Annotated in this window: 35 protein-coding genes and 1 pseudogene; 11 read left to right on the top strand and 25 right to left on the bottom strand. The window is 43.9% G+C overall.

The genetic code is table 11. The features are described from left to right. Positions 1 to 440 precede the first annotated feature (440 nt). A complete protein-coding gene (locus tag H524_RS0100895; RefSeq protein WP_027938870.1) occupies positions 441 to 1,619 on the top strand; it encodes an MFS transporter in 1,179 nt (392 codons plus the stop codon). 183 nt (positions 1,620 to 1,802) lie between these two features. Here H524_RS0100895 and H524_RS13525 read toward each other — a convergent pair whose 3' ends face one another. The 4 genes and pseudogenes from H524_RS13525 to H524_RS0100920 form a co-directional block, all read right to left on the bottom strand. Then, on the bottom strand, positions 1,803 to 2,585 hold the full coding sequence (locus H524_RS13525; RefSeq protein ID WP_052338824.1) for a DUF4253 domain-containing protein: 783 nt from the start codon (positions 2,583 to 2,585) through the stop codon (positions 1,803 to 1,805). Between the two features lie 719 nt (positions 2,586 to 3,304). Then, positions 3,305 to 5,191 (bottom strand): annotated as a pseudogene (locus H524_RS17690) (DEAD/DEAH box helicase); the annotation flags it as partial. 1,299 nt (positions 5,192 to 6,490) lie between these two features. Beyond that, on the bottom strand, positions 6,491 to 8,785 hold the full coding sequence (locus tag H524_RS0100915) for a hypothetical protein (protein ID WP_156907498.1): 2,295 nt from the start codon (positions 8,783 to 8,785) through the stop codon (positions 6,491 to 6,493). A gap of 508 nt (positions 8,786 to 9,293) precedes the next feature. Then, a complete protein-coding gene (locus H524_RS0100920; protein ID WP_044121170.1) occupies positions 9,294 to 10,190 on the bottom strand; it encodes a MurR/RpiR family transcriptional regulator in 897 nt (298 codons plus the stop codon). 1,747 nt (positions 10,191 to 11,937) lie between these two features. Between H524_RS0100920 and H524_RS0100930 the strand changes: the two genes are divergently transcribed. The 6 genes from H524_RS0100930 to H524_RS0100960 all read left to right on the top strand — a co-directional run bounded on the left by H524_RS0100930 (position 11,938) and on the right by H524_RS0100960 (position 19,163). Next, entirely contained in the window at positions 11,938 to 13,083 is a 1,146-nt protein-coding gene (locus H524_RS0100930) for an N-acetylneuraminate epimerase (protein ID WP_044121172.1), read from the top strand. 94 nt (positions 13,084 to 13,177) lie between these two features. After that, the gene (locus H524_RS0100935) at positions 13,178 to 13,924 is read left to right on the top strand and encodes an oligogalacturonate-specific porin KdgM family protein (RefSeq protein ID WP_027938874.1); all 747 of its coding nucleotides are present in this window, start codon (positions 13,178 to 13,180) and stop codon (positions 13,922 to 13,924) included. Positions 13,925 to 14,282: 358 nt separating this feature from the next. Then, positions 14,283 to 14,957 (top strand): N-acetylmannosamine-6-phosphate 2-epimerase, encoded by a 675-nt coding sequence (locus H524_RS0100940; RefSeq protein ID WP_044121173.1) that lies wholly within the window; start codon positions 14,283 to 14,285, stop codon positions 14,955 to 14,957. 150 nt (positions 14,958 to 15,107) lie between these two features. Then, the gene (locus H524_RS0100945) at positions 15,108 to 15,989 is read left to right on the top strand and encodes an N-acetylneuraminate lyase (protein ID WP_027938876.1); all 882 of its coding nucleotides are present in this window, start codon (positions 15,108 to 15,110) and stop codon (positions 15,987 to 15,989) included. Positions 15,990 to 16,524: 535 nt separating this feature from the next. Next, complete coding sequence (locus tag H524_RS0100955) at positions 16,525 to 18,054, top strand: sodium:solute symporter family protein (RefSeq protein ID WP_044121175.1); 1,530 nt, start codon at positions 16,525 to 16,527, stop codon at positions 18,052 to 18,054. A 143-nt stretch (positions 18,055 to 18,197) separates the two neighbouring features. Further along, positions 18,198 to 19,163, top strand: a complete 966-nt coding sequence (locus H524_RS0100960) for an ROK family protein (RefSeq protein WP_027938878.1) — start codon at positions 18,198 to 18,200, stop codon at positions 19,161 to 19,163. A gap of 244 nt (positions 19,164 to 19,407) precedes the next feature. Here H524_RS0100960 and H524_RS0100965 read toward each other — a convergent pair whose 3' ends face one another. The 19 genes from H524_RS0100965 to H524_RS0101065 all read right to left on the bottom strand — a co-directional run bounded on the left by H524_RS0100965 (position 19,408) and on the right by H524_RS0101065 (position 44,960). Next, entirely contained in the window at positions 19,408 to 19,863 is a 456-nt protein-coding gene (locus H524_RS0100965; RefSeq protein ID WP_027938879.1) for a NanQ anomerase/TabA/YiaL family protein, read from the bottom strand. Positions 19,864 to 20,102: 239 nt separating this feature from the next. Then, complete coding sequence (gene nqrF / locus H524_RS0100970; RefSeq protein ID WP_027938880.1) at positions 20,103 to 21,332, bottom strand: NADH:ubiquinone reductase (Na(+)-transporting) subunit F; 1,230 nt, start codon at positions 21,330 to 21,332, stop codon at positions 20,103 to 20,105. Between the two features lie 9 nt (positions 21,333 to 21,341). Then, positions 21,342 to 21,941: an NADH:ubiquinone reductase (Na(+)-transporting) subunit E gene (gene nqrE, locus H524_RS0100975; protein WP_027938881.1), complete on the bottom strand. Its 600-nt coding sequence runs from the start codon at positions 21,939 to 21,941 to the stop codon at positions 21,342 to 21,344. A 2-nt stretch (positions 21,942 to 21,943) separates the two neighbouring features. After that, positions 21,944 to 22,609, bottom strand: coding sequence for an NADH:ubiquinone reductase (Na(+)-transporting) subunit D (locus tag H524_RS0100980; RefSeq protein ID WP_027938882.1), 666 nt, complete (start codon positions 22,607 to 22,609; stop codon positions 21,944 to 21,946). Positions 22,610 to 22,611: 2 nt separating this feature from the next. Then, positions 22,612 to 23,394, bottom strand: coding sequence for a Na(+)-translocating NADH-quinone reductase subunit C (locus H524_RS0100985; protein ID WP_027938883.1), 783 nt, complete (start codon positions 23,392 to 23,394; stop codon positions 22,612 to 22,614). Continuing rightward, on the bottom strand, positions 23,387 to 24,631 hold the full coding sequence (locus H524_RS17220) for an NADH:ubiquinone reductase (Na(+)-transporting) subunit B (RefSeq protein WP_027938884.1): 1,245 nt from the start codon (positions 24,629 to 24,631) through the stop codon (positions 23,387 to 23,389). The genes H524_RS0100985 and H524_RS17220 overlap by 8 nt, the downstream gene beginning before the upstream one ends. A 3-nt stretch (positions 24,632 to 24,634) precedes the next feature. After that, positions 24,635 to 25,987: a Na(+)-translocating NADH-quinone reductase subunit A gene (locus tag H524_RS17225; RefSeq protein ID WP_044121178.1), complete on the bottom strand. Its 1,353-nt coding sequence runs from the start codon at positions 25,985 to 25,987 to the stop codon at positions 24,635 to 24,637. Between the two features lie 1,469 nt (positions 25,988 to 27,456). Then, positions 27,457 to 29,100, bottom strand: coding sequence for an AmpG family muropeptide MFS transporter (locus tag H524_RS0101000; protein ID WP_245580428.1), 1,644 nt, complete (start codon positions 29,098 to 29,100; stop codon positions 27,457 to 27,459). An 88-nt stretch (positions 29,101 to 29,188) separates the two neighbouring features. Next, a complete protein-coding gene (locus tag H524_RS0101005; protein ID WP_027938887.1) occupies positions 29,189 to 29,683 on the bottom strand; it encodes a YajQ family cyclic di-GMP-binding protein in 495 nt (164 codons plus the stop codon). Positions 29,684 to 29,777: 94 nt separating this feature from the next. Further along, the gene (gene dxs / locus H524_RS0101010) at positions 29,778 to 31,880 is read right to left on the bottom strand and encodes a 1-deoxy-D-xylulose-5-phosphate synthase (protein WP_084281572.1); all 2,103 of its coding nucleotides are present in this window, start codon (positions 31,878 to 31,880) and stop codon (positions 29,778 to 29,780) included. A gap of 598 nt (positions 31,881 to 32,478) precedes the next feature. Further along, positions 32,479 to 33,432, bottom strand: a complete 954-nt coding sequence (locus H524_RS0101020) for a polyprenyl synthetase family protein (RefSeq protein WP_027938889.1) — start codon at positions 33,430 to 33,432, stop codon at positions 32,479 to 32,481. Between the two features lie 222 nt (positions 33,433 to 33,654). Then, positions 33,655 to 33,909 carry an exodeoxyribonuclease VII small subunit gene (gene xseB, locus H524_RS13535; RefSeq protein WP_044121179.1) on the bottom strand — a complete coding sequence of 85 codons (255 nt, stop codon included), beginning with the start codon at positions 33,907 to 33,909 and terminating at the stop codon, positions 33,655 to 33,657. Between the two features lie 807 nt (positions 33,910 to 34,716). Further along, positions 34,717 to 37,095, bottom strand: coding sequence for a phenylalanine--tRNA ligase subunit beta (gene pheT / locus H524_RS0101030; protein ID WP_027938890.1), 2,379 nt, complete (start codon positions 37,093 to 37,095; stop codon positions 34,717 to 34,719). A 173-nt stretch (positions 37,096 to 37,268) separates the two neighbouring features. Beyond that, entirely contained in the window at positions 37,269 to 38,252 is a 984-nt protein-coding gene (gene pheS / locus H524_RS0101035; RefSeq protein ID WP_044121181.1) for a phenylalanine--tRNA ligase subunit alpha, read from the bottom strand. Positions 38,253 to 38,911: 659 nt separating this feature from the next. Further along, positions 38,912 to 39,466: a DJ-1 family glyoxalase III gene (locus tag H524_RS0101045; RefSeq protein WP_027938892.1), complete on the bottom strand. Its 555-nt coding sequence runs from the start codon at positions 39,464 to 39,466 to the stop codon at positions 38,912 to 38,914. Positions 39,467 to 39,796: 330 nt separating this feature from the next. Next, a complete protein-coding gene (locus H524_RS16150) occupies positions 39,797 to 41,296 on the bottom strand; it encodes an FtsX-like permease family protein (RefSeq protein ID WP_052338825.1) in 1,500 nt (499 codons plus the stop codon). A gap of 176 nt (positions 41,297 to 41,472) precedes the next feature. Then, a complete protein-coding gene (locus H524_RS13545; protein ID WP_084281574.1) occupies positions 41,473 to 42,249 on the bottom strand; it encodes an ABC transporter ATP-binding protein in 777 nt (258 codons plus the stop codon). A gap of 175 nt (positions 42,250 to 42,424) precedes the next feature. Beyond that, positions 42,425 to 43,768 (bottom strand): FtsX-like permease family protein, encoded by a 1,344-nt coding sequence (locus H524_RS0101060; RefSeq protein WP_084281575.1) that lies wholly within the window; start codon positions 43,766 to 43,768, stop codon positions 42,425 to 42,427. Positions 43,769 to 44,105: 337 nt separating this feature from the next. Next, the gene (locus tag H524_RS0101065) at positions 44,106 to 44,960 is read right to left on the bottom strand and encodes an aldo/keto reductase (protein ID WP_027938894.1); all 855 of its coding nucleotides are present in this window, start codon (positions 44,958 to 44,960) and stop codon (positions 44,106 to 44,108) included. Positions 44,961 to 45,697: 737 nt separating this feature from the next. On the opposite strand from H524_RS0101065, the gene H524_RS0101070 reads away from it, so the two are divergent. The 4 genes from H524_RS0101070 to H524_RS17835 all read left to right on the top strand — a co-directional run bounded on the left by H524_RS0101070 (position 45,698) and on the right by H524_RS17835 (position 49,820). After that, positions 45,698 to 46,489 (top strand): hypothetical protein, encoded by a 792-nt coding sequence (locus H524_RS0101070; protein WP_027938895.1) that lies wholly within the window; start codon positions 45,698 to 45,700, stop codon positions 46,487 to 46,489. Positions 46,490 to 46,958: 469 nt separating this feature from the next. Then, positions 46,959 to 47,711, top strand: a complete 753-nt coding sequence (locus H524_RS0101075) for an FKBP-type peptidyl-prolyl cis-trans isomerase (RefSeq protein ID WP_044121183.1) — start codon at positions 46,959 to 46,961, stop codon at positions 47,709 to 47,711. A gap of 294 nt (positions 47,712 to 48,005) precedes the next feature. Further along, positions 48,006 to 49,466: a tRNA uracil 4-sulfurtransferase ThiI gene (gene thiI / locus H524_RS0101080; protein ID WP_027938897.1), complete on the top strand. Its 1,461-nt coding sequence runs from the start codon at positions 48,006 to 48,008 to the stop codon at positions 49,464 to 49,466. A gap of 219 nt (positions 49,467 to 49,685) precedes the next feature. After that, complete coding sequence (locus H524_RS17835; RefSeq protein ID WP_281171297.1) at positions 49,686 to 49,820, top strand: hypothetical protein; 135 nt, start codon at positions 49,686 to 49,688, stop codon at positions 49,818 to 49,820. Here the strand turns inward: H524_RS17835 and H524_RS0101090 are convergent. Next, a complete protein-coding gene (locus H524_RS0101090) occupies positions 49,817 to 51,463 on the bottom strand; it encodes a phosphoethanolamine transferase (protein ID WP_052338826.1) in 1,647 nt (548 codons plus the stop codon). The genes H524_RS17835 and H524_RS0101090 overlap by 4 nt on opposite strands. A 1,264-nt stretch (positions 51,464 to 52,727) precedes the next feature. Next, on the bottom strand, positions 52,728 to 57,515 hold the full coding sequence (locus tag H524_RS0101100; protein ID WP_156907499.1) for an autotransporter outer membrane beta-barrel domain-containing protein: 4,788 nt from the start codon (positions 57,513 to 57,515) through the stop codon (positions 52,728 to 52,730). Positions 57,516 to 57,671: the final 156 nt, after the last annotated feature.

The following is a 57,671-nucleotide window of genomic DNA, read 5'->3' on the forward strand; positions in this document are numbered from 1 at the left end:
GCAAGCTCGTGTGAACGGTGGATAATATCCGACCTGACTTGTGCCATTTAGTGTAACCATTTCTACTTTGACAAGTCATACAATATACGGCCTAAACAATAGCAAACACGAGTTAAAGCTTCACGATTATATGCATACGCAGGTGCATGAGTACTGCCACGAGATGGTCGACTCATAAGATTGTGTTCACGCATGAGCGGTATATTGCGCATGAGACTGTATTCACGCATGTGCGGTATATGGGATTGTGGATGATACTGCGTTCACGCATGTGCGGCGCATGAGACTGTGTGCACACATGAGACCGTGTTCACGCCATGAGCATGGCATCGCCAAGATGTTAGTTATGGGGCTTTTTGCTTGTTTTGTTTTGTTTAACCAACGCTCAGACCATTTACTGAGCACTGAGAATTTTGCCCTGCAGCACTGAGAGAATCTAAATGCAAACATTCGGCGCCAACACAAGAGGTAATACCACTATCTACGTTGCCATGTGTCTGTTGGTTTCTGCGGCCAACTCCATGTTCAACCCTGTGCTGTCACTATTTTTTAATACAGAGCTCAATTTCTCTCCACTGCAGATCTCCATCTTCTTTATGATGCTGCCTATTGCCACAATCTTAATCGTACAAACTGTGGCTCGTTTTTCAGATATTGGACTGCAGCGTCCTGCTATTATCTGCATTGCATCGCTCTTTGGTGTAGCCTCGTCATATATGCTGTATATGCGACCAAGCTTTATCGTGCTGTGCACCCTTGGTCTGCTGCTACTTGGTTCTTACACTGTGTCTTTCCCACAGATCTACGCCTCAGCTCGTGAGTATGCGGTTAAATACTTAGGTGGCTCGTTAATGTTTGCAACCTTCATGAGATCTTTGGCCTCAGTCTCTTGGGTAGTAGGACCACCAGTTGCCTATGGTATTGCTATGGGTTATAGCTTTAACACCCTGTTCTTAGTTACAGCTATTTCTTTTGCACTTATTTGCGTAACCTCATTTTTCTTCCTGCCAAGTGTCTTAGATAAGGCTGCAGTAGATAAATCCCGTCACATTAAGTGGTGGACCAATCGCTCTGTACTAGTGCTATTTGCCTCAATCGGCTTAATGTTTACTGCCTTTTCATCCTATATCAACACCATGCCGCTCTACTTTACTCAAGAGCTCAAGTTAGATAAGGATTTACCTGGCTACATGCTAGGCCTAGCAGCTTTTATTGAAATTCCTTTAATGTTCTTAGCTGCTCGTATTACCAAGACCTTTGGCATTAAGTACGTGATCTTAGTTGGTGGTATCGCACTAGTTATTTTCTTAGTGCTGCTGTTACGTCCAGCTGATACTAACTACTACCTCATCATTACTTTCTTTGCAGCTTTGTATATTGCATTCGTTGCCACCATGGGCATGGTATTCTTCCAAGAACTGCTTCCAGCCATCCCAGGCCAGGCTACATCCTTATACATAAACGCCTCGGTTTCAGGTCAGATCGCTGGTGGCGGCCTTATCTCACTTGCTGAGTCTGGCTCTTACACTATCGTCTATATGGTCGGCGCAGCTGTTTGTACTGTCGGCATCTTGCTACTCTTCTTTGTTAAGAAGCCAGATTCAGTAAGCTACTCATAAGCTGAGTAGATGCATATTGTGTGTGAGTGCTAGTCATACAAAAGCATCTTGAATGTGACTGCCTGCTAGATGCTCATCTAGCATCAGATCGCCCCAAGAAAAAAAAGGAGCCAAGTGGCTCCTTTTTTTCTTGAGGCTTAATCAAGAACGATGTCTTGTGAATGGGATTACTAATCCCATCAACTAATCCCACCAGAAGTTCCAAATCTTGGATTTAGCAAGAATCTCGGCATATGAAGAGATAGTAACGCCTTCGCGATCTTCAAGCAGATCAGGGCAGAAAGCATAGTGCTTGATAGCAAGATCTTTAGCCTCGGATGCAGCTACTGGCTCATCGAGCATAAAGTCGATACCATCGGCGCTAACTACCACAGGTCGAGCACCATATTTTTCAAACCACAGCTTTGAGATCACCTTGAGATCTTCATTGTTTGGACAGGCATTCCAACCACCCATAGGCAGCCATGCAAAGATCTCGTAGACCTTCTCAACAGGGATGCGTGCCAAGATAATGTGGTTAGTCATGGTGCTATCAAAATCCCACCATGTCATGATGCGATCTTCAGCCTCGGTATTGCCGCCGCTTTGATTAATCATATCTTCAAAGACAGAAGGATCACCGAGCACCTCTTGAGTGATGGAGAGCAGATTTTGAATAGCCTCTTCACCATTATTAGGATCAGTCTCTAAAATACCGCGACGGTATTCAGCGATCTCGTCTTTGTCAAAGTCATAAACACGACCCTCATTAGTAGGATCAGAGTTCATAACTAAGGTCTCAAGCAAAGTATCTGAAGGCACTACAAATACAGGTACAAAATCCTTGCTCTGAGCGCTTTCCTCTCGTGCCCTTTCGTAAGCTTCCATAAGAGGGTCATCATCGATCATTGGCGCAAAATAAGTACAAGGACAATCAAGGTAGTTAACCAAACAACTTACCAATGCTCTCATTTTCTCGTCTGACATTGAACACCTCTCTTAGCTTTGCCAAAACACCAAAGCCTTAAAGCTTAGCGCATAATGCACGTACTTTTACAACGTCAATGCAAAAAAGAGCTTACTGCCTGCTCTCTTATTAGCAAGGACATTGATACATACTTATATGCATTATTGATGATTGAAACTAGCTTACACCATGTTTTTCACGAATATGTGAGACATATCCGTCTTTATCCCAAATAAAATGGCAAAGACCCCTACTTAGTGGCTCTAAGTGTGATCTAAAACCCTTTTGCAAGGTATTAACATACACAAAGCGGGCAAGACAACAGATACGTTGTTTGTGTGGCATAAAAGTTAAAAAGCCCAGCATGCATGTGAGCATCTGGGCTTTTTTAGGCTTAGACTATCAATCTAAAGCGCAGAAATATGTTTAAAGCTCTAGCAGCCTTACATACTGCAAAAGCTACACAGTCCTAGAAATGACGACGTGGGCCACCGAAGTTAGGACGTGGGCGTGGACGACGTGAGTCACGAGGACCGAAGCGACGGTCTGAGCCTCTGTGATCATCAGCTGAACGACCTGGACGGTAATTGATGGAGTTACCGTTGATATCACCCTTCTCATGACGATACTCGCCTTCATCCATGTAGGAGAAATCAGCATCGATATTTAAGCTGTTCTCGGCACGGTTGAAACGGTCATCATTGAACTTGTCATGAGGTGGACGACGGCGATCAAAGCGATCATGACGCTCACGACGCTCAAAGCGATCATCACGATCAAAACGATCACGACGGTCGAAGCGATCACGCTCTGGGCGTGGGTGACGGTCATGCTCTGGACGTGGATGACGCTCGCGACGCTCGAAACGATCCTCACGATCAAAACGATCACGACGCTCAAAGCGATCACGCTCTGGACGAGGACGACGCTCTGGACGTGCAGGTGGCTCAGCAGTGTACTCACGCAGATCTAAACGACGACCGCAAACGATAGCATGAGCTAAGATTTCCATAGTCTCATTAGGCATGCCGCTTGGCAGATCTACAGTTGAGAAAGAGTCGAAGATAGAAATATCGCCGATAAACTTGCTCTCGAGATTTGCCTCATTAGCAATAGCACCAACAATCTGACCTGGCTTAACTGAGTCACGACGACCTACAGCTAAACGATAGCGCACCATCTTAAGCTCTGGGAAGTCACGTAATGGCAGAGGCTCTGCAGATGGACCGCCATGACGACGCTCACGTGGGCCACGCTCACCGTGCTCATCAAAGCTTCTCATCTTAGGCTCTGGAGCAGACTCATCTAAGAGTAAAGAGCCGTCACGCTGAGCAAGCTTAGCTAAAGCTGCAGCTAAGATTTCTGGCTCAATTGCATCATCAGTGAGTAAGTCAGAAATAACCTCTAAGTAATCCTCTAAACCACCAGCATCGATGGTCTCTAAGATCTGATTGCGGAAGTTCTCTAAACGACGCTTGTTAACATCGGCCACTGTAGGCATACGCATTGGCTCAATGCGCTGACGGGTAACACGCTCGATCTGACGCAGAGCACGACGCTCACGAGGCGATACGAATAAGATAGCCTCACCGGTACGACCAGCACGACCGGTACGGCCAATACGGTGTACATAAGACTCAGCATCGTATGGAATATCGTAGTTGAATACGTGGGTAATACGATCAACATCCAGACCACGAGCAGCCACGTCAGTTGCAATGATGATGTCTAAAGAACCCTTCTTTAAGCGCTCAACAATCTTCTCACGCTGACGTTGAGGGATATCACCATGCAAAGCTGCACAAGCTAAGCCACGGCCAGCAAGCTTGTTAGCCACATCTTCAGCATCGGTCTTAGTGCGCACAAATACCAGTACTGCCTCATATGGCTCAACCTCGAGCATACGAGTCATAGCATCGATCTTGTGAACACCAGATACTACCCAGTAACGCTGACGAACAGTAGTTGCTGTGGTGGTGTGAGACTCAATGCGAACCTCCTCAGGGTCTACTAAGTGAGCCTTAGCAATACGACGGATTACAGGAGGCATGGTAGCTGAGAATAAGGCAGTCTGATGATCGCTTGGAACCTGATCTAAGATCCAATCAACATCATCAATAAAGCCCATGCGCAGCATTTCGTCAGCTTCATCGATCACCACATAGCGCAGCTCGCTAAAGTCTAAGCGACCCTTTTCAATGAGATCAATTAAACGACCTGGGGTAGCAACAACAACTTGTGCACCGTGACGCAGTGAGCGGATCTGGTTTTCATATGAAGCGCCACCATAAATTGGAGCAACACGGAAACCATCGATAAAGTGGGCAAAACGAGAGAATGACTCTGCAACCTGCAAAGCAAGCTCACGAGTAGGCTCTAAGATCAGCGCAAAGATATTCTTTTGACGCTTAGGTAACTTGGATAAAATTGGCAGAGCAAAAGCAGCAGTCTTACCTGTACCAGTCTGAGCCTGACCGATCATGTCACGGCCGTTCATAACTACAGGAATAGAGCGCAGCTGAATTGGAGTTGGCTGCTCAAAGCCTTCGTGTTTAATGGCCTTGAGTACTTCTTCGCTTAACTCGAGGCTATCAAAAGTGATGATTGGCTCTTCTTCCTCTGAGATCTTAAAGGCAGATTCCTCGTCAGTACTCTCAGTAGCATCTGCATCTACAGACTCGTTATCGTCCTGAGCTACTTCATCAGAGGAGTTATCTTCAGAAACTGAATCATCATTTTGAGCATACTCATCGCTCTGAGTACCCTCATCGTAGTAATCATCTGCCTGAGCGGACTCGTTTGAGTACTCATCTGACTCATCAGAGTCATACTCGGTGTCATACTCAGAGTCTTCTTGGCTTGTCTCCTCTTCATCATAAGAGGTATTGCCTAAAGCAGAAGCCCATGGCTGTGGGATGCTCTTAGAGCTAGGGGCTGCATTATCCTCGTCCTCTAACTCTGTATAATCGTTGTCATCACCCTCGTCGCCATCAAGAAGTAATGAAGTATCAGCACCATTGGATACAGCTACAGCAGCCTTTTGCTTAGTGTAAACCTTGATCTCTACATCACCGTCATGAGACTCAGTTTGCTCAACGGCTTCTTGATTTTCTGCGCCTTCAATTTCGCGGTCATCATCAACGAGATTGTTGTGTAAATCAGACATGATTTTTACCCTTGAAAGTACGCAAGCACTAAACAAATAGCAGTACTAACGCACATCACATACCTAGATCTACCTCAATGAAAAGTAACTTAATGAATCTGGGAACACACTTGAAACTATCTAACAAGATAACAATAAGACAAACATTAAAGCTCACAACACTATTAACAGCATAAAGCTGCCAAATACCATGCGCACACGAACCTACCGCGCTCATTCTGCGCTGCTTTAAAATTGCTTTTGATTTTAATGACCCGACTCTTACTTCCCACACCGAGGGTAGATTATCACCAGCCTATTGCGTGCCCCCTAATCTTTTAAGAACCAAAAGGCTCTTTAAAACTCAATTGCACCAGCCAATAGGCCCAACTATCGAGCAGCTTACTAGCCATTAAGGTTGTTTGGCTTGTAACTGCTATCTTCCCGAAAACTATCTAAATCACGTGCTTATTCTTGTGAAGCACTCACTATCGGAAAAGCGCACTTAAGCGCACATAATTGTGTGCTTGTATTATACATACAAGAGATCAAGATTTTAGCTTTTTGCAACATTTTTCTTACATCTGACCACAGATAGCGCCACAAGCTCCATATAATCAGGATTGTTTAGCCTTTTGCACTATATTGTTTAGTTTGCACCAAGGCAAAATGCAGCGCCAAAACCATCACACTGCAGCCATGCACAAGCTTTGAAGATATGGCAGAGCAATTAACAGCTAAAAGTCCTAAGCTATATTAGCAAAAGACAAAATAGAGATCTTAGTTAGCGGTCGTCATGGCAACATCGGAATCCTGGAAGTCATCTTCATAGAACTCACCGATCTCGTCAGACTCTCCACGACTGTAGAAAAGAGTACTAATGAGTGATTCAGCCTGTGCAGTAACCGCCACGCCTTTTACAAACTCAGCTCGCCAAGACTCCATACGGCCACGCTTAACTAAGTTTGATGCATATGTCGACAGACTATCGTAGTAGCTTAGCCACAATTCATTTAAGCGCTTTAAGGAACGTGCATCTTCACCTGATACCTCGGCTACAGTAGCAACAGTTTTTCTAAAGTCACTATCATAGCTATCGAAGTACTTATCCGCCTCGTAGGCACAGATATCACTGTCGCGACTAGAGATACACTTTCTAAGTAAGAAGTAGTCACCAAAGCCGTAGTTTTTGAACATGGAAAGCATGGTGATACCAATACCAGTTCTAATATGCTCACCTGTAGTGTATTGCTCGCTTTGATGATAGAACTTCGAGCTCGTCCAAGCTTTAGAAAAAGACTCCCAAGTGCTTAATACTTGCTGATAGTCTTCGTTCACATAGCCAATGCTGCGCAAATCAGAGGAAATGCCTCTAATGCAGTCATCGCTAGCGTAAAAGAACTCATCACCATCTGAACCTTCAAATATGGCGCACTTTTTCTCAAGCGGCTCATGGGTAGTAGTCTTGCCTTTGCTACCTTGTACAAAAGAGTACTCAGGACGCAGGTGTAATGAGTCTGGATATCCTGCTAAACGCCAAAAACGCATTAACATCTGACGATAGAGCACAGGTCGCAGTGCTTGGGCCTTTGAGATCGGCGGTAGCGCTAAAGAGAGATCTTGGTAGAACTGATTCCACGATCTTAAAGCCTCTTTAGCATTACGCTTTGGAGATACAAAACCGGTTAAACGGCGATTAAGCACCGATGAGTACTTGATTGTCTCAAGCTCATAGCGATTATCCATAGCGTAAATGAAGGTCGATGGATCATCACTCAACTTAAGAATGTCGTAATAGCTCTGAGGATACTGTGTAATCTTTGTATCACTAAACAAAGAGAATAAGGTCAAGTAATAGTCATACTCATCAATAGTGATATCAGGGCTCTTAAAATCCATGCGAGCGGTATCTGACAAAACTGTATTCCACAGCATCAAATAACGCTGATATGGGCCAGTAGGATCTCTAAATAAGCTTGGTAAGAATGAAAGTGCATCCTTACCCTGCTCTTCATAAACCGTGTCCAGAGCATGCTTGCACTTGTCACTTAAGACAAATGACGGCATATCATCTTGCATATGTATGGTGCTAACTAAACCGTTGACCATATTGTCTACATGCCCAGCTCTCTTAACGCCATTAGAGCTTGCGCTTGTAGAGCTACCGCTTACTGAGTTGGCACTTGCTAAGTTACCGCTTGCAGGGTTTGCAGCTGTATTTGATTCGGTAGCAATTGAGGTAGTGGCATCTGAGCGGCGCGCGCTGCGGTTAACTGCGTTAAAATTTGAATGTGGATGCTTGAGGCACACACTGTCTACATCGATATAGCGTGCCTTAACATCTGGGGCGCTAGGAACAATATCAGGATTCCAATTAGGATCTACCCAGCGGCGATCTGAATCACTTTGCTCTATAACGTTTAGACCGTTTTTCTTGGCCTGTTCAGTGAGACTTAGTCTATCTAGTGAGCTATCTGAAGAATGAAGATCTTTGTGGTTAAAGCCACCACGAGGCCAAAGAATGCCAGAGATGAGAGGGCGACTTATGGTGAAGTTTTGTTGCTCTTCTAAAATTGCACATGATTTAGCAATCTCGGATAGAACCACATTGGCTCTATCCATAGGAAATACTAACTCTTGTGGGATGCTCAGATACTTTGCATCATCCTCTTTGAAGCTCATGGTAAAGGTGGGACTATCAGGTAGTGTAATCAAAAATGATGTACCTACTTGAAACTCCATGGAGTTACCGATGATCTCAGCGTACACATTAGTAGAAGTGCCATCTACATTTAACTTTACTGGAATTATTCCCGATGCCTTGTTGGTATTAGGAATAAGTACGCTCATTCGATATGGAGTAGGCTGATTTTGAGAGCACAGCACTACCTGTAGCTGAATCTTTTCTTGAGCGTTAACAAAAGCTGCTACTTCTGATCCACCGTGAGCATAATCAAGTCGTCCCGCTTCCCAGCTGTTTGCAGGCCAGGCGGACACAGCTGCAATTGCATGAGGGCTAATCAGTGCGCATGATAAAAGAGCAGCACCAATAGCACAGCCTTTTTTATAAGTCACAACGCTAGCTGCACAATGTGCAACTTGCGCTGCTAAATAGACTGCCCATCTGCCGCGAACAAGTGTATTTAAGGACTTGTGTAAGCGCATCATAACAACTTAATTAACCGCTCTTTTCATTTAGCTAAGCATATTACAAGAAGGACTATCTCGTACACATAACATTATGCATCACGACAAATAGCCGTCACTTAGCAACATACGCAGAGCTTCATGCACCTAAGATACCAAGTACATGCTTTAATCAGAATAAGCGCTAAAATCGCATTGGATGCAGCATTTTGGAGCGCACTTATAGATCGAAAATGATTGTTTGAAATGCCAGGCAGGAGCAATCAACAGCAATAAAGAGTTATTGAGAGGAGCGGTTAACAGCAATAAAGAGTTTTTGGTGGGAATATTGAGAGGATCAGTTAACAGCAAGTTAACGCCAAGATTGCGACGCGAACAAAATAAGCTTAAATGTATTTAAAGCGCCGCAAGCTTTGGCAAGATGAATGGTCTTTGATTAATCTAGCTTGTTGAGTGAAGCTGCTAATGCTTGCAGAGTTACTTGCTTAGTCTTAGTGGCCTTAGCTCTGTCAAATGAAACTACGATGGAGTATAAAAGCTCACAGACATGGATTTGAGCAGCAATAGTTGCAGCACTATCACCTTGTAATGAGCCTTCTTCGTTACCGTTGAAGATTACGTAGTCAGCATACTCAACGATCTTGCTCACTGGATTATTAGTCACAGCTACGCACAGCGCACCAGTGGCCTTAGCAATTTTAAAAGCATGCACAGTCTCATAACTGCTACCACGCTGAGACACTGCAATAACAACATCACTAGGACCTAGCATGGCTAATGATGTATACATAAAGTGACTCATGAGCTCTGAGTTAGCATCAATACCAATACGGCAGAGTTTATTCTTTAAGAATAAGGCGCTCAGACTAGAGTTACCTACGCCAACGATAAAGACTTTACGTGCTTTAAACACAGCCTCAGCGACTTTATGGAGTACTTTCTCATCGATATTGTGAATGTTTTCACCAAGAGAACGCTGCATAGCTAACTTAAGTTTCTTAGCCATTACAACTGCGTCATCGCCATCAACAATGTTAGAGTCAAGAATCTGCTCTTCTTCTTGCTGACCTTTACCTGCGATCTCTTTGACGAGTTCTAATTGAAACTCTTTAAAGCCAGGGTATTTGAGTGTTTTGGCAAGACGCACTACTGTTGCCTCTCCTACTTCTGCAGCAGTAGCGATCTCGGTAATGCTCTTTACGATGATCTCATCTGGGCTATTGAGGATATATGCAGTTAGACGTCGTAATGCTAATGGCAGATCATTTTCAATGGCTCTTAAAGTGATGAGGATCTTGCCACTTACGCAACTAGGGATATTAAGTTTGCCCATAATGTTGACCTTATTCATAACGCATTCGTCAACACATTAGCTAAGTATATGTTCTGAGCTTGTAATAATTAGTTATCAAGCTATCCCCATCTAATGACATGCATTTAGATAGGTTTTACAAACACATTCACTTCATGCTGAATGCTCTTACTTAGCTACTGTTATTGGTCTTAAAGGAAGTAAGATCAAATAGCTACTTGTACGTGCGGCCAATACTTAATCACAATGACAGATAAGACATCTGTACTTATAAAGCTCACACGACACCCACAAAACATCCTGTAACATCTTGAGTTTTAAGCAATATAGAAAATAGCAAAGTACAGCTAGCGCCTTTGCCATCAAAAAAAACAAACTCTACCTTTAAATCGCTCTGTGCATGGATATGTGCAAAGGAGCAGAAGCTCGTGCCAAAAGTATATAAGTATCCTTATAGCCATGAATAAAAAGTGCATTTGACTTTAGTAAATATGCCACGGCTTAACTTATAACAGCACACTTTTTAGAAGGTATAAGTGGATGAGTACAGTGTTATGGTAAAGAAGAATTGTAATGACCAAATGCAAGTAGGAGCTAAAAGCGTTGCTTATATAAAGAGTAACGAGCTGAAGCTTGCTATATGTGTGTATGAATTCTTATTTACGCTGAGACAAGCCATCTTAAAAACCAATAAAAGTTCTAACTAAGCCCATCTCATTGTTACTTGCAAGCTCTATATAGGCATTAACAGTTAAATCATCCATTAGTTGATAACTGGCCTGAACAGATAACACGAGAGCTTGTATAAAAGCAGTTTTAATCTCAAGACAATATCTTGAGATAACAAACTATCCGTATTCAGTATAGCAAAGTCGCACTAGAGTCTATATTTATACACAGCACTATTTACTATAAAGATGCGAAAGAATTATCCTAAGTCTTCGCCATAATCTACATGTACAAAACTGCAAAAGTGGGAATGACATAACTCCACTTTCTACTAACCGTTTGCACATGGCTCTAAGGCAATACAAATGTAAAGTTGTACACAAGACATATCTGTAAATATGGAGAAAACTTTCATCTTTACATACATGTTAACTACAAAACTTTCTCGACTCAATAATCAAAAGTGCAATTTTCATAAATGTGGAGGAAATTTTCAGAATTGTGGAGGAAATTTTCAGCAGCTTCACAATTTTAATTATGCCCAAAGCTGACCTTATAACCATTAGAAGATAACGATAAAAAACGCCTTTTGATACGGTAAAGGAAGTACTTTCATTGGCTTGAGTTATCGACAAGTGGCCTTATCCATGCCTGTTACTCTGTCAACTGTTATACAAGTGTGGTTCGGCGTGTAAAAGTTCACCAATCCATATCTATGAAAAAACGGGTGAACTTTACAAAATTAAACATCTTGCTTTACATAGATATGTAGACTTTTTATGGAATCAAGATGAAATAAGACCTCAGCCGTCCACCAAAAGTCTTTAGTCGGCGGCGTACAAGTTTTGTGTAAAACTCTGATCCAAATAGCATATATATGCGAATATTTTTCACTGCGTGATGTAGATCTCAATTTCATGAAGATCCATTTGTGAAAAAAAATTCTTTGTTTATCATTGAATGTGAAATTTTACTCCACATGAGTACTTTTGACGTAGCTTACACAAAGCCCACTTATCTATCCCAAACTTCTGGTCAATGTGCAAGATACTGAGGAAAGCTTAGTCGGAGTCAAAAAATTCTTTAGGAGTTATTGTTTATGTCTTTTAATTTGAAGCAATTAGCTGTTGCTGCAGCATTAGGTACCATGGTTTCCTCTTCAGCTTTCGCAGCTGCTCTTCCTGACACCCCAGTTCCATTCAAGTCTGGCGCTGGCGCAATGAACGATGGCGTTATCTACATTGGTTTAGGTACTGCTGGTCAGGACTGGTTCAAGCTCGACACCAAGGCTAAGTCACCTAAGTGGGAAGCTATCGCTAAGTTCCCAGAGGCTGCTCGTGATCAGGCTCAAGCCGTTGCTTTAAACGGAAAGATCTACGTGCTCGGTGGTGTAGGTAAGATCAAGTCTGACCTTACCTCAGTATCAAACGAAGTTTTTGAATACGATCCAAAGAAGAACACCTGGACCAAGGTATTAACCCGTTCCCCAATCGGTCTGACTGGCCACACTGTTGTAACTAACGACGGCAAGACTGCTTTAGTTGTTGGTTCCGTAAACAAGGAAATCTTCGACGGTTTCTTCTATGACCTGTCAGTTGCTGCTAAGGATCCTGCTCTTAACGCTAAGGTTAACAAGGATTACATCAGCAAGCCAGTTGAGGACTACCTCTTCAACAACACCGTTTTACAGTACAACCCAGCTGAGAATCAGTGGTACGTATTAGGCGATCTGCCAAGCTTTGGTACCGCAGGTTCTGCAGTAGCTGTTGATCCTAAGGACAAGAGCGTAATGGTTGTATCCGGTGAGAAGAAGCCTGGCTTACGTACTGCAAACAACACCAAGTTCACCTTAGACGGCCGCACCATGAAGGCTGAAAGAGCCCCTGACTTAGTTCCAGCTGCTGGTGACAAGGTTCAAGAGGGTGTTGCTGGTGCATTTGCTGGTTACTCCAACGGTACTTTAGTTGTTGTTGGTGGCGCTAACTTCCCAGGCGCAACTGAGAACTACGCTAAGGGCAAGTACTTCTCTCACGAAGGCTGCACCAAGACTTGGCGTGACGACATCTACACCTTTGCTGACGGCAAGTGGAGCTATGCAGGCGATTTAGCTACTCCATTAGCTTACGGCGTAACCATTCAGAACGGCGACGAAATCATCTTAATCGGTGGTGAGACCTCCGGTGGTGTTGCTACCTCTGATGTTATTACCGTATCCGTAAAGGACGGCAAGGTAGTTACCGAATAATTCTGTTTTCTTTAATGAGCTGTAAAGCTCGCCAAAGTCAGGCTCATTTTTCTGTTTAGAGCCTGACTTAATCCTTAAACGTTTAGGACTTAATATGCGCTTATCTAAAATTGCTTTAGGTTTAGGTTTTGCCTTAGCCGCTGTTACTGTTGCTAACACTGCTTCTGCTGCAAAGTTCACCATCGACTACCGTCATGAGCTCCGTAGCGAGTACTCCGAGAACTTCGATCGTATCTGCTTAATCGGTGCTTTCGATAACGGCGTTGGTTTCTACGTTGATTCTTCATTCAAGTCTGGCACTGATCGTCCAAACCAAAAAGACTCAGAGTACAAAGATGGTCAGTGGGGCGACTTCGTAGCTAACGCTACTGAAATGTCCTTATGGTGGGGCTACAAGGTTGCTGGCACTGGCTTTACCATCACTCCAGGTATCATCACTGAGACTGTAAGCAACCAGACCGCTTACAAGCCATATGTTCGTTTACAGTACAACACTGACTTCGGTTTATGGTTTGCTGTTCGTCCACGTTACGACTATGCACGTAACGACAACACCAAAGGTGATTTCCACACCTACCGTATTGATGCATGGGTTGGCTACAACCATGGCAACTTCGGCATCAACTACAACTACACCTACATGAAGGCTGCTTCAAGCGATAAGAACAATGGTCGTGACCCTATGTTCGACAACGACTGGAACAACTATGAGCAGAACTTAGCTATGAACTACCGTATGGGTCAGTGGAATCCATACATCGAGTTCGGTGATATGGCTGTATCTGGCAAGACTGACGACCGTCAGCTCCGTGTACGTGCTGGTATCCAGTACACCTTCTAAGATTACTTCAGAAGACTACTTCTCCTTTTTTAGGGATAAACACAACACACCAAAGCGATGTTTAAAGCTTAGTAATTTAGATATCGCTTTAACCTGCAGGAGCAATCCTGCAGGGCTTAGAGTGGTTAAAAACATGTTCACCCGTATCGCAAAGATACACCGATCCCCTAGTGAACATCTTTTTAACTGTTCAAAGACACTGAAGCAGCTGAGCTTTTAGTGCAAGTACATGGAAATCCATTCTTGTTTACTTTGAGCGCTGGCAGTGACAGTTAAGACTACATATCAAGGACTTAAAGCGAAGGTCCTTTGCGTACTTAAAGCGAATGTCAGTACGCTAGAAATCTGAGGTTTAATCATGCTTTTCGAACAATTCAAGAACAAACTCATCATTTCTTGTCAAGCTTTACCAGACGAGCCTCTGCACAGCCCATTCATCATGGGTCGTATGGCTCTTGCTGCAAAGCAGGTCGGAGCTGTTGCCATCAGATGCCAGTCAGTAGATGACATTGTTGAGATTAAGAAAGTTACCGGTCTTCCAGTTATCGGCTTAATCAAGCAGAACTACGACGATTCAGATATTTACATCACCCCAACTAAGGACGAAGTTCAAGCTCTGTTAGACATCGGCTGTGAGGTTATCGCTTTAGACGCAACTTTACGTAAGCGCCCACACGACGAGAAGCTTGAAGATCTCGTTAAGATGATTCGTGACGGCGGCGCATTAAGCCTTGCTGACATCTCCAGCTACGAAGAGGGTATCAACGCAGAGAAGATTGGCTTTGACGCTATCTCAACTACTCTCTCAGGCTACACCCCATACACTCCTAAGTTAGTCGGCCCAGATTTAGGCCTGGTTGCTCGCTTAGTTGCTGATACTAAGATTCCAGTTTTTGCAGAAGGTCGTATCAATACTCCAGATGACCTGCGCAGAGCTTACGAAGTTGGTGCTTACGGCGCTATCGTTGGTTCAGCTATCACTCGCCCACAGGTTGTTGGCAAGTGGTTCATCGATGCACTTCCTGCAGGCTAAAACGAACTACACTTACGCGCCCAAGGCCGTTTAGCTAGATAAGCTAGCAACAAGATAATGTGAAGGCCTAAGCGCGAATTTATCCAGTTTCTGCTGTAAGTGGCTCTCAGAGCAGGCTTACACAAGAATTTAACATTCGGAGAATCTAAAATGGCATTCAAGAAGATTGGCGGTATCTACTCTGCTCTCTTAACCTCTTTCGACAAGAACGGCGACATCAACGAGAAGGGCATTCGTCAGTTAGTTCGTCACAACATCGACGTTTGCAAGGTTGACGGTTTATATGTTGGCGGTTCTACTGGTGAGAACTTCTTACTGAGCACCGCTGAGAAAGAGCAGATCTTCAAGATCGTTAAGGACGAGGCCAAGGATCAGTGCCAGTTAATCGCTCAGGTTGGCTCTTTAAACATTAAGGAGTCTGTTGAGCTCGCTAAGCTGGCTACCGACTTAGGCTACGACTCTTTATCTGCCGTAACTCCTTTCTACTACAAGTTCTCTTTCAACGAGATCAAGGACTACTACAACACCATTACCAAGGATGTTGACAATCAGATGGTTGTTTACTTCATTCCTTTCTTAACTGGTGTAAACATCTCTGTAGATCAGTTCAAGGAGCTCTTCGAGAACGAGAAGATCACCGGTGTTAAGTTCACCGCTGGCGACTTCTACTTATTAGAGCGTTTCCGCAAGGCATTCCCAGACAAGGTTCTCTTCGCTGGCTTCGACGAGATGATGTTACCTGCTACTGTTTTAGGTGTTGACGGTGCTATCGGTTCTACCTTCAACTTAAACGGCGTACGTGCTCGTGAGATCTTCGAGTCCGCACGTTCTGGCAACATCGCTAAGGCTTTAGAAGTTCAGCACGTAACCAACGACTTCATCTCTGACGTATTAGCTAACGGCTTATACGGCACCTTAAAGATTGGTCTCCAGGAGGCTGGTGTTGAGGCTGGCTACTGCCGCAAGCCAATGGGCGACTACTCTGATGAGATGATTGCTCGCGCTAAGGAAATCTACCACAAGTATTTCTAAGCGAATAAAAGAGTAAGCGCAGGCAAGTCTATTGCCATGATGGGGTAGCTTCGGATAGCTAACATAAGCTTTCTTTCCTGCCCCATTTTAATGGCTCAATTTTGGCCATTAAACACTGTATCAGATACGACAGCATTGATTGTTGCACGTCTGATGCTATGAGTGATTAACACTCCCTAAGAGCTTAAATGCTCCAGATTTAAAGCTGCAGCGCAAGCTACAGCGCATGTGTAATACCACTACTATTCTTTTGAACAGTACCAAATCATACGGGGCTACCCTACCATGAAGTTGGTATTACGCATTCCGAACCACACACACCAAAGCTCCTTAAGATTCCGTTTTAGCAAATGATAGTGCTCTTAGCACTATAGATGAGATAAAACTGAGGAACTTGGGGAGCACCTTTGTGTCTGTGATTTTTTTATTTTCAATTCATGTTAAAAGGGACATTGGGAAGCACAAAGCCTCTCTAGTTCCCTCCATGCTCTAGAATAATCAGTGTCTTCTTGGAAGATTATTTGAGGTTTTGTTTATGTTAGAAGAGCTTCACGGTTTTACCTGGATTGATACCACCGTGCTCGTCGTCTATATGATTGGCGTGTTACTCGCTGGTATCTACTTCTCTAAGAAAGAGATGAAAGGCAAGGAATTCTTTAAGGGTGACGGCTCAGTACCTTGGTGGGTAACCTGCGTATCCATCTTCGCAACCTTACTTTCCCCAATTTCCTTCTTAGCCTTAGCAGGTAACTCCTACGGCGGTACTTGGATGCTGTGGTTCGCTCAGCTGGGTATGATCATCGCTATCCCTCTGACCATCCGCTTCTTCCTCCCTGTTTACGCTAAGTTAGACATCGATACTGCTTACCACTATTTAGAGATCCGCTTCCAGTCACCAGCTCTGCGCGTATTAGGTGCTGTGATGTTCGTTCTCTTCCAGTTAGGCCGTATGTCCATCGTTATGTACTTACCATGCGTTGCATTAGCAAGCTTAACTGACATCAACGTTGATGTTCTGATTATCGCTATGGGTGCTATCGCTATTGTGTACTCATACACTGGTGGTCTTAAGGCAGTTTTATGGACTGACTTCATCCAGGGCGTTATCTTAATCGGTGGTATTACCCTCACTCTCTTCTACATCATCTACAAGTTAGACAACGGCATTGCAGACGTAACTGCTTCCTTAACCACTGGTGGTCGTTTCTTAGCTGACGGTGAGAAGTGGGTTGACTGGTCAAACCTCTTAGGTACCTCAGTACTCGTAACCTTAGTTGGTGGTGGTTTATCAACCTTCTGTTCATACGTTTCTTCACAGGACGTTGTACAGCGTTTCACCACTACTACCGATGTTAAGCAGCTCAACAAGATGACTATCGGTAACGGTATTCTCTCTATCTTCTGCGCATCTGTATTCTACATGGTTGGTACCGCTCTTTACCTCTACTACAACCAGAACCCAGAAGAGATCACCGATCTGTTCCGTCACTCACAGGATAAGGTATTCGCTTACTTCTTAACCTATGAGCTCCCAGTAGGTATCACTGGTATCATCTTAGCTGCTCTGTATGCCGCTTCACAGTCAACCCTTTCAACTGGTATTAACTCTGTTGCTACCTCTTGGGTTATGGACATTCAGACTAAGATTACCCCTAACATGTCCTACGAGCGTCAGACCAAGATTGCTCAGTACATCTCTCTGGCAATCGGTATCTTCGCAATCTTAGTTGCTATGTACTTAGCACGTCTTGATGTGAAGTCCGCTTATGAGCTCTTCAACTCATTCTTAGGTCAGGCCTTAGGTGCATTAGCTGGTGTATTCGTATTAGGCGCTTTCACCCGCAAGACCACTGCTTTAGGTGCTTTCATCGGCTTCGTTGCAGCAACCGCTATCGTGTTCTACTGCAAGTACAACGTACCTTCAATCTCATTCTGGATGTACGCTTTCATCGCCATGGCTGTTACCTTAATCGTTGGTATCATCGTATCTGTAATTCAGGCCAAGGCTACTGGCAAAGAGTTCGTTGCTCCAGAAGGTTCAACCTACTTAACTGCTAAGAACTAATCTTTAAGATCAAAACTGAGCATGATTTGAGGCTCATTAAATAAGCCTCAAATCTCACAGGCTCCGTTAAAAAACCTAAAAAGCAGGGCCTCGCCCTGCTTTTTTTGTTGGTACATAAGTTAAAACTCAGACAGGAAATACTCATGCAACAGGATCTCTATGTGCTCATTGATATTGGCGGCACAGCAATTAAGAGCGGCGTTGCCACCCTCGATGGTACTTTACTTGAGCGTAATGAAATGCCTACTGAGGCAAAGCCAACTGAGGCTCAGCTCGAGGCAGCTAAACAAAGTGGCACCGAGATTGATTTAAGCAAGTTTGGTGGTCCTGGCATTGTCAGCAAAGTAAAGAAGATTACCGCTGCTGCTTTAGAAAAGTATGGCGCTCAGATTAAGGGTGTAAGTATCTCAACAGCTGGTATGGTCGACCCTGATCAAGGTAAGCTTGTTTATGCTCTGCCTGATGCTATCCCTGATTACACTGGCGTTAACTTCAAAGAAATCGTAACTGGTGAGTTCTCACTGCCTTGCGAGGTTGAAAATGATGTTAACTGCGCTGCTTTAGGCGAGATGTGGTTAGGTGCCGGTCGCGGCTGCCATAGCGTATTTTGCATGACCATTGGCACCTCTATCGGTGGCGCTATGATCTGCAATGGTAAGCTAATTTCTGGTGCTTCAAATAGTGCTGGCGAAATTGCTTACATGCGCGTTCCAGGCGGCATGTTACACTCCCTAGCCTCTACTACTTATTTAGTTAAGTACTACGCTCAGCTTCGTGGTGAAAGTGTTGATCAGGTTAATGGTATTCGTATCTTCAACGAGGCTGAATCTGGTGATGAAGTTGCCATCAAGGCTATCGATGAGCTTATCGAGCACTTAACTGATGGTATTACCAATGTAGTTTCCGTACAAAACCCACAGGCCGTAATCTTAGGCGGTGGCATCATGGCTCGTGAAGACTACTTACGTCCACGCATTGAGGCTGCACTTAAAGAGAAGCTCCGTGAGATCGTATTCCGCGCTACTCGTATCGAGTTTGCCAAGCTGCGTAATGATGCTGGTATGCTCGGTGGCTTCTACCACTTCAAGCAACGCCGTGGCCTGATGTAATCATCTGCAGCATTTAATTTATACCCAAGCAAAAGGCGCTATCCAAGTGGATGCGCCTTTTTTGTTGCCTTTTGTAACTTTGCTGTGGCCAAGAAAAAAGGCGCATCCCATTAGATAGCGCCTTTTTAATTCCACACACCGAAACATCCACAATCTAACTAATTATTAAGGCCTTGTTAGGCAGTGAACTTATGCAAGATAAGTTATTTTCTTTTAGCTAATTGTTGGATGTATTAGTCAAAAATTACTTAACAGCAACCTTAACCACTACCTTAACCACGTCAACAGGCTGGCCCTGGTAAGCGATACGTGGCTGGTGAGCCTCCTCAGGAGGAACAATAGCGAACTGGCCTTTCTGTAAAGTAACAGAAGTGTACTTCTCTGGAGTTGAGAGGTAGACCATGTCGTTTGCTGGATCTTCTTCAGTAACCTGAAGGTCGCTGCGCATGCATACGTTGAAAGACTCAACACCCTGAGCTAAGTACTGAATGTCGAAGTAGTCGTTGTGAGCCTCGAAGCGGATTGCCTCAAAAGGAACGGTGGTGTAACGCTGAACGAGAGCAAAAGCCCCCTCGCAAATGTCGTAACGGCCGTTCTCGAGCTTGGTAGCGTCGTTGTTCTTGAGCCACTCGATGCTCTTGGCAAATTTCTCTTCAAGGTAGTTGTACTTAGTAGCAAGCTCGAGGGAAGTAGCTAACATAAAATGCTCCTGTGACAGCGTGTGTAACGAGGGAAAAATCACCCTCTGACATACTAGTTATTGTACTACTAATTGCTGTCGTTAGGCCCATTTGAGGCAAGCTTTTTTTTGCTTAAATCCCTTATCAAATCTAGATTTGTGAGGCAATTTACATCTAATTGTGTGGATAAAAAAAGGCCCAGTGCAAATGCATCTGGGCCTTTTTTTTAATCGTTAGCTATCAAGCTAACAGTGCGTTATTAACCGCCGAAGTTATCGAACAGGATGTTCTCGTCTTCAACGCCTAATGAGTGAAGCATGTCTACGCAAGACTTGGTCATCATTGGAGGGCCGCACATGTAGAACTCACAGTCCTCAGGGCTCTTGTGGTTCTTTAAGTAGTTCTCATAGAGAACATTGTGAATAAAGCCAGTTAAGCCAGTCCAGTTATCCTCTGGCAGAGGCTCAGATAAAGCTAAGTGCCAGGTGAAGTTTGGATGTTCCTTTGCCAGCTGATCGAACTCGTCTACGTAGAAAGCTTCCTTCATGGAACGAGCACCGTACCAGAAAGAAATGCGACGCTTAGAGTTAAGACGCTTGAGCTGGTCAAAGATGTGTGAACGCATTGGGGCCATACCGGCACCACCACCGATGAATACCATCTCATTGTCGGTCTCACGAGCGAAGAACTCACCGAATGGACCAGAGATAGTAACCTTATCACCAGGCTTTAAGCTCCAAATGTATGAAGACATGATGCCAGGTGGCAGTTCCTTAAGCTGACGGAGAGGTGGGGTAGCAATACGCACGTTAAGCATAATGAGACCCTTCTCGTCAGGATAGTTAGCCATGGAGTAAGCACGGATAGAAGGCTCGTCAACCTTTGAAACCAGGTCAAATAAGCCAAAGTGCTCCCAATCTGCACGGTACTGCTCTGGGATATCAAAATCCTTGTAGTAAACAGTGTGTGCAGGGGCTTCAATCTGAATGTAACCACCAGCGCGGAATGGAACTTCCTCGCCCTCAGGAACCTTCAGACGGAACTCCTTAATAAAGGTTGCTACGTTATCGTTAGAGATAACTTCACACTCCCACTTCTTAACGCCGAAGATCTCTGCAGGCAGCTCTAACTCGCAGTCACCCTTAACAGTAACCTGACAAGCTAAACGCCAGCCTTCACGGATCTCACGCTTAGTGAAGTGAGAATACTCGATAGGTAATACGTCACCGCCGCCTTTAACGACCTTGACCTTACACTGACCGCAAGCACCACGGCCACCGCAAGCTGAAGAAACGAAGATACCCTTGTCGGATAAGTCGTTTAACAGCTTGGTACCAGCAGGACACTTGAAGCCTAAAGATGGATCACCGTTAACACCAATGGTGATGTCACCGGAGTTCACTAAGAAGCGCTTTGCTACGAGGATGAGTGCTACGAGAATAGCAACTACAACCACGAACATAAAAACGCCCGATACGATTGTAAACATGTATCCCCCTTAGAGCGAAATGCCTGAGAATGACATGAAGCCGATAGCCATCAGACCAGAGGTGATGAATACCAGACCCAAGCCACGCATACCATCAGGAGCGTTAGAGTACTTTAAGCGCTCACGAATTGCAGATAAGAGCACCAGTGCCATGGCCCAAGAGGTACCGGAACCGAATGCATATACTACAGACTCAGTGAAGTTGTACTCACGCTGAACCATGAAGGAAACACCTGCAAAGATAACGCAGTTTACAGTGATCAGAGGTAAGAAAATACCTAAGGCGCTGTAAAGAGAAGGTACAAACTTGTCGAGGAACATCTCGAGTACTTGTACTAAAGCTGCGATAACACCAATGTAGGTGATGAAGCTTAAGAAGGAAAGGTCAAGACCAACAACTAAAGCATCAGGCTTTAAGATGTAAGCATTAACCAGGTTGTTTACTGGAACAGCCAGCATCTGCACCATGATAACAGCAGCACCTAAGCCTGCAGAGGTGGTAACCTTCTTGGACACAGCCAAGAAAGTACACATACCTAAGAAGAAGGCCAGAGCCATGTTCTCGATGAAGATACTCTTTACTAAAAGAGAAAGGTAATGTTCAACCATGATTAGTAATCCTGCTTATGGGTGTCATACTCAGGTTGCTCAACCAGATCCTTACGGAAGGTCTTGGTCAGCCAAATTAACAGGCCAACTAAGAAGAAGCCGCAAGGTGGCATTACGAGCAAGCCACATGGTACATACCAACCACCGTTGTTAACGGTTTCGAATAAGGTAATACCGAACCAAGAGCCTGAACCGAAGATCTCACGAACAGTGGCGATAATGCATAAAACGAGCATATAGCCTAAGCCGTTACCAATACCGTCTAATAAAGAAGGTAATGGAGGATACTTCAGAGCAAAGCCCTCAGTACGACCCATAACGATACAGTTGGTAATGATCAGACCTACGTAAACTGATAACTGCTTGGACAGGTCATAGGCAAAAGCCTTAAGGATCTGGTCAACCAGGATTACCAGAGAGGCAATAATGGTCATCTGAGCGATAATACGCACAGAGCTAGGAATATAGTTACGAGTAACAGACACGCAGGTGTTTGCAATAGCACAAACGCAAACTACGGACACACCCATAACGAATGCTGTCTTCATGGAAGAAGTAACAGCTAAGGAAGAGCAGATACCCAGAATCTGAATCATCACCGGGTTATTGGCGATGAGCGGATCGAGCAGTACCTCTTTCCAAGATGGAGCCTTTGCTGCATCAGACATTTTTACATTTCTCCCTTGCGTAAGTTCTCAAGGAAAGCCTTGTATGCGTTTTCGAACCAGTAGTTGGCTGCGTTATCTACACCGCGAGCGGTTAAGGTAGCACCAGAGAGGCTGTCAACGTCATAATCCTTGCCTTCACCATTGTGGTCAGGGGTCTTGGTGATGTTGAAACCACGGGAGCCATCCTCACGGGTGAGCTTCTTGTCAAGCCATAAAGCCTGCCAACGTGGGTTATCGATTTCACCACCTAAGCCTGGGGTTTCACCGTGGCTGTAGAAAGTAACAGCCTTAATGGTGTTGCCATCCGGATCAAGTGCTACGTAACCGTAAACAGTTGACCACAGAGCCATGCCATAGAAAGGAAGAATGTAACGTACGGTATTGCCGTTCTCATCCTTAGAAAGGTAGATTGGCATTAACTTAGTACGAGTACGAATGTTAGCAACGTCCTCTTCTGCAGGAATTGCAACATTGAAGTCTGGGTTCTTTGCTAATGACTGGAAGTTGAAGTCAGAAGGAGCGATAGCGCTGTCCTCAACATACTTACCAGTCTCGAGATCAACTAAACGAGCCTCAATGTGCTTTGCATAGGTCTTAGCAACAGAGCCTTCAACCTCAAAGCCAGAAACACGCAGAATGTTGATCTGACGATCGTTAGCAATAGCTGCCTGCTGGAATGGTCCTAAGGCAACCACAGCACTTGATACCACCACAGAGCATACTAAGCAGAATGCGATGATAACAACGAAAGTGCCGAATACGGAGTCTTTATTGAGCTTAAGCACGGGCAAGTCTCCTCTTGATGTTGCGGTTGGTTGCTAAGTAGTCGAACAGTGGTGCCCAGCAGTTAGCAAACAGAATGGCAAGCATCATACCTTCTGGGTAAGCAGGGTTTACGGTACGAATCATAACGACCATAACACCGATTAAGATACCGAATGCCCACTTACCACCAGTAGTGAATGAAGAAGACACTGGATCGGTAGCCATAAAGACAGCACCGAATGCAAAACCACCTAATACTAAGTGCCAAATGAAGGTCATGGAGAACATCATGTTGGTCTCAGAGCCGATAGCATTGAATAATGAGGAGCAGATGAATGCGCCTACAACAATACCGGCCATGATACGCCATGAAGCGATACCTAAAGCAATGATTACTGCAGCACCTAATAAGATCATTAAGGTAGAGCCTTCGCCGATAGAGCCTGGGATGTTACCTAAGAAAGCGTCCATCCAGGTGATCTTCTCGCCTGCGAAGTTGACAAGAGCTGCCTCACCGCCTTCTGCCCACTGAGCAAGTGGGGTAGCGCCTGAGAAGCCATCAACTGGTACCCAGCAGTTGGTGCCGGACATTGATGCAGGGTATGCGAAGAATAAGAAAGCACGACCAGCTAAAGCTGGGTTCATGAAGTTACGACCAGTACCACCGAATACTTCCTTGGCAATAACAACACCGAAGGAAATACCTAAGGCAGCCTGCCACAGTGGAAGTGTTGGAGGAACGATGAGGGCGTAGAGCATGGAGGTAACGAAGAAGCCTTCGTTAATCTCGTGGCGACGAACGATGCAGAATAAAACTTCCCAGAAAGCACCTACAGCGAAAGTAACGAGGTAGATTGGGAGGAAGTAAACAGCACCGATTAAGAGCTTGCTGCATACGCCAGCGTCAGCACCTAATGAACCGCCTAACATCTGCACTAAAGCAAAGTGGTAGTCGTTGCTGAAAAGTGCATAAGAAGTAGCAGCGATTTCAGCGCCATTAGGCATTGTGGCTAAAGCCATCACGGTCTGGCTACCAACGTTGAACCAGCCCCAGAACATTGCAGGAAGTGCTGCAACGAAAACAATAATCATGATGCGCTTTAAATCGATGTAATCGCGCACGTGAGTATTGCCAGTGGTTACCTTACCATTGGTGTAAAGGAAGGTATAAGCGCCTTCGAACAGAGGGTACAGCTTCTCAAAGACGCCGCCCTTCTCGAACATAGGCTCCAGTTTCTTAAAGAGTCCTAACAACACGTTTTAACCCTCCAGCTCGATCTTGGTGAGGCTACGACGTAAGTACTGACCATAGTCATTCTTGCCAGGGCATACATAGGTACATAAAGCTACGTCTTCTTCAGCAAGCTCTAAGCAGCCTAACATCTTAGCCTGGTCAACGTCGTTAATCTCAATAGCACGCATGAGCATGGTAGGCTCCATATCTAATGGGAATACCTTCTCATAGGTGCCGATAGGAACCATGGTACGTGAACCACCATTAACGGCGGTATTGATTATGTACTCAGATGGCTTGATGAATGAAGAGATGTAAGCGTTAGTTACAGTGTGACGCTTAAAGCCTGCACCGAGCCAGCTCTTCATGATGAAGTCGTTTGCTCTGCCTTCCTCTAAAATAGAGATCTGCTGGTGGTAACGGCCTAAGTAAGCAAAAGCACCTACTGAGGTGTAGCCCCACAGAACTGAGCCAGAGATTACACGAACGCCCATCTCAGATGGGATAACCTCGTTAGCGGTCAGTTCAGCAACTGAAGCACCAACGATGGTACGAACAAGACGTGGCTCCTTGGCATTTGGACCAGCGATGGAGATAACGCGCTTGTTGTAAACCTCACCCTCTACAAAGAGGTGACCAATTGCGATAACGTCCTGGTAGCCAATGTGCCAAACAGTCTTGCTCTCGGAAACTGGATCGAGGAAGTGGATGTGGGTGCCTGGTAAACCAGCAGGATGAGGACCTACGAAGATCTCTTCCTTGATGTTAGGAGCACTCACCATTGGGATGGACTTGTCGCCGTGGCAGACGAAAACAGTAACACCAATGCGGCTTAACACAGTTAAACCATTCTTGAATGCTTCTGCTTGCTCAGCGATCACTACATTTGCGCAAGGAGCTAATGGATTGGTATCCATTGCAGTTACGAAAATTGAGTGAGGAATTGAGTCTACGCGAGGTACCTTGTCAAAAGGACGGGTACGGAATGCAGTCCATGCACCTGATTCGATTAACTGGCTCTTAACGTCTTCAACGGTAAGGTCAGAAAGCTTGTCAGCAGGAGTCTTCTTAAACTCCACACCCTTAACAGACTCATCGATCTCGATAACGACTGACTGGAAGGCTCTGCGCTCGCCACGGTTAACTGCTACAACAGTACCGGAAGCAGGTGCGGTAAAACGTGTTCCTGGATTTTTCTTGTCCTCGAACAGTACCTGACCCTTTTTAACAGCTGAACCAACTTCAACAGACATTGAAGGACGCAGACCAGGGTAATCACAGCCTAGTAAAGCTGTATGCTTAACCTCAGGACATGCACCTATTGACTGCTCAGGCTGGCCGCTTAAAGGCAGATCCAATCCTTTTTTGATGTTAATCATAGGCGGTTCCAATACAAAACTTACTCGGAGCTATGCTCCACGTACTTCAGACTGACCTCTAACGTCTCAGACCTACTTAAAACAGACTGTTTTTAAGCTCGAATCCTCGACTTTGATATCAAAGCCATCGTGACTTGCTAGAGTCTAATGACACAAGCAAGGACACAAAACCTTTAATTGAGCTTGAGTACCATTACACCCAAAGAAAACGGTTCGCTGTCACAAGCTGAAGTTCTCTCTTCATCCGATTACCGTCCCAAGAGAGATCACTATCTGTTTAGTGCCATGATGCAGGATCGTGGGTTTAGCCTACTATCCTCATCGGCACGCTGTTGTGCTCCGCGCTTTTAGCGATGTGCAACACACAGATGGTGTTCAACTTCAGTTGACAGCACTCAGACTATCAATGCGACAGTCTGATTGGGAAAAATATGACCCTAAAGAGTATCTACACTGCATTTGATAAGTTAGACAACCACAAATGGGCTGATAAAACTATTACTTGCAAAGCCTAGATACACTTGCAAAGAGAATTTCAAAGCATTGAATGAGCGCTAATTTTGCGTTTACGCCTCAGCTAGCGTTCGAAAATATGAGTGTCAAAGGTACCCGCAACCCTAAATCAGAGGCAGGCATCAAGTCTCAAATTTTAACACAAAAAGTACTCGTTATCCCCCGTAACTGCCACGTTATGCGGCTATTGTGACAAAGCTAGAAAAAACTATGACACGCATGCATATGGCAAATTACTCGTAGCTTGTGAGACTAAACAACTCCCAAACGGCGTGATTAAAGCAAAGTTAAAAATGAAGATAGGGGTAAGCATTAGCTTACCTGTATACCAATGTCTTATGACAAGCAAGCTACACTTTGTTTAAGAACGTTAGATTCATGCGCTTTTGTAAGTTCTAAACCGATCGATATCACATTAACAACATAATGTTTGATGACCTTTACAAACTTGACTCTTATGCGCACCATTTGGAAAGTCCTTATGCCTTACTATGGTTCAAATACACTCAAAATACACGGTTAAACTTACACAAATAGACTAACTTGCATACAAGCTTGACCACACCAATTTAACCCTTGCCCATGTCACAATTATGAATTATTTGCCAAACTGCCATACAAGTTTTTAAGATCACAACACGCTATCTAAGATCACCACACCGCAATAATCACAAAACTAACCTACTGCACTGCCTAAAGAGATCAAACCACCTTGCAGCCCCGCCAGAAGAGATCAAACTACCTTGCTGCAGCGTGACAAGAGATCAAACCACCTTGCAGCTCAGCCAGAAGAGATCAAGCTAACATGCTGCAGCGCAATATGAGATCTAACTAACCTGACGCACTTTCTAGTGAACTCCCGTAGCAATTGCTTGCCACACATACAGGCATGGCAAGTGAAGTGGGATGTGTTCCCTTTGTGGCTCCACTATGGAGGGTGTCGTATGTTGTGAACTTTATGCCTTATTAGCGACTTCATCCTTTGCTGACCATGGGGCTACCTTAAACAAAAGCAACATACCAGGGATCGCAATGATGGTGCAGAAGATAAAGAAATTCTGCCAACCTAAGCCCTCTACAAGATAGCCTGTTACTGCATTACAGAAAGTACGAGGAATGGCCGAGAAACTTGTAAGCAGCGCTAACTGCGTTGCGGTATAGGCTGGATTAGTTTCTTTGGCTAAGAATGCTACGAAAGCTGACGTACCTAAACCACCGCCACCGTACTCGCACACTAGCACTAAAGAGAGCATCCACACTGATGGAGTACCACTCTTACCTAAGTAGGCTAAAAGAACAAAACCTAAGATCGTAACTACCTGAATAAAGCCAAAGACCCACAGTGCGCGGTTAATGCCAAGCTTTAACATGAACACACCGCCAAGAAGGCCACCGGCTACAGTCGACCACAAGCCAACATTCTTAGCCACAATGCCTATGGTGGTGAGGTTATAGCCTAAATCCATGTAAAAAGGTGTTGCCAAAGCTAAAGCCATGGAATCACCAATCTTGTACAAGAAGACAAAGCACACGATAAACAGTGCAGCCTTAACACCACGGCGGCTAATAAACTCAGAAAAAGGCTCTACTACTGCCTCTTTTAAAGTGCGCGGTGCATTGCTGACATTCTGTTCACGTAAAAATAAGGACAGGACAAAGCAAGGAATCAAACATGCTGCAGTAAAGGTAAATACCGTTTGCCATGATACATAGTCAGCCATGATCAAGGACACACCGCCTGGGATTAATCCTGCAACACGATAGGCATTAACAAACACTGCATTGCCTAAACCAAGCTCAACATCTGGTAAGAACTCACGACGGTAAGCATCGAGCACAATGTCCTGTGTTGCAGAGGCAAAGGCCACTAAGATCGCCAGTCCTGCAATAATGCCAATATTCTCTTTTGGCGAGAACCATCCCATAGCAGCAATAGCGCCGATCAAGACTATCTGCGAGAGAATAATCCAGTCTTTACGTCTACCTAATCTAAAGATCTGATAGCGGTCAACGAACGGAGCCCACAAAAACTTCCAAGTGTATGGCACCATCATCAAGGAGAATGCGCCAATCACCTTGAGATCTAAGCCCTCTTTACGCAAATATGCAGAGAGCAAATTGATAAGCACAAATAGCGGCATGCCTGAGGCAAAACCGGTCACCAGACAAATACCCATTCTCTTAGAGAAAATCTGTACTAATAGCGATTTTTCTTCTATCTGGTCTGACTTAGTATTAGCAGTTGCATCCTGTGGCGTAGCATCAGCAGTATCTGCACTTAAATTTGCATATGCATAAGCGCCATAATCTTTGTCAGCCTCATCACTATCTTGCTCTTTGGCAGCCTCATCACTATCTTGCTCGTTTGCAGCTATTTTCTTGAGCGTTTGTGCGTGCTCATGAAACTTTGCAGCACTCTCCATAATCTGATCAGCTGGATCATAGACGTCTTTGCTAAATAAATTCTGAGCAGCTAAATCATACATGTCCTTGCTAGATGAACTTTTATCTTGTCTATTAGCATGCTCTTCGCTCTTATGATTGCTAAAAGCAGATTCTGAACCTTCAGAAAAGTGTTTGGTGTTAGCTTTATCTACCATGGTGCATACATAAATGAGGTTGCTTTAGCTAAATAAAAAGGGCCGCAGGTGCTTGACCGGCGGCCCGTGGTAACTAAGTGATTAGTGCTTAGTCACGGAAATTTTGGAATTGAAGAGGCTGACCTAAGTCGCTCATCTTGGACTTAACTAAGGCAATTACAGCCTGCAGATCATCGCGCTTCTTACCTTGAACACGTACAGTGTCGTCATTCATCTTGGCATCTACCTTGATCTTCTCATCTTTGATGAGCTTAACGATCTTCTTGCCAAGATCCTTATCAATGCCTTCTTTGAACTGTACTTGCTGCAGTGACTTCTTACCTGAACGAGTAATGTCCTTAAACTCAGCACAGCCAACTTCGATACCGCGCTTAATGAGCTTTTGGGTCAGAATATCATCCATCTGCTGAATCTGGAACTCTTCGTCAGCCTCAAGCTTAACGAGATTGTCAGCCTTTACTAACTCGTATGATGCTTCAACGCCGCGAAAATCATAACGTGTTTGTAATTCACGATTAGCGTTATCCACTGCGTTTTGCAGCTCATCTTTCTTGAGTTCAGAAACAATATCAAAAGACGGCATGTCATTCTCCCCTGTTAATTAACTAACGCAAAACCAAAGTTTTAGTTAGTTTGAATGCAGAAAGCTTGGTTAATAAAATCAAGCTAAACTGTCATTATAACTCAGATGCTGCTTTTCTTACTGATGACATGATGCCATCACGATCTAAGCCTAAGTCTGCAAGTAACTCACCGCGATTACCTTCACCAACGAAAGAATCGCTCATACCAAGATTGAGCACCTGAGCTTTTGCATTGCTCTGAGAGATGGAGGCAACGATTGAGCTAATATGCTCGCCTACACCACCAAGTACAGCAGCTTCTTCTACAGTGACCAACAGATCGTATTGTGAGCTTAAGTATTGAATTAGCTCTTCATTAAGCGGCTTTACAAAGCGCATGTTAATGAGAGTGATATCTTGCTCTTCACAAACACTCTGTAGAGAGTTAACTAATGGGCCAAAGACTAACAGAGCGATCTTATGTTGCTTGCCTAAAGCATCAACACGTTCTTGCTCATGAGAGCTTTGAGCTACCTGCATATGCTCAAGCTGTTCACGGCTTTCAAAGCCAAGCAGCTTAATGGTATGTTCAACTTGATCCTCAGCACCATGACCATCAAAAGAAGCACTATCAAGCGCTCTTACGAGCTCATTGACATGAGATGAAGCTAAGTTGCGGATTTCAACACTACCTACTGCAATAGTCTTTTCCAAGCTCATAGGAGCATCTTCAAAACTATCGCCCTTCTTAATCATTAAAGACTCACCATTGTCTCGTGGGTAACGAATGACACATGGAGAGCCTAGCGCATAGGCAGTGTTTAACATGGTGTACTGCTCATGACGTGAGCTTGGTACCATGATGGTTAAATTAGGTACGGTACGAGTATAGGCAATATCAAAAGCGCCATTGTGTGTAGGACCGTCAGCACCAACTAAGCCACCGCGATCAAGGCACAGAATGATTGGTAAATTCTGAATTGCCATATCGTGGATTAAGCCATCATAAGCTCGCTGCATGAAGGAGCTGTAGATATTCACTACAGGGCGCATACCGCCTGCTGCTAAACCTGAGGCAAAGACCATGGCATGCTGCTCAGCAATAGCCACGTCGAAAAATTGCTTTGGATAGAGCTCAGCAAATTTAGCTAGACCAGAACCAATGCGCATGGCCGGTGTAACAGCCATAAGCTTAGGATCTTCTTTTGCCTTGTCGCACATCCAGCGACCAAATCCTGCTGAGTATGAAAGGTCTTCTTTTGGAGCGCCTTTTTGAATACCCTCATCTGGATCAAATACAGGTACACCGTGATAGCAAATTGGATCTTTCTCAGCTGGCTCGTAACCCTTACCTTTAGTAGTAACTACATGCAAGAAAGTAAGGCCAGACATATCACGGATGTTTTGCAAAATGCTCACGAGGCTATTAACGTCATGACCATCTACTGGGCCAATATAGTTAAAGCCGAACTCTTCAAATAAGGTACCTGGCATGAGCATGCCTTTAAAGTGCTCTTGAGCACGTAAGGCTAAATCACGTAAGGCTGGCAGCGGCTCTAAAATGCGCTTACCACCTTCAATCATCTTGACGTAATGAGGAGAGGAGAGCACATGAGACAGGCCTTGATGTAAGCGACCTACGTTCTCAGAGATACTCATCTCATTGTCATTTAAGATCACGGTAAGGTCGAGATCTTCAAAAGAACCAGCATGATTCATAGCCTCAAAGGCACAACCGCCTGAGAGTGCACCATCGCCAATTACAGCGACAACTTTTTTACGATCTTTACGATCTTTAGTGCTTTCTGCTACAGCAAGACCTAAGGCTGAACCAATGGAGGTGGATGCATGGCCGGTGGTAATCAGATCATGAGGGGTTTCACCACGCCAAATAAATGCATGCAGACCACCCTTCTTACGAATGGTGCCTAGCTCTTCGCGATGGCCAGTTAGCATCTTATGAGGATATGCTTGATGGCCAACATCCCAAACTAACTTGTCATTTGGAGTATCGTAGACATAGTGTAGAGCAACAGTTAGCTCCACTACGCCAAGACCAGAGGCAAAGTGTCCTGCTGTCTTACTCACAGTGTCAATGAGGCATCCTCTGATCTCTGAACAAAGATCAACTAAGGATTCCTTGGGCAAGGAACGCACGTCACAAGAGTCGTGAATACGCTCTAGCAATTCATAAGTGTTGGTAGAAGTATCTTCCACAAATCATCAGATCCTGAATCTCATTTAAAGTCAGATAGATTTAAATCTACTAAACTTAGCTAAATATCCAGGAAATCCCCTCATCTTTAATACCCAGCCCACATGACGCAGGTGCTTGGTAATGCTTTATTTCCAAGCCTTTTACAATAGAGCTCTAAGTTATCGCATGCCTCTTAATTAACTAAAGCCACTCAATGCAACTTAGAAAAATAACAGATCCTTACGATGACATGCGCCACTATTGTTACTGGCAAAAACATCAAGTCTCATCGCTCTTAAGAGCTTTGAGCCTGCCATGACAAAGTCATAAGACAGATATTCATATGCTGCTAAAAGTGACATCCTTTAAGCAGTTTTTTTGTCTTTAGGCCCATGAGCCTAATTACTAAATTTTTCAGCGCACTTTAAATAATTTAAGCGCTGTAACTTAGCTGATTGCACTTAGCAAAGTCTAGACACTTAGCTATTAGCTGCAAGTATCTTGTTGCTGATAGAAGCGGCATTAAGCACTAGTGCATTTAAGCCTCAACTAAAAGGAAAGCTATCCATGCTGCTAGTGAGATGATCTTATATAGCGCATGGCTGCATCTTTTAGCAATTAGTGGTCACGCTCAATGCAGAACCTTGCAAATTGCTTTAATAAATCAGTATCAACACTAATGCGCTCGAGATCTTTAATGGCATCTTCACATAAGCTATGAGCGTACTCGTCAGCCTTTTCAACACCAAGTAGAGTTACATAAGTGCTCTTTTCAAGTAACTCATCTGATCCTACGTTCTTTCCTAAGATCTTAGAGTCACCAGTAACATCTAGAACATCATCACGCACTTGGAATGCCAGACCTACTTTGCGGCCATAGTCAGTTAAGTGCTTAAGATCATGACCAACCTCTGGAGCCTCAACTATACCTAAGGCATTGGCGATCATATCGTTACTGTGATGAGAGAATGCAGCCTCATATCGACCTGCAATAAAGCCAAGCTCTACGGCACAAGCGATCAGAGCACCGGTCTTTAATGAATGCAGCTTCTCTAGTTCTTCTTGCTTTAAGGTGCAGTGCTCGGATGCAAGATCAATTGCCTGACCGCCGCACATGCCCTCAAAACCAGCCGCTTTAGCAAGGCAGGCGCACATTCTACCTTTAACCTCACCAGAAAGACGGCACTTTGAATCGGTTAACAGCTCAAAAGCTAAAGCTTGTAAGGTGTCGCCTGCTAAAAGCGCAGTTGCTGAACCAAACTTAGCGTGCACAGATGGTTCGCCGCGACGCAGCATGTCATTGTCCATCTCTGGCATATCATCATGTACTAAAGAGTAAGCATGGATACACTCGATAGCTGCTGCAACATAATCTAATGAACGCATGTCAGCACCATAGGCACTGCCAGTTGCGTAAACTAAGAATGGACGAGCACGCTTACCACCAAGTAACAGTGCGTAAGAGACTGCCTCTTTTAACGTAGCAGGCTCAGCAGGCATGCTATCTAACTTCTTCTTGAGACATTCATCCACACGCTGCTGAATAAGCTTGAAATACTCACTCAATTGCATACTTAGCTCTCTTTTCCATCCTAAGCACATGCTTTAGCGTAAAACTAAAACTGCTTTTGAAGTATTTAATAGCCGCATATGTTTAATGGGCTTTGATTTTAATCAGGCCTAGATTAATCTGTGTGCATGCTTACACTAAAGCTACCAAGCGCATTGCTGCAGTGCTTTACGTTATTGCAATACAGCTAGATTGATACTTAGTATAAGCTTACAGCTAATAGCTTAGCCCTGACTTTGCATCTCGGATTCTTCTTGGTTTAGAGCGTTAATCTGTTGCATAGCGCTCTGACGAACCTGTGAAACCTTCTTTGACATGTCATTGAGACTACGACGGCAATCAACTGCTAGCTTCATACCCTCAGAGTACTTATCAATGGCCTCATCGATAGTGAGATTACCAGCTTCAAGATCTTTTACTACGCTCTCAAGCTTAGATAGAGACTCATCTAGATTCTTTAAACCAGTTTCTTCAGCCATAAGACTCTCCTATCTACTTTTACCCAACTATGTTTTTGTTCTAAACCTTACAGCTTAGTTAACAAAGCAGGTTCAAATTGATATTGCACAGCTCTTAAGACAAGGGTCAGCACAGGTTAAGAAAAAACACTTTACTCAGAATAATCTGAGCATATCTTACCTGTATGCACTCCATGCGCATCTTGCCAATGCAACAAAAAATCACAAAGCACAGAACAAAAACACTATTTTTTGACTAAGCTCACGGCTTTGACGTGAAGTCAAAAAATTGCTTTCTGTGAGATTTAGTAAAGATGCGTGTTTTGATAGCTTTTTAGCAAACGCTCAACTATGGCTATCAAAAATTTGCATCAACTCTAGCAAACAAGTCTAATGCAAAACTTAGAACTAACCGCCTCAAGCGGGATAATTTAGTGCCAGAGCTTATAAAAACAGCCTTTGACGAAGAAACTATTAAAGTTAAGGCCGTTGCAAGATACACCAAAACAGCTCTCTTGTAACGGCCTTAATTGTGTCTCTTCAAGACAGATCAAACTTATGCAAGCCTTATCACTTGTAAAGCTACACAATAGTGCGAACCACGCGGCATCGTGATTGTCTTTAAGCTAACCTAGCGTAAGTAAAAGCCCGCGCAAGATAACCTGCACTATAAGCCTACGCAAGATTGCTTGCGCTAGGAGCCTTGCGCTTTATTTGCGCATTAGAGCTAAGACAACAGCTTATCAAATGATTTTGCACTATGATTTAAGTTTGCTCTTCAGAGCGGATAGGGCCATTAGCCCTATCCTTGGCTATTTAGCTAAATAACTACTGACGTAACTCAGCACCGAACTTGCTCTTAACAGCCTCGAGAATCTTGTTAACTACAGATTCAACTTCAGCATCCTCAAGAGTGTGGTCGTTGTCATGTAAGGTTACGCCTAAGGCGATAGAGCGCTTATCACCTAAAGCCTCGCTCTCGAATACGTCGAAGATGCCAGCATCGGTCACGATGTTACCGCCAACAGCCTTGATCTCCTTTAACAGAGCGGAAGCTGAAACGGTCTTATCGATTACGAAAGCAAAGTCACGACGTACAGATGGGAACTTGGAGATTTCCTTGCTCTGAGGGATGATACGTAGGCTTAATGCAGCACGCTCAATCTCAAATACAGCAACAGGAGTCTTAAAGCCAAGATCCTTTTGAGCCTGAGGGTGGAGCATACCAACAACACCAACCTTCTTACCATCAAGGAACAGATCTGCACCCTGACCTGGGTGTAAGAATGGCTCGTCAGTTACCTTCCACTCAAAGTCATCAGCACGAGCAGTCAGAGCTAACAGTGCCTCAACGTCGCCCTTGATATCAAAGAAATCAACGTGACGGGCCTTGTTATTCCATGACTCAACCTCAGTATCACCAATAGCAATACCGGCGATCATAGGCTCTTGGGCAACACCATTTTCAGCTGCCTTATCTTGGATGTAGCGCAGACCTAACTCGAAAAGACGCACGCGCTTTTGCTGGCGGTTAGCATTGTACTTAGCAACAACAGCTAAACCTGCAAGCAGAGTAGTACGCATTGCAGACATCTCAACTGAGATTGGGGTGGATAAGACTAAAGGCTCCTTGTCGTTGAATACCTTGAGCACCTTAGGATCAGTGAAGGAGTAAGTGATAGCCTCTTGGAAACCAGAGAGAACTAAGCAGTTGCGTAAAGCCTTCTCAGCTAAGACCTCTTCCTTGTCAGCACGCATGATCATGGTGGCAACAGGCAGAGTGTTACGGATATTGTTGTAACCGTAAATACGTGCAACTTCCTCAATCAGATCCTCTTCGATCTCAATGTCAAAGCGGAATGATGGGGAAGTAGTCTTGAAGCCGCCCTCAATAGCAACTGGGTTTAAACCTAAGTCCTTTAAGATGCGCTCAACTTCGTCAACAGGGATCTCACAGCCTAAGATCTTGTTTAAACGTGCAATACGTAACACGATCTCTTTGCCAAGACCAAGCTTAGACTCATCAGCACACTCAACTACAGGGCCTGCGCTACCACCAGCAATAGCAATTAACAGCTCAGTAGCACGCTCAATAGCACGAACTTGCAGCTGAGGATCTACACCACGCTCAAAGCGGTGGGAGGCATCAGTCTTTAAGCCATAGTGACGTGCACGACCCTTGATAGCCAGTGGAGAGAAGAATGCAGACTCTAAGAAGACATCTACAGTCTCATCGTTAATACCGGAGTCTGCACCACCGAAGATACCAGCAAGAGCAAGTGGGCCCTTTGCATCAGCGATGATTAAGGTCTTCTCGGTAAGCTCAAGCTCTTCACCAGAAAGCACGGTCAGCTTCTCACCAGCTTTGGCAAAGCGCACAACGATACCATCGGTGAGGCGGTTGAAATCAAATGAGTGCAGTGGCTGACCTAACTCGAGCATTACATAGTTAGTAACGTCAACGATTGGAGATACAGCACGAATACCGCAACGACGGAGCTTTTCTTTCATCCACAGAGGGCTTTGAGCCTTCTGATTTACGCCACGAATAACACGACCAACATAACGTGGGCATGCCTCAAAATCTTCAATGGCAATTGGGAAAGTATCACTAATAGTCTCAGGAACCTTGTTAAAAGGAACCTCTTTTAATGGAGACTTAGTTAATACGCCAACCTCACGAGCAATACCGCGAATTGAGAGGCAGTCTGGACGGTTGGTGGTCAGATCAACGTCGATAACGTGATCTTTTAACTGTAAGTAGTCATGTAAATCGGTGCCTACTGGAGCATCTGCTGGCAGCTCAATGATGCCATCAGACTCTTCAGCCATGCCAAGCTCTTTGTATGAGCACAGCATACCAAAAGACTCAACGCCACGTAGCTTAGCCTCTTTGATGGTGATGCCTGGTAAGTGAGCGCCAACCTTGGAGCAAGCTACCTTTAAACCAGTACGGCAGTTAGCCGCGCCACAAACGATCTGCAGTAACTCGCCAGTACCTGCATCAATCTTGGTTACATGTAAGTGGTCTGAATCTGGGTGATCTACGCACTCAACAACTTCAGCAACTACAACGCCATCAAACTCAGCGCAAACACCCTCAGTGCTATCCACCTCAAGGCCTGCCATGGTAATCGCATCTGACATTTCCTGAGCGCTTAAGGTGTTCTCAACCCACTCATCAACCCAGCTTTTATTGAACTTCATACTAAATCCATAGGGCCTACACATCACTCACGCCTTATAGAGCTTAAATCGCTGTTTTTGGCTGTGTGTATGTCTTATGCCCTTAAAAAATCTGTACCAACCTTAGCTTTTGGCAAAGGCTATGGAGACTAACCACATCCACATCTGGTCTGTGATCTAGTCGTGTTGAATGCTTAAGCGAACTGCTTTAAGAAACGTAAGTCGTTTTCAAAGAAAGCACGCAGATCCTTAACACCGTAGCGCAGCATAGTCAGACGCTCGATGCCCATACCAAAGGCAAAGCCGTTGTAGACTTCAGGATCGATACCAACGTTGCGCAGCACGTTAGGGTGAACCATACCGCAGCCTAAAACCTCAAGCCACTTGCCACCCTTACGGCGCACGTCAACTTCAGCTGATGGCTCAGTGAATGGGAAGTATGAAGGACGGAAACGAACCTCAAGCTCTTCTTCAAAGAACTTCTGTAAGAACTCGTATAACACGCCCTTAAGCTCTGCAAAAGACACATTCTTGTCCACATACAGACCTTCGATCTGATGGAACATTGGGGTGTGGGTCATGTCGTAGTCGTTACGATATACACGACCTGGGGAGATAATACGGATAGGAGGCTCGCTCTTCTCCATAGTACGAATCTGTACAGATGAAGTCTGAGAACGGAGCAGCAGGCCGTTAGGGAACATGAAGGTGTCGTGGCTATCACGAGCTGGGTGGTGAGGTGGCAGATTTAACGCATCGAAGTTGTGATAATCATCTTCGATCTCTGGACCTTGCGCAACTTCAAAGCCCATGGAGCCAAACAGCTCAGTTAAGCGCTCGATAGTGCGAGTAACTGGGTGAAGAGTGCCTACATCGCGGTGACGACCTGGCAGAGTGATATCAACCTTTTCCTCTGCAAGCTTGGCATCAAGAGCAGCCTTCTCAAGTTCGGCGCGGCGTTTTTCAATGGCAGCGACAACCTCCTGCTTAGCCTCGTTAATCACCGCACCACGCTGTGGACGCTCAGCAGGATCACACTTAGCAAGCTCCTTCATAAATTCTGCAAACAAGCCTTTCTTGCCTAAGAAATTTACTCGTACTGCGTCCAAATCCTGAAGATTCTTGACGTCCTGAGCGGCAGCAATACCGTCTTGTTTCGCCTGAACTAGCTTATCCATGAACAAAAAACCGTGTTAATTACAAACAAATGTTTAAGGCAGTTAATCTACCTTTGACTACCGTATCAGCAGCAATTATCTGCCCAAGCTATAGTGCCAACTTACGTAATAAACCATTTTCATAAAAGACTATGGCTTAAATACCCTTAGTGCTGCACTTGCCTGCGGTATGAAAAACTTTAAGGCCTGATCATATCGCGCCCAAAGACGCTATTTGATGAGCCTTTCTTACATCTTTTTAGATGTCACTTTGTCAAAAGTTGTTAAGCTTGCAATTATCTCATGCATTAGCATAAATCGCAAAAAAAGCGGGATCTTAATCTTTGAGCCATCATCTTTGCCCCATACATTTACATTCTCAAGCACCCCGTGCTTGTTATTCACAAGCCTAGATGCAAGCTAAGCATCTTAGGCCTTTGAGCAGAAAAAATCTGCACTAATCATCGGCATCAACATACACCGCCGCATTGTTACTAGGCACGTAGCATCTTCAGCATCAACGCCTAACCCACATCATTCCAGGGCTAAAAACAAAAAACGACTTGTACTTTTGCAAATACAAGCCGTCTTTAGTGTCATGATCAACGATCTTTGCTTAGGTTTTAACAAATAGGCCACACGCCTATTTGTTAAAAGATCATTGTTTGAATAGTTAACTACTATTCGTAGAGCATGCCCTGCTTAACCTTATCAAATTGCTCAGCACCAATAAGCACCTTAAGGCAGGCTAAACCAAAGTCGATAGAGTAAGCTGGGCCCTTACCAGTTACTAATAAGTGCTGCGCATCGATAGTTACACCCTCTGCAGTGTAGTTTTTGATGCTTGCATGGCAGCCAGGATAGCCAGTAGCTTTTGCTTCGCCTACTAAGTCATGAGCGCCTAAAACTAAGCCTGGAGCTGCGCAAATAGCGCCAAGGTATTTGCCCTGTGCCTTATTTGCCTTTAAGAGTGCAACTAGGTGTTCATTAGCAGCACAGTTATTTGAGCCATCTAAACCACCCGGGATCACAATCATGTCATAAGGACCAACGCACTCACTAATGTGCTGATCGCAAACGACCTTCATGCCGTGAGACAGAGTCACTTCTTTTGAACCATCTGCAGTAACTGCAGCGCGAATTACCTTAACACCACCGCGATCTAAGATGGAGGCAACTGAGGTAACTTCCATATCCTCAGAACCATTGGCATAAGCTACTAATGCAACAGGCATAGCTAAATCCTCAACATTACAATCACTGACTCAACACAATCAAAAAAGCCAGTGCTACTTTGACTATGCTATTGAAAAATGCAAGCTTTTGCATCAAAGACTTTGTCTTTGTGAGATAAAAAACACACAAGCTCACCTTAAGGACGCACACAAAACGTCCACAAAGCAGGATGCACTGCAACGCAAAAGTCACTCGTTTAGTTTAAAGGCTGCTCCACTTTACAGCACTCTTAGAGTAGATATCCTTTAGCCTCGCTCTTAGAGTAGATATCATCTAGCTTCGCTCTTAGCTGCAATACTCTTGTTAAGCACACTTGCCACTACCCTATTTTAGAGATTTAACTCCTGTGCTGGCTGCACACGGGAGGCACGCATGGCCGGATATATAGCGGCTAGCCAACTCATTAGCAATGATGCTAGAGCAACAATTAAAACGTCGATGAAACTAAGATCGCTTGGAATGAAATTGATGAAATAGACATCCTCATTAAGCAGATCAAAGCCAAACCACTCTTTCCAAGAGGAAGTGATTGGACTTAGGCTTAAGCTTAATAAGATACCTGGGATAAGACCAAATAAGGTGCCGTAAAGTCCGGTGATAATACCCATCAGTGAGAAAGTACGCACGATCTGAGATCGTGGCATACCCATAGTAAGCAAAATAGCAATCTCACGGCGCTTTTCACTGGTCATCATCATGAGGTTTGAGACGATATTAAAGCAAGCTACAGCTAAGACTAAGAACATGGCGATAAACATGATCTGTCTTACCATCTGAATATCATGGTAGAGCTTGCCTTGTGAATTAATCCAGGTTGAGAGCATCGCGTTTTCGCTGATCTTGCCGTAAGTAGCATCGTAAATAATGCGGTTGGTATCCTTAAGTACGCTAGTGCGAATATGGATAGCATTTGGACCTTCTAGCTTGGATATAGTTAGCAACTCATCAAGATCCATTAAGGCAAGCGATCCATCAAGCTGACCGCCTAAATGAATCACACCAATCACTAAAGCCTTGTTGCGATTAGGTGCCTTTAAAGAGCTTTCAAAATCCTTAAAATCATCATGCTGTTGTTGCACATTAGACATGACCATCATGGTCACGACATCGCCCGCACCAACACCTAACTTCTTAGCGATGCTAGAGCCAATGATAATGCGTGGCATCTTGTCATAAGCGCTATTAACTTGCTCACTAGCGCTATTAGATTGCTCACTAGCACTATCACCTGCTGCAGCTATACTCGTTTTAGTATCTACATCGCTAACCTTAGCGCTGTTGCTGTCATTTGTCTGAGTGTTTGTTTCTACTGACCTGTTGACCTTGGCCAAGGTGGTATCTTGAGTGGTATCTGCCTTTGGGGTATTAACTGAACAATGTCCGGCAATAGACTTGAACTCATCGTGATTGAGGCAATTCATGTCCACGTTGATAAAGCGCTGAATCTCAACTACTTCTTTTTCAGCTTGCGGATCGATACCAGTGATGAGCAAAGGGGCAAATGCACGATTAGCTGAGAGGATGGCTCTTACCTCTGCTGCTGGGGCTGTAGATTGAATGCGCTTATCTTGTTTAAGCACACTTTCAATACCCTCGACATCTTTAAAGTGCGAGTCAGATGCGGTTAAACGTGCTGAAGGGATTACGGATAAGACGCGGTTTTCAAGCTCAGATTCAAAGCCATTCATCGCAGAGAAGCCGACAATAGCTGCAAACACACCTACTGCAATGCCGCAAGTTGAGGCAAAAGAGATGAAACGGGTTAAGGCACCTTTACGACGCGATCTAACGAAACGTAACGAAAGCATCATGCCTAAATTATCAGCCACAGATTTCTCCTGCATTCTTAAGGTGGTTCAATGCCTACCATGACTTACCTTGCTAAGAGCTTAGCTTGGCAAGTTTGGTTACATTTAGCGTTTGGTAAGCTGTTAATTGCTCCCATCACGACTTTTCGTCTATCAGCACTAAGTCTTTAAAGACAAATCTAACAGACCTTGCTTACTTATGAGCCTTTAGTTTTTAACTTTACTTCTTTTGCGGCTCTGCTAAGAGCTAATTTGCTAACTACTGAGGCAACCTCACTGTCAGAATCGCCAAAGGTGCCATCTTTAATGACACCGCCTGCCATTTCATAGATAGTGTCGCATTGCTTAGCTAAAGACATGTCATGGGTAACCATAACTACAGCTGAGCCTTCATCACGCACTAGCTCTTGTAACAGCTCAAATACCTTAGCTGCATTAGTCTCATCAAGATTACCAGTTGGCTCATCGGCAAGAACCATCTCTGGTGAGTACACTAAAGCACGAGCAATAGCAGCACGCTGTCTTTCACCGCCAGAGAGCTCGGATGGCAAGTGATGCATGTGACTTACTAAACCTACTCGATCTAAAAGATACTGCGCTCTTTCTTTGGCTAAGGATGGATTTACCTTATCAATAAGCAGAGGCAGCATTACATTTTCAAGCGCAGTAAAGTCACCTAAAAGATGATGAAACTGATAGACAAAGCCTAAATGACGATTTCTAAAACGTGCTTTGGCTCTGCTTGAAAGGCCATTGATGAGCACATCCTGAAAGTAGATATCGCCCTTATCTGGAGTATCTAAGGTACCTAAGATATGTAACAAGGTACTCTTACCTGAACCAGACTTACCAACAATTGCAGTCATCTTTGAGGCCTCGATATCTAAATCGACTCCTTTGAGCACAGCTGTCTTGATCTTGCCTTCGTCATAAGCGTGCTCTATGCCGCGTCCTTTATATAAAATCTTGTGCATTGTTAGTAGTCCGTTACGGTAACTATAAACTTACATTAATCAAGGGTGAAGTTTGCTAGTACAAGATAGCTATCTAAGATAAGTACCTGCATAGCTTTCTTTACGATGAGCTGCCGCACATTGTTTTAGCTATTCACTAAGTTTATTGTTTTAGCTATTCACTAAGTTTATTGTTTTAGCTATTCACTAAGTTTGAGGCAGGGTCAGCTTTTGCGGCCACATAAGATGGGTAGAAAGTACACAGCAAAGACACGCCTAAACTTAAAACACAGATAACTACGATGTTCATTGGGTTTACTACCACTGGCAATTCACCTTGAACAATACTAATACCGATAGTGCTTAAAATAGCCTGCGCATTATAAGCCAGCGGAATGCCGGCAATCACACCAACTAAAGATCCTATGATGCCTGATGACATTCCAAGCAATCCAAAAATAGCAAGGATAGATGAGCTAGGCATACCAATAGTCTTCAAGATGGCGATCTCACTAACACGTGAACTTACCATCATGGTCAGTGATGAGAGAATATTAAAAGCTGCCACTACAACAATAAGACATAGCATTAAGGACATAGAGATCTTCTCAAGTCCCACGGCTTTAAATAAGTCGCCATAACGCGAGCGCCAATCGGTGTAAGCAAATTTTTTGTCTAATGTGGAGAGGGTCTCTTCAATTAAGAAAGGGTCACTTAAATACAGTCTGTAGTATTGCTCGCCCTTGCCTAGACGCAGAAAACGACTGACATCCTCATAGTTGCCAACTACAGTTGGGGCCGGTGACTTATCCAGACTATTTATAAGCGCACTTACTTCAAAGTTGCGTGCAACCGGGGTGATGCCAAATGGAGTGTAGCGAGCATTTTGCGTACTGATAAGTCTTACCTTGCTATCGTAAGAGAGCTCTATACCCATCTGCGAGACTTGCATATAGTTCACCGCTAGATGATAGGATCCTGGTTCAAAATTGAACAAGCTGCCATAGGCATAGCCTAAAGAGTCAAACTCCATAAGCGGAATCTTAATTACCTTCTCACCTGTAGTGTAGGTTAAAGGCTCATCAGTGCTCTTAAGTTCATCACCTGAGTGCACACCTCTTTGTTCAAAATTAGCCACATCCTGCTCACTAATGCCAAGCTTTTGTGCATAGTCCTTAGAAAGGTACAAAGAGTTATTGTCGGTAGCTTGCAATGTAACCATGGCAATTTCACTACCAAATTGCATCATGGACTCGCCTTGAACAAAAGGAACCAAGGCATTGACGTTATTTAACGAAAGTAAGTAAGGAATATCTTGTACCTGTGCTTTGACCACCAAATGAGCACAATCACTCAAGATGTTTTCTTTCAAGCGCTCTTGCAGACCCTGCATGATAGAGCTAACTACAATCAAGGCACATACACCAATGGCAATACCTAAAGTAGCCAATGTAGCCACAAACGATGCGAAGCGTTGTTTCTTGGTGCCTCTGGTATAGCGTACAGCAATGAAGAATATCGAGTTACTAAATAAACTCACTTTATAAAAACCTAAAACATGTCATCCACAGTCATTGAAGCTGTGAGCATATCAGATTTAATAACACTTATCTTAATAAAACCGCTATTGCATCATAAAGGTAAGCTTTAACGGCCGAATGATGTTCAAAACAACATCGATCATAAATAGTTTAGTGGCACGATCCACCACACATGGCTCTAAGCGTAAAAAGATCTAACGACCAACTTAACCTAACATGACACAGGCAGTAACAAAGTTACATTCCTAATAGACCGTAGCGCTAAAAGCAATTAACAGCAGCTAGAAAACCTCTCCTTGATAAGTTCATGCTCTGATAATGTTATAGCGCATTAACTTATGGATGGTTATGACTAAGATCAGCAACAGCCTGAACAAACTCAGGATCAGAATGATCGCAAAATGCAGAACGCCCCGTATCGAGCATACGAATTAAGGACATATCTGAGTTTGAGATCTCAAAATCAAACACACTAATATTCTCTTCCATACGCTTGATATGCGAAGACTTTGGAATGGCGATAATGCCACTTTGCACTAAAAAGCGCAGACCAATTTGAGCTACTGTGCGATTGTATTTAGCAGCGATCTTCAATAAAACTGGATTTTCAAAGAAGCTATTCTTACCCTCGGCAAAAGGCCCCCATGCCTCAAGCTGTACCTTAAACTTATCCATATAAGGCCTCAGCTTAGCTTGCTGCTGAAATACGTGAGTCTCCATCTGATTGATCTGAGGCTTGATCTCCATAAAGTTGCACAGATCAACGAGGCGATCGGCAAAGAAATTAGAGACGCCAATGGCTCTAACTTTGCCATCTTTAAGCGCTTTTTGCAGGGCTCTATACGTACCATAGTAATCGCCATATGGCTGATGGATCAGCATGAGATCAATATAGTCAGTCTGCAAGCGCTTGAGCGACTCATCAATCGATGCTGCAGCTAAATTCTCACCACTATGAGCCACCCAGATCTTAGAAGTTAAAAAGAACTCATCACGAGGCACGGATGACTTTTTTACAGCCATGCCTACAGCCTCTTCATTGTGATAAGCCTGAGCTGTATCAATCAAACGATAACCCACGCTAATAGCATCGGATACGGCTTTAACACACTCATTATGATCAGGAATTTGGAACACACCAAAGCCCAATGCTGGTATCTTAACCCCATTGTTCAAAACAATATTGTGCATCCTGGCTCCTACTCACTAGTTCAATCAGATCCTTGCTGCAGTTAAAGTCTAGTTCCATCAACATAATCTCTTACCTGCATTTAGCATATGATAGCTTCAGGTAAAGACATTTACTGCCAAAGTAAGTGACGATTCTAGCCGAAAGTTAAAACACTTTCTGTGTTGCCATCTAGGTTTTTGATGAAAAGACTCAAGATACAACTAAATTAGTACAAAAAGATCATCTCCTTATCCTAAAGCTAAGATCTTTAAGTGGCATTTACCCAGCTAACTAAGATCTTTAAGCGGCATATACCTAGCTCACTAAGATCTTTAAGCGGCATATACCTAGCTCACTGAGACCTTTAAGCGGCATATACCTAGATCACTGAGATCTTAAAGTGCATATACCTAGATCACTGAGATCTTAAAGTGCATTTACCTAAATCACTAAGATCTTTGCCCCATTTGTGGACGTAAGGCAAATTTCTATGTTGTATCTAAGATCTTAGGTGTTACCACAGTCTCCACGATTTTATGAGACATTTTGTGATCTTTAGGCAGTAAAATTTTGGCGTGAACGACAAAAAATCTCAATCTATACGCTACAATAGCGACCTTAATGTTAGTGAGACGCACGTAATGCTAGAGCGCATTTTTGTTTATTGTAGGCGTGCAACCTACAAAGAAGATCGCTAAGCATTTAGCTATGTGCAATAGAGATAAAAGCGTGTTTTTGCTTCACGCTTAGTTTGAGAATGAAGAATTCTAAATCCCATTCAAAGCGCCTATCCATCGGTGAGCTTTTCTACTCATTCCAGGATTGGGCCTTATTCAATCACGATGGCTCTGTGAGTCGTTTTCGTGTGAGCTGCCTGAGCCTTTTCGCTCTGTCACTGCTCTTACACGTAGCACTCAAACTAAACGGTACTGACTATCAAGATCCTTCCTTGGTAGCAACAAGAGCCGATGCCACCGCACAAGCTGTACCCGTTCAAACCTCTGTATCCCGTGGCTCCATGAGCCAAGGCCATGAGAGCAACAATCTCATGAGCATGAATAGCACTCAGCAAACTGCTGCAGTTGATGAAGAGTGGGAAGAAGAGGAAGTTAAGAGCGCTTGGTACATGTTCGGCTTTGGCGATGAAGAGCGTAAAAAGAAGCAACAGCTTGCTGCTAACCGTAAAGCTGCTGCTAGCGAGATCATCGACGGAGCTGCTTTCTTATCAGCCTGCGGCAACATTAACTCTGGTTATATTGGCTGCCGTTTTAGCTTCTCTGAAAAGATTCAAAAGAACTTTGATAGCACTGTAGAAGCTGCTGATGATGGCTTTATGCTCACCTTAACTGCAAAGGGCAATCAGCTTTCTGATCGTTGCTCCCGTTTTGTAGTTAACTCTGAGGGCGTTTATCAAGCCTTTGATCGCAATGGTGCCCTCAACAACAAGTGCTTTGGTAGCTCTATTAAGAGCTCAGAGGTTCTATCTATCCGCAACAATGAAGATCAAGTCCACTCTTCAAATTCTCAAAGCGGTTTAGCCTCTAACTAAGATCTCTAAGCTGCAGCCTCAGTGCTGCAGCTACCACCCATCCCTCAAGATCTTGGCTCATCTTAATCTATCCAGCCTAATTAGCATTAGTTTGTTGTTTCCCCACCATCTAATCCAATCACACTATCTTTACTTAGAAATCTAAATGCTAACAAGAGTGCCACTAGCTAATTACATATCTCATGTGGCCTAGATGCTATAACTGATGGCTAGATTGCCTTATATACGGGCTTTGTTGCGACTGTATCATCTGACTAAAAATCGCAATAAAAGCGCCAGTGCTCTAGCATACCATGAAGATAAAATGGCTATTGTTCGGCCTTTGGTGCACAAGTGGGCCATCATAAGGGCGCGTTCATTGATGGTGTCTTTTGAACTTGTTGCGATGGAGTTGCAACAAACTAACTCAAATTAGCCAATGGTGTATAATCAAACAGATATCCAAACCAACGGTAAGAAGACCTAAATTATGTACAAGATTGCTGAAAACTCAGTCGTAAGTGTTTCCTATTACGTAACTGATGAGACCGATCAAGTTGTTGGTCGTACAGACACTAACCAGCCTATGGTTGCTCTCTTAGGTAAAGGCCAATTAGTTAAGGGTCTTGAAGATGCCTTAATCGGTCTTTCCAAGGGTGATGAGTTCGTAATTACTCTTGAGCCAAAAGATGCTTTTGGTGAGATCAAGCAGGAGCTCATTCAGGAAATCGATCGCGGTTTATTTGGCAACTATCCTCTTGAGAAGGATAACATGTTCGAGGCTGACACTAGCACTGGCCCTCGTTTAGTTATCGTTTCCGAGATCAAGGAAAATACTGTTGTTGTAGACGGTAACCACCCATTAGCTGGTAAGACCTTAAAGTTCATGGGCACTGTTGAAGATGCTCGTGAGGCTACTGCTGAGGAAATCGCTCACGGTCACGCTCATCCAGATGGCCTGTGCCCATCAGAAAGCCACGGCGGCTGCTGCGGCGGTCACGGTGGTCATGGTTGCGGTTGTGGCGGCGGTCACCACCATCACCATGAGGAAGATCATGAGTGCTGCGGTGGCGGTCATGAGCACGGTCACGGCGGCTGCGGTTGCTCTGGTCATGGTCATCACCACGATGAAGAGCACGAGTGCTGTGGTGGTCATGGTCATCACCACGATGATGAAGAGCATGAGTGCTGCGGCGGTGGTCATGGCCACGGTCACGGCGGCTGCGGTTGCAGACACAACTAAGATTTGATGCTCAAAACTTCTAAGCTCACCAAAACGCATTAATAACATCATTTTGGTGTACACTATGCGCCGAGCTTGTATAGTGCTTTTTAGCGCTTAAATAAGCCCTCTTATGCTTAAAGCTTAAGAGGGCTTTGTATTTATGCCCAATCTGATTAAAGTTAATTCAATCCTCTTGCATGCAAGCAGTAATCTTTAATCATCTAAGCTAGAAACAAAGCTCCCATCACGTTGTTTTTTAGCCTTGCTGCTTAATAAACAACGATCTTCTACCTACTCTGATGTTTCTTATCTATGAAGTTTATTCTCCGACTTTTCCCTGAAATATCCATCAAAAGCAAACCTGTTCGTAACCGCTTAATCAAGGTCTTAACCCAGAACCTGCACAACATCGCTGCTAACCACGGCTTCGAGATCAAAGTGCAGCCACAATGGGATAAGCTCATGGCTACTTTTGGTAGTGATGAGAGCGAAAAGACTCGCACCCAAGCCGTACGTGAGTTATCCCGTATTCCAGGCATCCACTCTTTCTTAGAAGTAAAAGAGTTTACCTTTGAGCGCTTTGAAGACATCTTTGAAGTTGCCGGCCCAATCTACGGTCCATCTTTAAACGGTAAGACCTTTGCTGTACGTGTTCGTCGTCGTGGCAATCACTCTTTCACCTCTCAAGAGGCAGAGCGTATGATTGGCGGCATGTTCAAAGCTCACTACCCTAACTTAGGCGTTAACCTTAACAAGCCTGAGGTAACCATTAATATTGAGCTTGAGCAGGATAAGGCTTTTGTGGTCACCAACAAATATCAGGGTTTAGGCGGCTATCCAGTAGGCTCACAGGGTGTGGCCTTAAGCTTGATCTCTGGCGGTTTTGACTCTGGTGTATCAACCTACAAAGCTATCCACCGTGGCATGAAGGTAAACTACCTGTTCTTTAACATGGGCGGTACTGCTCATGAGATTGGTGTTAAGCAAGAGGCCTACTTCATTTGGGATCGCTTTGGTTCCTCCCACAAGGTTAAGTTTGTCACCATTCCATTTGAGCGCATCGTAGGCCAGATCTTAGAGCGTACCCACCATGGCGTCCGTGGTGTGATCTTAAAGCGTATGATGATGCGTGTAGGCTCTCAAGTTGCCCGCAAACTCAATGCTGAGGCCTTAGTTACTGGTGAGAGCGTTGGTCAGGTATCCTCACAAACTTTAACTAACTTAAACCATATTGATCGCGTATCCGACTGCTTAGTATTACGTCCATTAGTTATGGAAGATAAGCAAGATATCGTAGATAAGGCTTGGGAAATCGGCACCGCTGGTTTTGCTGAGAGCATTCCTGAGTATTGCGGTGTGATCTCTGATCATCCTAACGTTTGCCCTGAGCGCTCTTTCGTTGAGGAAGAAGAAGCTAAGATGGATGCAAACTTAGTTGAAGAAGCCGTCGAAGCTGCAGCTGTTCTTGATATCAAGGCTATTCCTGAGAATACCTCTAAGCTTGAGATCGAGGTTGAGACCGTTAAAGAGCTTGCTAAAGATGACGTGATCTTAGACGTACGCTCACCTGATGATGCTGCCAAGGCTCCGCTTAAAGATGAGACCCATCAAGTCATCGAGCTGCCTTTCTACAAGGTAGCCTCAGAGTTTGGCAATCTCGATAAGCTTAAGACCTATGCCTTATTCTGCGATCAGGGCGTTATGAGCACCATGCAGGCTCATGAGCTCAAAGAAAAAGGCCACCACAACGTTAAGGTCTACCGCCCAGACTAAGATCTAAAAGCACCATGGCTACCTAAAAGCCGCTCATAGAAGCTCATCGCTAGCAGCCGTATCCGTAGCGACCACAGATGTAGCCACTGTAGATCATGCAAAAGGCCAGTAAGAACACTACTCATAAGTAATGCGCTTACTGGCCTTTTTGTATCTTAAGCCTTCATCAGATGCTTAAGCTTAGCTTGCTAAGTACTCACGCCTAGGATAAAGCTTTGCATGGCAGTAAAAGCCACATTTGCTTTGCATGGCAGTAAAGATCCTAGGTTTGCTTTGCATGCTATCGCGCTGCAAAGTACCGATGCTCTCCTTTGCATGCTGATGAGCGAAGCTAAAGGGCCACAATTGCATTAGGCGCGGCAGGCTCTCAAGATATCTAAGCTTGGATCGTAGTCCTTAGTGCTAACATCAAAGATACCAAGCAGAGTGTGGAAGAGATTGTCGTGACTAAACTTTCCAGCACTACTTTGTTTCTCAAGGCACTTCTCATTTAAAGCAAGCATTTTCTGGGCTTTTTCTGATATGTAAAGCTGCATTGGAACTTGCTTTTGTACCTCAGGAGCTACAGCATATGGCAGTCCATGTAGGTAGACACCATTTTCACCTAATGACTCACCATGATCTGAAATATATAACAGCGCCTTATTTTCAGTTGGGGCCTTTTCTAATGCTGTGTAGAGCTTGGAGATTACATAGTCAGTATAAAGGATGGTGTTGTCATAAGCATTGATAACCTCCTCAGTAGAACAGTTCTCTACATCGGCACGGTTACATGCAGGGGTGAATGTCTCAAAGTTCTTTGGGTAGCGCTCATAATAGCGTGGACCATGTGACCCCATCAGATGCACAGCGATAACTGTATCCTTTTTGATGTCCTTAAGATATGGTTCTACTTTCTCAGCTAAGATGGAGTCATAGCAGCGACCATCGACACAATTAGGACTCTTTTCAGGCTTGATATTGACTACATTAACGCGATCACATACGCCCTTGCAGTCGCCTTGATTGTCAATCCAGGTAACATCCACACCGGTCTTTTTCAGCACATCGAGGACATTATCGCGGTTAATCACGAGCTCATCTTTGTAAGTATCTCTAGTTAAATTTGAAAACATGCATGGCACTGATCGCGCAGTGGCTGTACCACATGAGCTTACATTGTTAAAGCCATACATATGCAGCTTAGAGGTGTATGGATTAGTCTGGCGATCATAGCCACGATACTGATAGTTTGCAGCACGACCGGTTTCACCTAAAACTAAGATCATGGCCATTGGCTCTTTACGCTTAGTAATGATCTTAGCATCCTCGCCTAACAGCACTGGCTCTGGTGGAGTAGTAAAGTAGTCTTGCTTTACTACGCGATAAGTTGAGTAGACCACTGTAGTTGGATTGATCTCTCGATTGAGGCTCTTGTTATTACGGCCCACAAACGTAAACTGCTGATAGTAGGCAAGCACAATAGTGCCAGCTAGCGCTAAGGTACCCACAATAGCGCCCATACGAATGAGATTAGAGCGCACTAAGCCCTGAGGATAAGTAATCGGGGCAGTAATAATGATAAAAGCAGGGATGATACCAAGCAGTGTAAATGACAGTACCGAACTAAATGACAGATAAGACAAGGCCTCGGCAGTATTAGTCTGCATGAAGTTACGAACCATGTCCTGATCAAAGACGACGCCGTATTTCAAGGTGCCAATGGTGCACAAAGCACCAAGCAGAGTGATGAAAGACAGACCTGGCTTAAGCACATAGCGCCAAGAAAAGAGAATGAGGAAGATAGAGTAGAGCAGTACACCAACAGCAAATAGTCCAAAAACGATAAAGAAGGCAGACACACCCTCTGCACCATTTGCATTGGACTTCTTATAGATGTCAACCATGTGCTCAATGAGCGGCAAGTTAAGGACTAATAAGAAATATAGTGCCACAATGCCAGTAAAGACAATATTGTTAAACACTATCTTTGGCATCTTGCTGTACAGACTAAACATTTTGCAATTCACACATAAAGAAGGAAAACGATTCTAACGCCCACTAAAGCATTGTGGATTCAATATGAAACTACTATCTTCATGACATAAAGATAGATTGCTAATGCCTGCTTATGGGTTAATACCATAAAACTTTATCAAGCATTGAAGCTGGTCTCTTCTTAACGAAATCCACACCCACACTGCAATTGGCCATAACACAATAAGCTCACAAAACCATTGGTAAAGCCATTATTTAGCGAGCGCACGTAAGTGTACTCGCGTAAGGTTAGGTTTTTATTAGCAAACAAACCTTTAATCTCTAACTCAAAAATAATTATCAATTTAACGGCCCAAAAAAACGAGTGTAACCCATACAAACTTTGAATCATATACACTGCCAGTAAATCGCTATGCTCAGCATCATAGCCCACAGTCATTACTTGAAAGATTGAGCTTATGACCTAGATCATTTCAACAAGATGCCTGCGAACGCTTAGTACCGCATAGGCCATGGATGCAATCTAGTCAATATGCTGCTTATAAGTTAGTTATTAGGCTCTATATGATGTACAAAAGATCGTAATTATATGGTGTGAGGTGGGAAGAACTCTAGATCTAGATGCCGCCATTTAGCTAAGACTAGGTTCTTTTTTTTATATGGGAGCAGCCTTAAATATCGGGGCTTAGAGGAGCCAACTGGCTTCTTTTTTTGAAATATAGACGGCCCAAAAAGAGAAAAGCCTGCCATTTGATTAATCCGTTCTCAAACAGCAAGCTTCTCATGGGTGTTATCCGTTTTTTTGTATGTTCAATTTTATAGATACTTTGTTAAATCTATATTAAGAAATGACTAGATACATTAGTGTATTTTGTGTATTGCATGCAAGATCACTTTTGAAAGCAAGCTCATATTTAAGGCATTGTTTAATGCCACCTGATGCATCAATTGTCATCAGTGCAATTTTCCACAGTATTAATCAAAACTTCACAGCCGCTTAATAGTTCGTAAGTAAGTGCAAATTCATCCAGATCGTGTCGCAACATATGTCTTTGAACAGCAACTAAAAAGGGAGCTACACTAGCTCCCATTTTTTAGTTTATTTACGCCAAGCGTGCACGAGAAACAATCTAGTATCTACAAGCTAGCCTAACAAAGGTCAGTGCCTTTTAGACGCGATTAGCATCATGGCATTGTTACGCATAGTATCGTGCTTCTAGACTAAATCACGTCTAAGTAGCTACTAGACCTCAAGCTAGATTGGAAAACTAGTTTCTCGTCCTTTTAGAACATATAGCTAGCTTGAGCCTTTAGGCCAAATGAGTTTGAGTTCTCAGCGCCAGAGATGTTGATACCTACGCTGGTATTGAATGCGCCATACTGAGCATTTAACCCAACAGTTGTACTAAAGGCAACATCATCTATCACCTCTGCTTCTAGGTTTAGTTTTTTACCAGCTATCAAGGTGTTGTACTCGGCATCGGTTCCAGCTGCATTAAATGTAATGGTGAAATCAGCTGTTGGTGCTAAGGTCCAACCATCGCTTTCAATCATGTGACAGAGGGTTACACCCACTGGTACAGAGAATACATGCTGAACATCAAAGTCAGTTTTAGCCTGAACACCAGTCTTGTTGCTTAAGTCGTAAGAGTCTGTATCAAGACGCACGTAACGAGCGCCAATGTGCGGTGTTATATCAAGCGCTTCAACAGAGATCTTGTAGCGACCTGTAAGACCCATGGATAAAGCAGTGGTATTGGTTGACGCATTGAGATCAAAGCCCTCTACATCGTGAGAGATATGAGTAATGGATGCATCACCAACTAAAGCAAAGCTGCCAAAGTTAGTTGCTGAGTAGACGCCCAAGCCATAGTAATCGAACTCATTTTTCAGTCCGTAGCCATTGCTATTACCCTCAGAATCACCTGAGCCAATGTTCAAGGTAGCACCAAAACACATGTTTGCATAAACAGTATCGGCACCAAAGGTTACACCCTTCATGTCGATATCCGCGCCATGTTTTCCACCCTGAGCGTTAAAGCCCTCTGATCCAATTGATTTGTACATTGGAGTCAGCCATACACCACGATCTGCCTCAGAGCCAGTGGCGATAATAGACTTAGAAGCAACATCTAGCGAAGCAGTGCGAGCAAGGATAGCTTCAGACATAGAGTTTACAGATGCCATAGCAGCTTGCTGAGCACCAGCATATGTTGCAGCATGTACTGCAGCATCAAGTTGCTTATACTTCTTTGCTTTAAGCATCGCCTCTACAAACTTATACCCCTGAGCATCACTGTCAAGCTTGCCCTGCAGTCTATCCATAATAAGGCCTAAAACTGGACTTGAGATACCAGCGTTTAGATCTGCCACCAAATTCTTATTGATTTCTAATTTGACAGATGAAGATGAACCTGCACTTAAGGTTCCGCTCAGCAAGCCGCCAAGGGATTCGACTTTAAACGATCCCTCAATTGTTGAGCTAGCACCATTAGATGTTGATATGGTTAGATCGTCATTCTCAACAAAGTCGCCAAGCAGAATAATCTTAGAGCCATAGATATCATCTACATCCGCACCTATGATTTTGCCGCCTGTTCCAGTAAATTGGATTGCAGCAGATTTCTTATCTGTACCAAAAGCCTTATCAGTCAGAACAAGAGCTGATCCTCCAACAAGCTTCACCTGATTAACTACTTTATACAGGTTAGCATTAGCAGCGTCCGCCAAGATACCGCCTGTTGAACTATCAATCTTTAGAGGCTTATTGATAAAAACCGCATTACCAACTCCTGAGAAATCTTGAATATGGTCATTAAATGAAGCAGGCTGCTCAAATCCTCCAGCATTTGACATATATTGCTGCAAGCCTTCTTTAAATTCTTCATTAGTTAAGCCAATGCCAAGAGCCGCGTTAAATCCTACTCCTATCGACGCCTTTAAAGTATCAGAACCTGTTGATGCTGTTTCGGAGTTTGCAATATCCTTGACGACAAGCGTAGAAGGCTCACTCATATAGCCTGTACCGACATGAACAATTGAGGCCTCCTTGAGTACTAGCTTATCAGCAGACATTTGCGAATAATAACCAGTGGTACCATTGTTGCCAATGCGCATGAGTTGATTAGTACCAAGAGATAAAGTGCCTACGTCAACAACAGATGGCACATTGTTGAAATTTATCTGGCCTGAGTAATTATTGGCAGGTGGATTAGAAAGATCACTAAATACTAACCTATCTGCTTTCAAGGATTTACCTTTAAATTCTATGGCTGCTGTAGTTACAGAACCATGAACATCTAATATTCCGTTAGCAAATACATTAATACTGTCAGCATAAACATCGCCAGACTCAACCATCAATGATGAGTTATCGGCAATATTAAGATTCTTAACTGCCGCACTAGCACTGCCTATTCCTGCACTTCCGTTTAGCGTGTCCTTAACAACTACATTGGCAGAAGCAGCAGTAATTAAACCTTTCGCATTTCGACCAATATTTACAGTTCCTTTTGAACCACCACCAGCAGAAGCAGTTATTGATCCTATGTTGCCATCTCCGAGCAGGGTAAGGGTGTTGTCAACGTCTTCAAACAATACCCCTCCAGTCTTTAAACCGTTATCAAGCTTAACGGAGCGGAACGCTGTAGCAAAAGGAGCATCAGTCTTTACGGATACGAAGTTGTTAGTATTCTTATTCTTATCTGCACTAGCATTAGTTAAGATAAGATTTCCACCTTGGCCTAACTTTAATGGTGAATCGTCACTAAGAAGAACATTTCCTACTGAGTAATTGGCAGATAAACTTTCGCCGGCGGATACCATTACAGTTTTATTGTTGTATGTATCGTTTTGAAGTCGTACTGGAAGATCTTTTAAGGTTAAATCTTCTGGAATATCACTTTTATCGATATTGAGATTATAAAAACCCTTGAAATTAGCTAGATTTTGAGCGAAATCATCATAATCGCTCTTGGACAAGCTCTCTCCCTTTGTGCTTTTGATAATAATAAGACCATCGCCACTTATGGCGGAGGCCTTGACCTTAGATGTGTCTAAGATATTTTTAAGATTAGCCCCTGCTCCATCTTTCTTAAAGATATCATCAAAGTCGAATACTGCTGACGCGCCTTCTTGAACAATAAAAGAATTGTTTGATGCTGAAGATAAATCTAACTTACCTGAGCCTACGGTACTTAATGTACCGGCTTTAAGTGTGTAACTGCTATCATTGGCAAGACTTAAAGTACCGCCAACATTCAGGAAGCTGTCTCCGTCTTGCTCCGCTTGACCTTTAGTTAAGGTCAAATTAGACACACTCCAATTTGCTGTATTTACATAAAGCTTTGCAAACGGAGCATCTCCTGATGAATTAAGGATAAGATCTGATGCTTTAACAACATTATTATCGCCAGAGCCATCTAGTGTTAAAGAGCCGCTAGAAACTGATAATGTCTTGAGCATAGCGCCATTTTCTGCGCTAATAGAATGATCTACTTCTATCTGAGCTCCTCCGGTAATGGAGAAGGTCTTTTCATTATGCGCACCAGAGCCTACTTCAAAAGTTTTAAATGCATATTTGACATCTCCATCAAACTGCGAGCCTAGAAACTTAGCATTGGCCATTCCGCCTGCAATTAATAGAGCTTTGTTGTTGCTTGATATAACATCTGTTAGCTTGCCTGAGGTATTGTCAACAAGATTTAATCCACTTGCACCAAGGTCAATAGTCCCAACATCGTTAAAGTCCAGAGTAATGCGTCCAGATGGAGTTCCTGTCAGCGTAATAGCGCCTGTGGTACCTAGCATTGGCTTGATATCAGAACTATGCACATTTAATATGCTAGTAGTGTTTGACGGATCAAACTTTATCTTAGAACCAGCAACAGTGGTCAATGTACCCTTTGCAAAAGAAGCTTTCTTTTTGAAAGTAACTTCAGCTCCAGACCCAATGGAAAGATTGAAGTCATCTTTTGCCTCCACAACCTTATCAACTTCAAGCTTGGATGGTGCAGAACCACCATTGAGAACAATCTTACCACTGCCTTTTAGCGCTAATACCTGAAGTCCATTGCCAGTTAATTTAGCTGTGCCGCCAGACACATTGATGGAACCAGCAGAAAATTGACCATCATAATCATTTTTGATAGTCAGCGTTTTGCCTTCGGCAACATTAATATTCGTGCCGTCTAACTTAAAAACATCATATGCTGTTATGTTGAGGTCACCTTTGGCATTGATGGTTCCACCTGATAAGAGGTTAAGAGTATCAGCCGCGATGGTGCCGCCATGATCTGAATCATAGTTCTCAATGACACCTCCGGTGAGATTCAGATAAATATAATAGTCACCACCACCAAGCTTAGCATTGTCAACAGTGCCATTTAAGAGCACCTTGCCACCAGTCATGTTGATCATTCTTGATGACGTAACACCAGAATTCTCTCCAATGACAATCTTGGCACCATCAGCAATAGTGAGAATGCCCTTTCCACCAAAAGCATTCAAATAGCCATAGTTAGTTAAATTAACTACAGCCTGATCTTCACCAACATCCTTGCCGCCAATCATTACAGAACCGGCTTGGAGTTCTGACGTGGCATTCTTAGAAAATCCACTAATATTTAAGGTACCGCCTGCATTAGTGAAGCTATTAATCGTGACTTTTGCAGTGTTGTTTTGAACATTCTCACCAATAGTAAGAGTTGGTAAGTTCTTTCCATCAGTAGAATTTATGCTGATTGAGGAGCCCTGCTGTACGGTAAATACACCTGGTTCACTACCATTACCATTAATGGAGTGCTGACCATTGGTAAGAGTAAGGTTGAAGCCATTTTGATTAACTGAAGAACTGCCGCCAACGATTGCTAAGACGTTCTCTCCCGTGCCGTCTAAAGTACCATCTGCAAGTTTGTCCCAATCCAAGATGGCCGCCTGAGCTGGTGCTGGTGCAACTGATACAACAGATGCTGCTACAGAAATGAGCGCAGCAAAAAGTGCTAAATTGGCGTTACGGAATATGGCGCGATACTGAGCCATTAAGAAAGTAATTGCTCGATTTGTTTGTTTCATATACGTATAAAGTAGGCGAACAAGCTGTCAAAATAGATCCTGTTTAAATGGCACAGGAGTTTGAGCTTGTAAGATAAGCATGTAAAAAGAATGGCTCAGATTGAGACATTCAAAATATGACTTTTTAAAATAAAAAGTGCATAACAAAGTATGAGA

The organism is Anaerobiospirillum succiniciproducens DSM 6400 (assembly GCF_000482845.1).
GTDB lineage: Bacteria > Pseudomonadota > Gammaproteobacteria > Enterobacterales > Succinivibrionaceae > Anaerobiospirillum > Anaerobiospirillum succiniciproducens.

What these genes read in the sequence shown, in the direction of transcription:
- H524_RS17835 (WP_281171297.1), top strand. Translation starts at nt 49,686, where the DNA reads ATGGCAGTAAAAGCCACATTTGCTTTGCATGGCAGTAAAGATCCTAGG.
- H524_RS0100960 (WP_027938878.1), top strand. Translation starts at nt 18,198, where the DNA reads ATGCAACAGGATCTCTATGTGCTCATTGATATTGGCGGCACAGCAATT.
- H524_RS13545 (WP_084281574.1), bottom strand. Translation starts at nt 42,249, where the DNA reads ATGCACAAGATTTTATATAAAGGACGCGGCATAGAGCACGCTTATGAC.
- H524_RS0101075 (WP_044121183.1), top strand. Translation starts at nt 46,959, where the DNA reads ATGTACAAGATTGCTGAAAACTCAGTCGTAAGTGTTTCCTATTACGTA.
- H524_RS0101045 (WP_027938892.1), bottom strand. Translation starts at nt 39,466, where the DNA reads ATGCCTGTTGCATTAGTAGCTTATGCCAATGGTTCTGAGGATATGGAA.
- H524_RS0101090 (WP_052338826.1), bottom strand. Translation starts at nt 51,463, where the DNA reads ATGTTTAGTCTGTACAGCAAGATGCCAAAGATAGTGTTTAACAATATT.
- nqrF (WP_027938880.1), bottom strand. Translation starts at nt 21,332, where the DNA reads ATGTTTACAATCGTATCGGGCGTTTTTATGTTCGTGGTTGTAGTTGCT.
- H524_RS0101100 (WP_156907499.1), bottom strand. Translation starts at nt 57,515, where the DNA reads ATGAAACAAACAAATCGAGCAATTACTTTCTTAATGGCTCAGTATCGC.
- H524_RS0100980 (WP_027938882.1), bottom strand. Translation starts at nt 22,609, where the DNA reads ATGTCTGATGCAGCAAAGGCTCCATCTTGGAAAGAGGTACTGCTCGAT.
- H524_RS0101005 (WP_027938887.1), bottom strand. Translation starts at nt 29,683, where the DNA reads ATGCCGTCTTTTGATATTGTTTCTGAACTCAAGAAAGATGAGCTGCAA.
- H524_RS0101000 (WP_245580428.1), bottom strand. Translation starts at nt 29,100, where the DNA reads ATGGTAGATAAAGCTAACACCAAACACTTTTCTGAAGGTTCAGAATCT.
- H524_RS0101065 (WP_027938894.1), bottom strand. Translation starts at nt 44,960, where the DNA reads ATGCACAATATTGTTTTGAACAATGGGGTTAAGATACCAGCATTGGGC.
- H524_RS0100965 (WP_027938879.1), bottom strand. Translation starts at nt 19,863, where the DNA reads ATGTTAGCTACTTCCCTCGAGCTTGCTACTAAGTACAACTACCTTGAA.
- H524_RS17225 (WP_044121178.1), bottom strand. Translation starts at nt 25,987, where the DNA reads ATGATTAACATCAAAAAAGGATTGGATCTGCCTTTAAGCGGCCAGCCT.
- H524_RS0100935 (WP_027938874.1), top strand. Translation starts at nt 13,178, where the DNA reads ATGCGCTTATCTAAAATTGCTTTAGGTTTAGGTTTTGCCTTAGCCGCT.
- H524_RS0100945 (WP_027938876.1), top strand. Translation starts at nt 15,108, where the DNA reads ATGGCATTCAAGAAGATTGGCGGTATCTACTCTGCTCTCTTAACCTCT.
- thiI (WP_027938897.1), top strand. Translation starts at nt 48,006, where the DNA reads ATGAAGTTTATTCTCCGACTTTTCCCTGAAATATCCATCAAAAGCAAA.
- H524_RS0100940 (WP_044121173.1), top strand. Translation starts at nt 14,283, where the DNA reads ATGCTTTTCGAACAATTCAAGAACAAACTCATCATTTCTTGTCAAGCT.
- H524_RS13525 (WP_052338824.1), bottom strand. Translation starts at nt 2,585, where the DNA reads ATGTCAGACGAGAAAATGAGAGCATTGGTAAGTTGTTTGGTTAACTAC.
- H524_RS0100920 (WP_044121170.1), bottom strand. Translation starts at nt 10,190, where the DNA reads ATGGGCAAACTTAATATCCCTAGTTGCGTAAGTGGCAAGATCCTCATC.
- pheT (WP_027938890.1), bottom strand. Translation starts at nt 37,095, where the DNA reads ATGAAGTTCAATAAAAGCTGGGTTGATGAGTGGGTTGAGAACACCTTA.
- H524_RS0100895 (WP_027938870.1), top strand. Translation starts at nt 441, where the DNA reads ATGCAAACATTCGGCGCCAACACAAGAGGTAATACCACTATCTACGTT.
- H524_RS0101020 (WP_027938889.1), bottom strand. Translation starts at nt 33,432, where the DNA reads ATGCAATTGAGTGAGTATTTCAAGCTTATTCAGCAGCGTGTGGATGAA.
- H524_RS0100955 (WP_044121175.1), top strand. Translation starts at nt 16,525, where the DNA reads ATGTTAGAAGAGCTTCACGGTTTTACCTGGATTGATACCACCGTGCTC.
- H524_RS0101070 (WP_027938895.1), top strand. Translation starts at nt 45,698, where the DNA reads ATGAAGAATTCTAAATCCCATTCAAAGCGCCTATCCATCGGTGAGCTT.
- pheS (WP_044121181.1), bottom strand. Translation starts at nt 38,252, where the DNA reads ATGGATAAGCTAGTTCAGGCGAAACAAGACGGTATTGCTGCCGCTCAG.
- nqrE (WP_027938881.1), bottom strand. Translation starts at nt 21,941, where the DNA reads ATGGTTGAACATTACCTTTCTCTTTTAGTAAAGAGTATCTTCATCGAG.
- H524_RS0100930 (WP_044121172.1), top strand. Translation starts at nt 11,938, where the DNA reads ATGTCTTTTAATTTGAAGCAATTAGCTGTTGCTGCAGCATTAGGTACC.
- xseB (WP_044121179.1), bottom strand. Translation starts at nt 33,909, where the DNA reads ATGGCTGAAGAAACTGGTTTAAAGAATCTAGATGAGTCTCTATCTAAG.